We start from the raw sequence: 55407 nt of genomic DNA, 5'->3' as shown, positions 1-55407 counted from the left end.
GCGCCTCTCTAACTTAGCCTCACGCCGCGCCACCTTCAACTTATTGGTGGCGGCGGCGCCATGCTCAGCGCCCGGTCCAGGCCGGGGAGCGCTTGCCGAGAAAGGCCTCCATGCCCTCGCGGAAATCCTGGCTCATGTAGCACATCAGGATCAGGTCATCGCCCGGATGCGGCGCCCCGTCGGCGGCGGGTTCCTCCTCGGCGAGCCGGCGCAGCCCCTCCTTGGTGGCCTGCATGGTCAGCGGCGCGTGCCCGGCCAGCAGCTGCGCCAGGGTATCGACCCGCTCGGTGAGCGCCGTGCGGTCGTCGACCACCTCGCCCACGAGGCCGATAGCCAGGGCCTCCTCGGCCCCGACGAGGCGGGCGGTGAAGATGATGTCCTTGACCCGGGCCGGTCCGATCAGCCCGGAGAGCCGCTTGAGGTTGCCCAGGCTGAGGCAATTGCCCAGCGTCCGGGCGATCGGGAAGCCGAAGCGGGCGTCCCGGGTGGCGATCCGCAGGTCGCAGGCCGCCGCGATGGCGGCCCCTCCCCCGGTGCAGGCCCCGGCGATCGCCGCGATGGTCGGCACGCGCAGGCGCTCCAGGGTGCCGAGCACCCGGTCCATGAACCGCTCGTAGCCCAGCGCGTCCTCGGCGATGGTGAAGCTGCGGAACTGGGCGATGTCGGTGCCGGCCGCGAAGGCCTTGTCGCCGGCGCCGGTGATGATCAGCGCCTTGACGGCCGGGTCCGCGGAGATCGCTTCGCAGCAGGTGATCAGGCCCTGGTACATCGCGAAGGTCATCGCGTTGCGGGCCTGGGGCCGGTTCAGCACGATCCGGGCGATGCCGGCCTCGTCCGTGGTGAACAGAAGCTCGTCGGTGGCGGGCGTGGCATTCATCGCTGATCCTCCGGGTCGCCGGCTCAAGCCACGGTCTCGCGAACCACGCCCCGGTCGATCAGGCCGTCGATCTCGGAGGCGGTATAACCGGCCTCCGCCAGGATCGCCCGGGAATGCTCGCCGAGCAACGGCGCCGGGCCGTGGACTCGGCCAGGGGTCTCCGAAAACTTCACCGGCAGGCCCAGCGTCTTCATACGCCCGACCCGCGGGTGATCGACCTCGACCACCATGGCGCGGGCCAGCGTCTGCGGATCCCGGTGCATGGCGTTGACGTCGAGCACCGGACCGGCCGGGACGCCGCCGGCCTCCAGGCGTGCCAGCCAGACCTCCGAGGTTTCCGCGGAAAATATCGGCGCGAGCGTGGCGGCGAGGTCGTGGCGGTTCGCCATCCGGTCCCGGTTGAGGGCGAAGCGCGGATCCTCGGCCAGGGACTCGGCGCCGATCGCCTTGAGGAGGCGCAGCCAGTTGGTCTGGTTGGCCGCCCCGATGGTGATCCAGCCATCCGCGGTCTCGAAGGCCTCGTAGGGCGCGTTCAGGGGATGGGCCGAGCCCATCGGCCCGGGGGCGATCCCGGTGGCCATGGCGATGGCCGACTGCCAGTAGGTATGGGTGATCCCGGCCTCGAACAGCGAGGTATCGACCGCCTGCCCCTGCCCGGTCCGGAGCCGGTTGACGTAGGCCGCGAGCACGCCCATCGCGGCCAGGATCCCGGCGGTGATGTCGGTCACCGGCGGCCCGCACTTCATCGGCGGCCGGCCCGGGCCCTCCCCGGTCACCGACATCAGCCCGCTCATGCCCTGGGCGACGAGATCGAACCCGGCGCGGTCGGCGTAGGGTCCCGTGCGGCCGAAGCCCGAGAGCGAGCAGTAGACGAGCGCCGGAAAGTCCTGCCGCAGGGTCTCGTAGCCGAGGCCGAGGCGCTCCATGGTGCCGCCGCGATAGTTCTCGATCAGCGCGTCCGCACCCCCGAGCAGGCGGCGCAGGACAGCCACCCCGTCCGGGTCCTTCAGGTCCAGGCTGATCCCGCGCTTGCCGCGGTTCATCATCATGTAGGCGGCGCTCTCGCCCTCCAGGGCGGGCGGGACGGTGCGGCGGGTATCGTCGCCGTCCATCTTCTCGACCTTGATCACCTCCGCGCCCATGTCGGCGAGCATCAGCCCGCAGACCGGGCCGGCCATGATATGCGCGAGTTCGATGACCCGCATGCCGGCGAGCGGGCCGGACCGTCCATCAGGCGCCATCATCGGATCCTACTCCGCGGCCGTCACGGTCGCTACGGGCGCGACCGGCCCGGTGGCGGGCTCGGCGAATTCCCGCTCGGGATGCATCGTGAAGGCGAGACCGGCGCCGAGCAGGCACAGGCCGATCGAACCGATGAACGGCAGGGTCCAACTCCCCGTCAGATCGACGATGAGGCCGAAGACGATCGGCGAGACGATCGCCGCCACGGCCGAGCCGGTGTTCATGAGGCCGCTCGCCGTGCCGGCATATTTCGGCGCGATGTCCATGGGTACCGACCAGATCGGCCCGATCACGAGTTCGGCGAAGAAGAAGCCCGAGGACAGGAGCAGGGCGACCAGGGTAAGGTCCCGGGTGAGGAACACGCCCGCGAGGCTCGCGGCGGCGCCGAGGAAGCCGACCACGATCACCGACAGCCGGGCGAGCTTCACCTTGCCGGTACGGTGCAGGATCCAGTCGCTCATCACGCCGCCGACCGTATCGCCGATGACGCCGGCGAAGAACACGCCCGAGGCGAACAGGGCCGAGTTCTTCAGGTCGAGGCTGTAATTCTCCTTGAAGAAGCTCGGCAGCCAGCCGAGGAATAGCCACAGGGTCCAGCCGTAGCAGAAATACGTGACCGTCACCGGCAGCATGCGCCGGGTCAGGGCGCCCCAGGGCACGGATTGCTTGGCGCCGACCTTGCGGGGCGGGGGCAGCGTGTCGAGTTCCGCGCGGGTGATCGCGGGATGGTCCGAGGGATCGTCGCGGAAATAGAGGTACCAGATCGCCACCCAGATGAAGCTGGCGGCGCCGAGGATCACGAAGCTCGTCCGCCAACCGAAGTGATAGATCAGGAAGGCGACGATCGGGGGCGCCACCGCGTTGCCGAGGCGGCTGAAGGCGTGAGTGATCCCCTGCGCGAAGCCGCGCCGGCCGGGCGCCGTCCAATTCTGCATGGCGCGTGTGGCGGTCGGGAAGGTCGCGCCCTCACCGAAGCCCAGAAGCACCCGCGCCAGGAACAGGCTGAGGACACCGCCGACGAGGCCGGTCAGGATGGTGGCCACCGCCCAGATGACACCGCAGGCCAGCAACGTGCGCCGGGCGCCGAACTTGTCGCCGACCGAACCGCCGATCACCTGGAAGATCGCGTAGGGATACGCGAAGGCCGAGAGGATAAAGCCGAAATCGGTCTTCGACATGCCGAAATCGCGCATGATCTCGGCGCCGGCGGTCGCGATGTTCACCCGGTCCAGGTAGGTGATGAAATACATCACGCACAGCAAGCCGAGCACGCCGTTCGTGGCGCTGATGCGCTTCGACATCGACCGTCCCTCCACAGATGGCGCCGCGTCTCGCGGTCGCCCGGCGCCTTGGCCGCAGGGCCGGACGCTCTCTCGTAATGCATTATTCAAACGCGTTACGCCGGGGAAGGCAACGCCGAAACATCCTCTGAGCGAGCCAATCTCCACAGTTGCGCAGAAACGGCGGTGTTGCCGCCCAAGGAGGGCCACGCGGCATCGGCCTGAGGGAGAGGCGCCGGCTCTCGGAAAATCTCGATCGGGCGCTGACGGCGAAAGCGCATCATCCCGGGTCCCATGTCCGGGATGATGCGCCAGCGATGTTGCTCCGGCAGCGTCAGGCGGTGGCGGGCCTCAGCGCACCCGTCTGCGCATCGGCGTCGCCGCCCAGCGCCTTGCCCCGCGGCCCGACCCAGCGGCCGACCCATTTGCGCTGCCAGAGCGCGAGGCAGCCGAGCACGATCGCGGTGAAGGCGGCGTAGCCGATGAAGCCAATGGAGAACGAGCCGGTATATTGCTTCGACAGCCCCATGACGTTCGGCAGGATCGCGCCGCCGAGGGCCCCGACCTCGCCGATCATCGAGCCCGCGACAGCGGTGTTGCTGGGCCAGCGCAGCGGCACAAGCTGGAACAGCGCGCCGTTGCCGGCGCCGAGCGCCGCGAAGCACAGCATGAACAGGAGCGTGGTGAGCGCGAGCGACGGCGTCGCAGTGAGCGACAGGAAGGTGGCGATCGCCGCGAGCAGGACCACCGAGAGAACCGCGATCCCGCCCATCCGGTCGGCGAAATAGCCGCCGACGATCCGGATGCCCGAGCCCATGAAGGCGGCCAGCATGGTCAGCCGCCCGGCCTCGACCTTCGTGACGGCGAACTGCTCGTAGAAGAAGGTCGGCAGGAAGTTCGACAGGCCGACGAAGCCGCCGAAGGTGATCACGTAGATCAGCGAGAACGCCCAGCCGTCCTTGGTGAATAGGCAGGAGATGTGCTCCTTGAACGATTGATGCGCGTTGTCCGGCGGCTCCTTGGCCAGAACGATCATGACCGCCAGGGGGATCAGCATCACCACGCCCGCGAAGGCGTAGGTCGTCTGCCAGCCATAGGCCTGCGCCAGCGGCGGGGCGAACAGCACGGCCAGCACGGTCCCGGAATTGCCGGCGCCGGCGATGCCCATGGCGAGCCCCTTATGCTCGGGCGGGAACCAGCCCGAACCCAGCGACAGCGCCACGCCGAAGGACGCGCCGGCGATGCCGAGCAGCACGCCCATGGCGAGCACGTCGCTGTAGGACGAGACCGCGAAGTAGCCGTAGGCCATCGCCAGGATGATCACGCTCATCTCGGTGATCGCGGCGTTCTTCCGGCCGATATACTGGGCGAGCACCCCCAGCGGGAACCGCATCAGCGCCCCGGCGAGGATCGGGAGCGAGATCATGAAGCCGGTCTGGGCCGGCGAGAGCTTGAAGGTCTCGGTGATGAACGGGCCCATGGCGCCGTTCAGGACCCAGATGGCGAAGCAGAAATCGAAGTAGAGAAACGCGGCGAACAGCGTCGGGGGGTGCCCCGACTTCATCACCGTCTTGAAGCTGGCCATATCTGGTGCTCGTCTCAAGTGGGCGAACCGTCACGCGGCCGCTCATGCCGGGGGATCCGGACTCACACCGTCCGCTGTTTGGAGCGCCGTTGCTCCGCTGCCGCGGCACGCGCGGCCTTCTCGGCAAAGCAGCAAGCGTGCCAGACCGGCCGCCGCCCGCGTTGCCGCCGCTGATCGCTCGGCCGACTATCCCGGTCGGGCTCCGGTCCCGGATCACCGATGCCGCCGTTCAAGGCAGGCGTGCCGAGCAAACGGGCGGCGGAGCGGCAGAGACGAGCGCGCGTCTTGTGCCGTCCGGAACTGCGCCGAACCAGTCTCTTCATCGGGGACCGCGGGAACCGTTGAGGCACAACGGCAACACCGCGGCGCAGAAAGGGTCCCGATGTCCTCCAGGACGTTCGTGCCCGCCGGTTCAACTTGGCGGCCGCGCGGGATATTTGCTAAGTCACGGACTGGGCGGGACCCCATATTCGTACGGGTCTGCTCGATCGCGCGCCGCCTCGACAGCCGGCGTCGCCTTCCAGGGAAATCATCGCATGTCCGCCCCGATCCGCCGCCTGCTCCTGGCCGGCCTCGCCGTCATCGCGTTCGCCACGACCGCTCATGCCCAGGGCCGCGGCCCTGTCGGCGAGTCCGGCATCGATGGATTCGGTGACGACGGGCAGCTCTATCAGGATCAGAACGGTGCGCTCTACGTGCGGCGCAACGGGCGCTACCTGCCCTATACCGGGCGGGCCGACATCGTTCGTCCTGCGCCCGCGACTCCGGCCGCACCGCCCGCCGCGAGCCTCGACGTGAATCCCACCGTCCCGGCCCGTCCCGGCGCCGTGCCGCCGGCCGAAGGGCTCTCGCCGCTCGAGGCCGCCAAGGCCAGGGCCGTGCTTCGGGCGCCCGACAACGAACCGATCGATTACGCGAAGGCCTACGGGCCGGTCACGGACGACGTGTATCCGGTTCAGCCGTTCAACTACAAGAAAATGAACCCGGCCTTCCTGCGCCAGGAGATCGCCTATCACGGCCCCTACGAGCCCGGGACGATCATCGTCGACCCGCGCGCCCACCAGCTGACGCTGGTCCAGGAGAACGGCCGGGCGCGCCGCTACGGGGTCGGGGTGGGCAAGCAGGGTTTCGCGTGGTCCGGCAACGCGACCGTCAATTCCAAGCAGGCCTGGCCGGATTGGTACCCACCGAAGGAGATGATCGCCCGCAGCCCGAAACTGGCGAGCGAGGTCGACAAGCTCCAGAGCGGCCTCGGCGTCGCCGGCGGCCTGCGCAATCCGCTGGGCGCGCGGGCCATGTACCTCTGGCAGGGCAACAAGGACACGCTGTTCCGGATCCACGGCACCCTGGAGCCGTTCTCGATCGGCAAGAGCGTCTCGTCGGGCTGCATCCGGATGATCAATCAGGACGCGATCGACCTGTTCAGCCGCGTGAATGTCGGCAGCAAGGTGGTCGTGCTGAACTGACGGCGCGGGCTTCACGCCGGGGCCGGGCTTCTGGACCGCGCGTGAATCCGTTTTCACGATCTGGCGTCTCCGTCCCGCGGGCCAAGTCCGATCGGGGCGCGGCGGCGCGGCGCCTCAACTCAGCCCGCGTCGATGTTCGCCGAGGATCCGGCGGACCGTGCCGGCCTCCGAGCGGTAGACCACCGTCTCGGTCTGGATCCGGTCGGGCTGGAACCGGACGCCCCGCAGGAGCGCACCGTCGGTGACCCCCGTGGCGGCCACGATCACGTCGCCGCTCGCAAGGTCGGTGAGGTCGTATTTCCGATCGCCATCTTCGATGCCCATCTCGGCCGCCCGGCGACGGCGATCCGCCGTGTCGAGGATCAGCCGACCCTGCATCTGGCCGCCGATGCACCGCATCGCCGCGGCGGCGAGGACCCCCTCCGGCGCCGCGCCGATCCCGAGATAGAGGTCGATGCCGGTCTCCTTGGGGCTCGCCGTGAAGATGATGCCGGCGATGTCGCCGTCCGAGATCAACCGTACCGCGGCGCCCGCCGCCCGCACCTCGGCCACGAGCGCCGCGTGACGGGGCCGGTCCAGGATGAGCGCGGTGATCTGCTGCGGCTCGACGCCCTTGGCCCGGGCCAGCGCCATGACGTTGTCGGTGGCGCTCGCATCCAGATCGACGAGGCCCGGGGGGTAGCCGGGCCCGATGGCGATCTTCTGCATGTAGACGTCGGGGGCCGCGAGCAGGGAGCCGCGCTCGGCCATCGCCATCACCGCGATGGCGCCCGGCATGTCCTTCGCGCAGAGCGTCGTGCCCTCGAGGGGATCAACGGCGATGTCTACCTCGGGCCCCTCACCCCGCCCGAGCTGCTCGCCGATGAACAGCATCGGCGCCTGATCGCGCTCGCCCTCCCCGATCACCACGGTTCCGCGGATCGGCAGACCGTTGAGTTCGTCGCGCATGGCATCGACCGCCGCTTGGTCGGCGGCCTTCTCGTCACCCTTGCCGCGCAGGCGTGCGGCCGCGATGGCGGCGCGTTCCGTGACGCGGGCGAGTTCGAGGGCGAGCATGCGCGGAACCCCGCGCGAGACGGACCTTGGTGCATCAGCCATCGTTTCCTGCCTCTGTCCGGCCCGATCTTGAAGTCGGATACCGGTTTAATGCCGTCGCGCGGCAGACGTTCAGCCTAAGTTCCGCGCTCCGATGCCTGATGGACCGTCGTAAGGCCGGACCGCCGGCAGCCCAAGACCGCGTCCGGATCACAGCCGTGGCATCGACCTGCGCAGCGGGATCGCGGATTGCGGATCGGGGCGGTGCCGTTACTCACGCTCGATTCGGATCACCTGCGGCGGCTCCGCGAGCAGCCCGTCCGCATCGATGGCATCGAGCGCGGCCCGGATGGTGCCCTCCGTCGCCGCATAGGTGATCAGGACCAGCGGCACCGGCCGGCCCGAGCGCCCGCGCGGATCCGTGCCGGCCCCCTCGGTCCGGCGCTGCAGGATGCTCTCCAGCGAGATCTCCCGCTCGGCCATCCGCTGGGCGACACCGGCGGCGACGCCCGGACGGTCGTGAACCGTGAGGCGGATGTAGTACCCGCCCTCGTGGCGCTGCATCTCGACGCGCTCGCTGGGCTGCATCGTGACGGCCGGGACGCCGAAGGTCGGGCGCACGATGCCGCGCGCCACGTCGGCGATGTCGGCCACCACGGCGGAGGCCGTCGCCGCGCCGCCGGCACCGGGACCGATCAGGGTCAATTCGCCGACCGCGTCCGCGTCGATGGTGACTGCGTTGGTGACGCCCATGACCTGCGCGATCGCCGAGGATTTCGGCACCATCGTCGGATGCACCCGCTGCTCGATCCCCGACTCGATGGCCTGCGCCACACCGAGCAGCTTGATCCGGTACCCGAGTTCGTCCGCCATCCGCAGGTCGAGGGGCTGGACGCGCGAAATCCCCTCCACCGAGACGCCCTCGGCGTCGAGAGCGGTGCCGAAGGCGAGGCTCGTCAGGATCGCGAGCTTGTGGGCGGTGTCGAAGCCCTCGACGTCGAAGGTCGGATCTGCCTCGGCATAGCCGAGCGCCTGCGCATCCTTGAGGCAGGCCTCGAAGGTCAGACCCTCGCGCTCCATCCGGCTGAGGATGTAGTTGCAGGTGCCGTTGAGGATCCCGTAGACGCGGGCGATCGTGTTGCCGGGGAGCCCCTCACGCAGGGTCTTGATCACCGGGATGCCCCCGGCCACCGCCGCCTCGAAGGCGAGGGCGACGCCCCTTTCCTCAGCGAGGGCCGCCAGGGCCGCACCGTGGTGGGCGAGGAGCGCCTTGTTGGCGGTCACCACCGGCTTGCCGGCCTGGAGGGCCGCCTCGACCACCGCCTTGGCGGGGCCGCCGGATCCGCCGATCAGCTCGACCACGCAGTCCACGGTTTCCGAACGCGCGAGCGCGACCGGATCGTCGAACCAGTCGATACCCGTCAGGTCGAGGCCGCGGTCGCGGCTGCGGTCGCGCGACGAGACCGCCGTGACGCGGAGGTCGAGGCCCGAAGCGGTCAGCGCCGCCCGGCGGCGTTCGACCATCTGGACCACGGACGCACCGACGGTGCCGAGCCCGGCGATCCCGAGGCGAAAGCTCACTGTCATGACCCCTTCCGTGCCCGGGCGGCCCTGACGGTCGGGGCGCCCGATGCGGCGCAGTTCTGCAAGAATTCCGTCCCGGCTGCAAGGAAACGGCCGAGGTGCCGAGGCCGCCTCATCCGGCCAGGTCGCGATGCCGGATCGCGGTCGCCACCAGGGCGTAGAGCACCGCCGCGTTCAGGAGATGCCAGAGCGCGTGCGTCCCGATCGGCAGTACCGTGCAGGTGGCCTGATCGGCGGTGCGCGCGGCGAGCGACAACAGGAACAGCACGCCGATCCCGGCGAGGCGCCGTCCGGTGCCGACGAAGCGCTCCTCGGGCCGCCCGACGGTCACGGCGGCCACACCGAACAGCGCAAGCATGGCCGGTACATAATCGATCGAACCGTTGGTCAGTCGCGAAACGTCCTGCCCGGCCAGGCCGTCGAGCATGGGCGAGAGGGCGAAGCCGAATAGGGCGAACCCGAGGGTCGCTGCGACGACGCGGACCGGCGCCAGCCGCAGATACCGGCGCAGCGCCACGGCGAGATAGGCGTCGATGAACAGCGCGATCGGGATCACGTCGGCGAGCATCGACCAGTAGACTGCCAGCGTGTGGAACAGGAAGGACCCGATTCCGACCGATGCGATCAACCCGGCTAGGGCGAGCGCGGCGCGGTCCGGCGGCCGGGGTCGCCCCGCGCGCCATCCCGCCGCGGCGGCGGCCAGGACGAAGCCGGCATTGGACAGGGCATTGACGGGCTCGGACCAGAACCCGGCGTCGGTCCGCTCGCAATAGGCCCGCACCGGCTCGAACCAATCCATCTGGAGACCCTCGCGCATCGTCCCGAAAGGTGGCCGCCGGCTTTCGGAAGAAGACGATGCGGATACAAAAGCGTAGCGCATCGTGCCGTTTCCGCCGTCCGGCCCGATGCGCTAGATCCCCGGCCTTGCGCCGGGATGGCCTTGCCAGGGCGCGGCGAAGCGCGGATGACGGCGCGGCGGCGACCGGATGCGAGGCGATGCGGATCACGACCTGGAACGTCAATTCGGTCAAGCAACGCTTGCCCCACCTGCTGGCGTTCCTGGACGAGGCCCGGCCCGACGCACTCTGCCTGCAGGAGCTGAAATGCCAGGACGCGGCGTTCCCCCGCGCCGAGGTCGAGGCCGCCGGCTACGCGGTCGAGACGCTCGGGCAGAAGGCCTATAACGGTGTCGCGCTGCTGGTCCGCGCGCCTCTCACTATGAGCGAGATCCGGCGCGGGCTGCCGGGCGACGCGGCCGACGAGCAGGCCCGCTACATCGAGGCGCTGGTCTCTGGCCCCGACACCGCGCCGGTACGGGTGGCGTCGATCTACCTGCCGAACGGCAACCCGGTGGACAGCCCGAAATACCCGTACAAGCTCGCCTTCCTGGAACGGCTGCAGCGCCACGCACGCGCGCTCATGGCCGATGAGAAGGCAATTGTGCTGGCGGGCGACTACAACGTCATCCCGGAACTCGCCGACGCCGCCGACCCGGAGGCGTGGCGGTCCGACGCGCTGTTCCGTCCCGACAGCCGCATGGCGTTCCGGGCGCTGCTGGCCGAGGGCTACACCGACGGCCTGCGCGCCTGCGATCCCCGCGACGGGCTCTACACCTTTTGGGACTATCAGGCGGGGTGCTGGCCGCGGAACGTCGGCATCCGCATCGACCATCTGCTGCTCTCGCCGCAGGCCGCCGACCGGCTGATCTCGGCCTCGGTGCAGAAGCATCTCCGGGGGCTCGACAAACCCTCCGACCATGTGCCGGTGACGGTGGAATTGTCGGCAGGCTGAGGATCCGCCCTACCTCCATCCCACGGCCGGGTGGATCGCGATCCGCCGGCCCTGTCACCAAGGGAGTCACGATGATCGTCTACGGTACCGGCTATTCGCCTTACGTCCGCAAGGTCCTGGTCTCGCTCGCCGAGAAGAACGTGCCCCACGAGCACAGGCCGGTGATGTTCCACGCCCCAGACCCGGATTTCCAGGCGGCAAGCCCGCTGGGCAAGATTCCGGCGATCGACGATGGCGGCTTCAGGCTGGCGGATTCTTCGGCGATCCTCTGGTACCTGGAGCGCAAGCACCCGAGCCCGGCCCTGGTCCCGGCCGATCCGCAGGCGCTCGGGCGCGCGGTCTGGTTCGACAAGTTCGGCGACACCGAATTGTTCGGCCCGCTGATCGTGCCGTTCGTCGAGCGGGTCATGAAGCCCAACATGATGGGCAAGCCCACCGACGAGGCCGCCGTAACCAAGGCCCTCGACACCGACCTGCCGCCGCTGTTCGATTGCCTGGAGCGGCAGATCGCGGGGTCTTACCTCGTGGGCGACGCGTTCAGCATCGCCGATATCTCGATCGCCACGGGCTTCTACAATTTCCACTTGGCCGAGGCCCGGATCGATGCCGGCCGCTGGCCCAAGCTCTCGGCCTACATCGCCGAGATCCTGGCGCGGCCGTCGTTCAAGGCCGCGCAGGACGCCAGGAAAGGCTGAACCCTGCCGCTAGCGGGGCCTGCCGCTGTCTCCCGGAGGCAGCGGCAGGGCCTCGATCAACCCGGGTTCAGCGCCGCTTGCGGATCGAACCCACGGTCTGGAGCTGGGTCTGCGCCTCGGCGCGGTCGTCCTCGTTGGCGGAGGCCCAGTTCTTGTCGTAGAGCGCGACGATCCAGTCGTCCTTGCGGCCCTCCGCGCCCTCGCGGGCGAGGGACAGCCACATCAGGCCCTTCACCCGCTGGATCGGCACGCCGCCGAGACCGTTCATCAGCATGTCGCCGAGCAGCGCCTGGGCGGGGTGGTGGCCCTTCTCGGCGGCGAGGTTGAACCAGCGCGCCGCCTGCCGGGGATCGGATTCGACGCCGGTGCCATCGAGGTAGAGCCGGGCGAGATTGTACTGCGCGTTGGGGTCGCCGTAATAGGATGCCGCGTAGTTGAACATGTCGTAGGCGCGCTCGGGATTCGGGCGCACGTAGGTGCCCTTGATCCCCTCCAGGAAATAGGTGCCGAGCGCCGTGAAGGCGCTGCCCAGCACCGCGGAATTCTGCGGATCGGGCCCGTCATCGGTGCTGGCATCGGCGATCCGGGAGAAGAACTCGAACGCCTTCAGGTCGTCGTGGGGCACGCCGTCGCCCTCGGCATACATCCGGCCGAGCTTCCACAGGGCGAGGGCATGGCCCTGGCCGGCGGCGTATTCGAGGGCGCGGGCCGCGCCCTGCTTATCGCCGGCATTGTACTCGCGGACACCGGCCCGGAGCGCGTCCTTGGCCGAGCGATAGCCCCTGTCCGCGACCGGCACCGGGACCGGCACGCGGACATTGGCGTCGAGCGCGCGGGGCGCGTCGGTCGGCAGGGCGAACAGGGCCAGGGCCCAGGCCGCGAGGGCGGCCCTGCCGAGGGACCGGAACCGACCGGGATCGGCCCCGGCCGGCGCCCTGCGCCGGCTGAGGTCAGTCCTAGACGTCCGCATAGCTCTGCGTCTCCTCGGCACCGCCGGGGTGCGTGACGGCGCCGTACAGCGCCGGGCCGACGCCCTGCGCGTATTTCCACAGGTAGCCGGAGGTCGCGGTGTTGGCGCGCGGTGCCCAGGCCTTGCGGCGCTCGGCGAGCTCCGCGTCCGACAGGGCGACGCTGAGCGTGCCCTGGATCGCGTCGAGGGTGATCATGTCGCCGTCGCGGATTAGGCCGATCGGGCCGCCCACCGCCGCCTCGGGGCCGACATGGCCGACGCAGAAGCCCCGCGTCGCGCCGGAGAAGCGCCCGTCGGTGATCAGCGCGACCTTGTCGCCCATGCCCTGGCCGTAGAGGGCCGCGGTGGTCGATAGCATCTCGCGCATGCCGGGGCCGCCGCGGGGACCCTCGTAGCGGATGACGAGGACGTCGCCCTCCTTGTAGGTGCGCGACTGCACCGCCTCGAAACAGGCCTCCTCGCCGTCGAACACCCGGGCCGGGCCGGTGAAGACCTGGCTCGAGGCCGGCATGCCGGCGACCTTCACGATCGCGCCCTCGGGGGCGAGGTTGCCCTTTAGGCCGACGACGCCGCCGGTCGGGGTGATCGGCCGGTTGGCCGGATAGACCACGTCCTGGTCCGGGTTCCAGGTCACCCGGTCCATGTTCTCCGCGATGGTGCGGCCGGTGACCGTCAGGCAGTCGCCGTGCATGAAGCCATGGTCGAGCAGGGTCTTCATCAGCAGCGGGATGCCGCCGACCTCGAACATGTCCTTGGCGACGTAGCGCCCGCCGGGCTTCAGGTCGGCGATGTAGGGCGTGCGCCGGAAGATCTCGGCCACGTCGAAGAGCGTGAATGCGATGCCGCACTCGTGCGCGATGGCAGGCAGGTGGAGCGCTGCGTTGGTCGAGCCGCCGGAGGCGGCCACCACGGTGGCGGCGTTCTCCAGGGCCTTGCGGGTGACGATGTCGCGCGGGCGGATCTGCTTGGCCAGCAGCTCCATGACCTTCTCGCCGGCGGTGGCGCAGAACTTGTCGCGGATCTCGTAGGGCGCCGGAGCGCCGGCCGAATAGGGCAGCGCCAGGCCGATCGCCTCGGACACGGTGGCCATGGTGTTGGCGGTGAACTGGGCGCCGCAGGCGCCGGCGGACGGGCAGGCGACCTGCTCCAGCTCGTCGAGGTCCTCCAGGCTCATGTCGCCCACCGCGACCTTGCCGACCGCCTCGAACAGGTCCTGGACGGTCACGGGCTTGCCGCGGAACGAGCCGGGCAGGATCGAGCCGCCGTAGATGAAGATCGACGGCACGTTGAGGCGGACCATCGCCATCATCATCCCGGGCAGCGACTTGTCGCAGCCGGCCAGCCCCACCAGGGCGTCGTAGGCATGGCCGCGCATGGTCAGCTCGACCGAATCGGCGATGACCTCCCGGGACGGCAGCGAGGCACGCATGCCGCCATGGCCCATGGCGATGCCGTCCGTGACCGTGATGGTGCAGAACTCGCGCGGCGTGCCGTGGGCGGCGGCGACGCCCTTCTTCACCGCCTGCGCTTGCCGCATCAGCGAGATGTTGCAGGGGGCGGCCTCGTTCCAGCAGGAGGCGACGCCGACCAGCGGCTGATGGATCTGCTCACGCGTCAGACCCATGGCGTAGAGATAGGAGCGGTGCGGCGCGCGGTCGGGCCCCTCGGTGACGTGGCGGCTCGGCAGCTTCGACTTGTCGTTCAAACGCGTCACCATGCCCTCAGACCAAGCCTTCGCGCAGCCAGTCCCGAGGGTGCGAAGGACCTTTGCGCACCGCCGTTCGCGATGCGCCCGGCTGGCCTTCCGCGTGCTCGGGAAAATTATCGTTTCTGATCGGTAAAGCGTTGTCGAGATTGCCCTTTACCGCGGAGGTTGAGGTGGGCCCGGACTATGGCGGGATCGCGGCGTTTACGGGCAGGTCTCGGGGCGGACCCGGGATCGTTTTACGGTGTTGCGACCTCGCCACAGCCACGCTTGAGGGCAATTCGGAAGACAACGAAAGATTAAGGCTCGCCGCAGGCGAGCGGCGTCGGACGGCGTCAATCCAGGATCACGCGGCGTCAGATACGACACCGTCCCGCATCGACCGGACGTCGGAGCGGGACGCGGCTCTCGTCACCGAGTTCCGGGTCGCCAAACGCTCAAGCCGGAGTGCCGGGCCGTTCCGGCAACGGTGGCGCCTCGCACCCGGCGATCGCGACGCGGTCGCTCTCGTCCTTCAGCGTCACCCCGGTCAGACCGAGGTGGAGGGCGCATCCGAGCAGCCAATTGAGCTTGAACGCGGCCCGGTCGGGCGTCAGGCCCGCCGCCCGCACGTTCGAGATGCAGTTTCGCTCGGCATCCGACCGGCCGACCCGGGGGCCGAAGGTCAGGTAGATCCCCAGGCTGTCGGGGGATGACAGCCCCGGTCGCTCGCCGATCAGCACGGCGACCGCGCGGGCGTCGAGGGCGCCGCCGATCGCGTCGCCCAGCGCCACCCGGGCCTGCCGGGCGACCACGACGGGCGAGAGCGCCCATCCGGCCGTCTCAGCGTAGGGTTTGAACGCGGCCAGAACCGGCACGGCGTTCTCGTGGACGGCGCGGGCCGACAGCCCGTCGGCGATGACGATCGCGAGGTCGAACGGCCCGGCCCGGTCCTTGAGCACGGCGTAATCCTCCGCCGCGAGTCTCCGGCCGAGATCCGGCCGGCGCAGGTAGGTCGCGCGATCCGGCGCCTGGGAGGCGACCGGCAGGGCGGTGAAACCGAGATCCGTGATCTTGCCGAGAAGCTCGTCCGCATCGAGGGGCGTGTGCACCGCGTCGCGGGCCTGCGCATGGTCGAGGCCGAAGCGCAGCACCTCCCGGGTCGGCATCCCGCTGCCCGCCCGGCCGAGGCCGATCCGGGCCGGCGTCAGGCCGGCGAGGCGGGCCCAGATCGGGCCGTTGTCACTCATGCCGCGAGATCCGGTGCTGCCGTCAGGAGCGGCGTCTCGGCGCCCTGGATCAACGCGCCGGCGCCGTCGGTGAGGCCGATCTCCTGCAACCACATTTCGAATTCCGGGGCGCGCTTCAGCCCGAGCACTTCGCGCAGGTACAGGGAATCGTGGAACGACGTGGATTGGTAGTTCAGCATCACGTCGTCGGCCCCCGGCACGCCCATGATGTAGGTGCAGCCCGCCGCCCCAAGCAGCGTCAGCAGGGTGTCCATGTCGTCCTGATCGGCCTCGGCATGGTTGGTGTAGCAGACGTCGACGCCGAGGGGCACGCCCATCAGCTTGCCGCAGAAATGGTCTTCGAGGCCCGCCCGGATGATCTCCTTGCCGTCGTAGAGGTATTCGGGACCGATGAAGCCGACCACGGTGTTGACCAGCAGCGGCCGGAACACGCGGGCGACCGCATAGGCCCGGGCCTCCAGGGTCTGCTGGTCGATGCCGTGATGCGCGTCCGCCGAGAGCGCCGAGCCCTGGCCGGTCTCGAAATACATGCAATTGTCGCCGCGCGGACCGCGCTTGAGCGCCAGCGCGGCCTCGTGCGCCTCCTTCAACAGGGACAGCGTCACGCCGAAGCTCGCATTGGCCTTCTCGGTGCCGGCAATCGACTGGAACACGAGATCCACCGGCAGGCCCTGCTCCATGGCGGCGAGGGTCGTGGTGACATGGGTGAGGACGCAGGCCTGGGTCGGGATCGCGTGGCGGCGGATCACCGCGTCGAGGAGCTGGAGCAGATCGCCGATCGCCTGGACCGAATCGGAGGCCGGGTTGATGCCGATCACCGCATCGCCGCAGCCCAGGGCGAGCCCGTCGAGGATCGCCGCCGTGATGCCCTTCGGATCGTCGGTCGGATGGTTCGGCTGGAGGCGGACCGCGAGGGTCCCAGGCAGGCCGATCGTGTTGCGGAAGCGCGTGACGACCCGGCACTTCCGGGCAACCGAGATCAGGTCCTGGTTGCGCATGATCTTGGAGACCGCGGCGGCGATCTCGGGGGTGATGCCGGGGGCGATCCGGGCCAGCGTCTCGGACGACGCGGTGAGCAGGACCTCGCGGAAATCGCCGACCGTCAGATGGCGGATCTCGGCGAAGGCGCCGGCATCGTGGGTATCCAGGATCAGGCGGGTGACGTCGTCGCGCTCGTAGGGGATCAGCGGGCGGGCCAGGATCTCGGCGAGGGGCACCTCCGCGAGGCACCAGCGGGCGGCGGCATTCTCTTCGGCGGACTCCGCCGCGACGCCGGCGAGCCGGTCGCCGGAGCGGATCGGCGTCGCCTTGGCCATCAGGGCGGCGAGGTCGGCGAAGGCGTGGGTGCGCGGGCCGACGACGTGACGGTAGGCCATGCGGATGTTTTCCCTCGCCGCGTGAACACCGGATCACAGGATAGCGTGATCCGGGGATCGGGTCTGCTCAGGCCGCGCCGGCATGGGGGGCGGGGATCTCTGTCGAGATCGCGTCCACGGTGCGCGGCATCGGGCTCCCCTGCCCGTCAGAGCGCTGGATCCGCACCTGCTGGTTGACCGGCTGCATGTTGCCGAAGGGCGTCGAGAAGGCGATCTCGGCGGCGTCGCGCCCGACGCCGATGCGCACCAGCCCGTCGAGATCCGCCTGCCGCGTCGCGTCGAACAGCCACCAGCGGCCGTCGAGATAGGCCTCGAAGACGGCGTGGAAGTCGCTCGGCACGAGGCCGTGGGCGTAGCAGCTCACGAACCGGGCCGGGATGCCCAGCGCGCGGCAGAAGGCGGTGCCGATATGGGCGAAATCCCGGCAGACGCCCGCGCGCTTCAAGAGGGACTCGTCCGCCGTGGTCTCGCCGTCGCTGGTGCCCGGCTGGTAGGTGATGTGATCGTGGATCCAGTTGCAGATCTCGTTCACCCGGGCATGCCCCTTCGGCAGGGCGCCGAATTCGGCCTGGGCGAAGGGCGTCAGCCGGTCCGAGGAGACGAACCGGCTCGGCAGCAAGAACGGCAGGATGTCGAGGGGCAGCTGCCCGATCGGCGTCTCGTTGATGGTAGCCGGGTCGGCCCGGTGCACCGTCAGGTCCACCTCGGCATTGTACTCCAGCGCGAACTGGCCGGTGGGCACGTTCACGGCGAGATAGCGGTTCAGCAGATCGGGCGTCGTGTAGAGGTCGCGCTTCAGGTTCGGCGTCAAGACCAGGCTCTCGCTCAGGATCTCGACGCTCTTCAGCTTGGCCACCTCCAGGTTGAAGATGAAGGTGGTGTCGGACAGGATGTTGTAGGACAGACTGCAACCGAGTGTGTAGCGCATCGGATCTCCTTGCCGGGCGACGACCTGTCCGTCGTCCAAGCAAAGTGCGCGCCCGAATGGCGGTTCCAGGCCCGTCGCGCTGCGCTATCCGGCTCGCCTCGGCAGCAGCAGGACGGTGAGCGAGCGCACCCCTTGCGCCCCATGGATCAGCACGCCCTCGATATCGGCGGTCGCCGAGGGTCCGGTATGGAGCACAGCGTAGGCCGAGCGGCCGAATTCGGGCCGGAGATAGGCCGCCTGCACGTTCGGCAGGATGTCGGCGGGGTCGAGCAGCACGATCAGATGCTGGGCGAGATAGGCGACCGCGTTCACGATCAGCTCGCCTTCCGTGAACAGCACCGAGCCCGTCTCGGCGATGCCGAACACCGCACGGACCACCGCCACGTCCACGTCCTCGACCTCCTGCGGGTCGCGCACCGCGCGCAGGTCGCGGTTGCCGGTGAGTTCGGGCACCGCGGAGGCGATGACCTTGGCGGAACCGAGCCGCTCGCGCAGGTCCGCGAAGGCATCGTCGGTGCCGGGCTCCGCCACCCGGCCGCCCATGCGCTTCAGCCGGTCGCCGAACTCGGCCACGGGGTCGTCGCCGATGAGCGGGGGGAAGAGCGGCACCTGCGGCAGCGGGAATTCGCCCGCCGGCCGGTTGGCCCGGATGTCGCCCAGGATCGCCTCGCGGGCGGTCATCGACCGGCGTCCTTCATGCGATTCTGCTTGTACCAGGCGTGGAAGGTCTGGCGCGGGGCCTCCGGCATCTCGCGCTTCTTCCCCCAGGTGTTGAGCGGGTTGTAGACCGCGAAGCGCGGCAAGACCTTCAGGGCGGAATCCGCTGCGCCGATCGCCGCCCGGTAGGCGGCCGGCCGGGACAGGACCGCGCCCGCGGCCTTCATCATCCCCTGCTTGAGCGCGGGGATGTGGTGCTCCTCAACCAAGACCTTGCGCCACGCGAAGATCTGCTCGTGGATGTTGATCTTGACCGGGCAGACGTTGGTGCAGGAGCCGTTCATCGTCGAGGAGAACGGCAGGGTCGAGTATTTCCGCTTGTTGAAGGTCGGGTCGATGATCAGGCCGATCGGGCCGGAATAGGTCGCCCCATAGGAGAGGCCGCCGGAGCGCCGGTAGACCGGGCAGGTGTTCATGCAGGCGCCGCAGCGGATGCATTTCAGCGAGGTCCAGAATTCCTCCATGCCGAGGCGGGCCGAGCGGCCGTTATCGACCAGCACCATGTGCATCTCGGTGCCCGCGCGGGGCGCGCGGAAATGCGAGGTGTATTGGGTGATCGGCGAGCCCAGCGCCGAGCGCGACAGCAGCCGGATGAACACCCCGAGATGCTCGACCTTGGGGATGATCTTCTCGATGCCGATCGAGTGGATCTGGAGCGGCGGGACGTTGCCGGAGAGGTCGGCATTGCCCTCGTTGGTGCAGGTGACGACCGTGCCGGTCTCCGCGATGGCGAAGTTGCAGCCGGTCATGCCGGCATCGGCCTTCAGGATGTAGGGCCGGGTCGTCTCGCGCTGGCTCTCGGCGAGGTAATGGGCGTCGTCGTTGTCGGGATCGGTGCCGAGGGTCTTGGCGAAGACTTCGGCCACGTCCATCCGGGTCTTGTGGACCGCCGGCGCCACGATGTGGCTCGGCTCCTCGTTGTCGAGCTGCTGGATGCGCTCGCCGAGGTCGGTCTCGATGATCTCGATGCCGTTGGCCGCCATGTGGTGGCGGAAGCCGCACTCCTCGGTCAGCATCGACTTCGACTTGACCAGCGTCTTCGCGCCGCGGTTGCGCAGGATCTCCAGGACGATCCGGTTGTGGTCGGCCCCGTCCCGCGCCCAATGGACCTGGACGCCGTTGGCCGTCGCGGCCGCCTCGAACTGTTCGAGGTACCGGTCGAGGTGGCTGAGCGTGTGCGTCTTGATCTGCGAGGCGAGCTCCCGCAGTTCCTCCCATTCCGGGATGCCGTGCGCCGAGACGTCGCGCTTCTTGCGCAGGTCCCACAGGCGCTCGTCATGGGCCGCCTGGTGGAGCGGTGCCGCCAGGAACCGTTCGGCGGCCTCCGCCTGATCGATCGGCCGGTCGCCGCGGATCTTGGCACCCCGGGGCTGAGCCTCGCGGATTTGCGGCGCCCGGATCGGCTTCGAGGCGGCCTCGGCGTGCTGGAGCCGCCCGCCGTCCTGAGAGCGCGCGCTCTCGTCGTCGCGGGCGCGGACCTCGGGGTGGATCACGCCTTCGCGCTCGCGCGGGTTCAGGTCCTCGACGCTCATGCGGCGACTCCGTTCAGCACCTGAGCGATGTGGATGTACTTCAGCGGCACCCCGAGGCGCTCGGCGCAGCCCTTCTGGTGCATCAGGCAGGAGGAATCGGCCGAAACGACGTATTCGGCGCCGGCCCGGTTCTGATCCGCGACCTTGTCGTAGCCCATCTTGGCCGAGACCGCCGGCTCGAAGACCGAGAAGGTCCCGCCGAAGCCGCAGCACTCGTCCGGCCGGGCGAGGTCCACCAGCTCGACGCCCTCGACCATCCGCAGCAGGTCGAGGGGCTTGGAATAGAAGGGCTTCACCAGCTCCGAGGGCCGGGCGTGGTGGATGCCGCGGAGGGCGTTGCAGTTCGTGTGGTAGGCGACCTTGTGGGGGAAACGCGCCCAGGGCAGCGCCTCGACCTTCAGCACGTCGTGCAGGAACTCGACCAGCTCGTAGGTGCTGGCCCGGACTTTCTTGACCTCCTCGGTCTGCGGGATCGCGGTCAGGTGCTCCCGGACCTGGTGCACGCAGGAGCCCGAGGGCGCCACCACGTAGTCGAAGCCCGAAAAGTTCTTGACGAACAAGGCCTCGGTGGCGGCGGCCTCGGCGTGGCAGCCGGTGTTGGTCATCGGCTGGCCGCAGCAGGTCTGGTCGTAGGGATACTCCACCGTGCAGCCGAGCCGCTCCAGCAGCTCGAGGGTGGCGATCCCGACCTCGGGCTCGAAGGCGTCGACGTAGCACGGCACGAACAGGCCGATCCGCATGGTCCGGCACCTCCCTGGATCGCCCGCTCCGTTGGCCTGGAACGGTTCGAGACTGATCGGGAGGGTCTATCGGATGAGGTTGGTCTTGGCGAGGTCGAGGACCGCGTCACCGCGTCCATCCATCACGGCCCGCAGCACGTAGAGGCTGAAGCCCTTGACCTGCTGCCCGTCGATCTTGGGCGGCATCGCCAGCTCGTTGCGGGCGGTGCGCACGTCGAGGAGGGCGGGACCGTCGAAGGCCAGGAACTCGCCCACCGCGTCGGGCAGCTCGGCCGGATCCTCGACCCGCAGGCCGAAGATGCCGGCCGCCCGGGACATCGCGGCGAAATCCGGGTTGTCGAGGGCGACGCCGGTCTCGATGTAGCCGGCGGCCTTCATCTCGAGTTCAACGAAGCCGAGGGTGCCGTTGTTGAACACCACGACCTTGAGCGGCAGGCGGTGCTGCCGCAGGGTCAGGAAATCGCCCATCAGCATCGCGAAGCCGCCGTCGCCGCAGAAGGCGATGACCTGCCGGTCCGGCTGCGCCGCCTGGACGCCGATCCCCTGCGACAGGGCGTTGGCCATGGAGCCGTGGACCCAGGAGCCGAGCAGCCGCCGCCGCCCATTCATGGTGAGGTAGCGCGCCGCCCAGATCGTCGGCGTGCCGACATCGGCGGTGAAGACGGCATCGTCCGAAGCCGCCTCGCTGATCGTCCGGGCGAGGTATTGCGGATGTAGCGGACCGCCGGGCTTGCCCGTGGCGAGTTCGTCGAGGCCGGCGCGCGCCTTCGCGTAATGCTGCAGACTGGCATCCAGGAAGGCGCGGTCGGCCTTGGGCTTCAGACGCGGCAGCAGCGCCCGCAGGGTCGCCCCGACATCGCCCACGAGGCCGAGTTCGATCCGGCAGCGCCGGCCGAGCTCGGACGGGCGCAGGTCAACCTGCGCGACCGTCGCGTCATGCGGGTAGAACTGCTTGTAGGGGAAGCCGGTGCCGAGCATCAGCAGGGTATCGCAGGACATCATGGCCGCGTAGCCCGACGAGAAGCCGATCAGGCCGGTCATGCCGACATCGTAGGGGTTGTCGAATTCGACGCATTCCTTGCCGCCCAGCGCGTGGACGATCGGGCTCTTGAGCGCCTCCGCGAGCTGGAGTAGCTCGGCATGGGCGCCGGCGCAACCGCGTCCGCACAGGAGGGTGACGCGCTTGCCGGCATTGAGCATCGCCGCCAGGGCGTCGAGTTCCGGGTCCGCGGGCCGCACCACCGGCTTGGCGGGGATCAGCCCGGCCCGCGGCGTCAGGGCACGCTTGGGCGCCTCGCGCAGGGCGACGTCCCCCGGCAGGACGATCACCGCGACGCCCTGCTCGCCGACGGCGGCGCGAATCGCGTTTTCCAGCACGAAGGGCATCTGGGCCGGGTCGGAGACCAGCTCGCAATAATGGCTGCAGTCGCGGAACAGCTCGGTCGGCTTCGTCTCCTGGAAGTAGCCCGAACCGACCTCGGCCGACGGAATGTGGGCGGCGATCGCCAGGACCGGGGTGCGGCTGCGATGGGCGTCGTAGAGGCCGTTGATCAGGTGCAGGTTGCCCGGGCCGCAGGAGCCCGCGCAGACCGCGAGCGCCCCGGTGATCTGAGCCTCGGCGGCCGCCGCGAAGGCCGCGGCCTCCTCGTGGCGCGTGTGGATCCAGCCGATGCGTCCCCGGGCGCGCAGCGCCTCGGTGATGCCGTTCAGACTGTCGCCGACAACGCCGTAAATGCGGGCGACACCCGCCTCCTGGAGCGTCTCGGCGACGACGTCGGCGACGTTGTTGATACGCATGATTCGGCTCCGCCATCGCGCCGGGTGCGGCAACTTGGTCCGGGGCGCTGGTAAGTCATCCGTCGCCGCCGGGATAGGGGGCGCGCCGCGGGTCCGACCCGCCGAGGCGGCGGCGGGGGGCGGCCCGCGGCACCACCGAGACTTCCCCGGGAAAGCCCGCCGCGCGCTTGATTTCCGCAGCCCCAGAGTCGAAGGACGTCTGGAAACGTTCCGAAGAGATCATCGTCATGGAAGAACTGCTGGCCCGCGTCACCGCCCGGACTGGGCTCGACGCCGCGACCGCACAGACCGCCGTCGGGCACATCCTCGCCTTCCTGCAGAAGGAAGGGCCCGAGAGCGAGGTCAACCAGCTGCTGGCGGCGCTGCCGGGATCCGATTCGCTGATCGCCGAGTCCAATGCCGGCGAGAGCGGCGGCGGCCTGATGGGCATGCTCGGCGGCATGATGGGCGGCGGCGGCGTCATGGCGCTCGGCCAGAAGCTGATGGCGGCCGGCGTGCCGATGGGTCAGATGCAGCCGCTCGGTCAGGAGCTGTTCGCGTTCGGCCGCGAGAAGGTCGGCGAGGACGCCATGGGACCGATCATCGGTTCGATCCCGGGGCTCAACCAGTTCGTCTGATCCCGCGCCGCGTGTGCGGCGCCGCACTGTCATCGGGCACGGCCTGGACGATCGTGAAAAAACAGTTTCCGGGCGAAAGCTTGACGGAACCTGTCAACGCGATCCCCGTTATTTGGGGTGCGGTCGGCAAGGGTGCCTTAAACGACCTGCGCGACTGCGATCCAGCAGGCCGGCCATGCCCGTGTTCGAAGCGAAGAACCTGGACAGCGCGTTCGAGGGCCAAGCGCTCCTCGCCGCAATCCTGCATCCGACGCGCGCTGCCCAGACCCGCGCGTTGCGCCACGGCCGCCGTCGCGCCGAGCGTGCATCCTCGATGGCCGATCCGATGACGCTCGAGCCGCGATTCCCGATCGCCGCCGACAGCCTGACGCCGAGCCCCTGCCCGTCGCGCTGATGGGCGCGACCACTACCAGGGCTGCGGCGTGACCAGGCCCTGACGGGTCACCACCACCCAATCCCGTCCGCGGCGTTCGACGCCTTCGACGCGGCCGAAACCCGGCAGCACCTCTCCGGGCCCGATCTCCAAGAGCCGGTGCCGGCGATTCTCGAGGATCGCCATGCCGTCATAGACGTCACGGACAGCCCAGCCGTCGATCACCGGGGTCTTCTCGACGGCCGGCGCCTTCGGTTTCGCATCGGCCGGCTTGATATCAGCGAGGCGCGCTTCGGTGATCTTCGCATCGCCAGCCTTCGGCTCCACGCTCCGCGTCTCGGCGAGGCTTCCGGTCTGGGTCGGCTCGGCCTTCGCGACCGGGGTCACCGGGGGCGACCGCCGCTCGATCTGGGCCGCCAGCCCGGCGATGCGGACGTTCTGCTCCCGCTCGACCTGTTCGAGACGCTCGCCGAGGGCCGCGGTCTTGGCCGCGAGGGTCTTGTCGAGCTGCGCGAGGCGCTCGCTCAGGGCGCCGCTGCGGGCGGTCGCCTCTTTGCGGGCGGTGTCGGTGGATGCGCGCAGGTCGGCGAGGACCTGATGGAGTTGTGCGATGTCGCTGCCGAGCCGCGCGGTCTCGGTCCGACCGGCGTCCAGCGTGGTGCTGAGCGCCAGGACAGCGTCGTTGGGCAGGGCGGCCGACCGGGTCGCGGCGATGACGCCGCCGCCCAGCAGCGCGCCCACCGCCAGGCAGGCCCCCGGGATCGCGAGCCTGCGCAGGTCGATCTGCGCCAGCGCCTCCCGAGCCGCGCGCTTTCTGGTGCGCGGCTCGGACGTCGCGGTCTCGCCGCCCGCATCCGCCTGGCCGGTCACCACGGCCTTGAGCAGATCGGCCGGCGAGACGGCCGGCGTGGTTTCGCTCTTGGTCATCGCCCCGAACTCCGCGCGCAGAACCTCACTGCAAGCGTTCGTTAAGGACGTTTGTTTACGAAACCCTTACCGCGGCGCGATCGCTCACGCCGCCAGGCCACGCTTCTTCAGCAGGGGCTCAATGCTCGGCATCCGTCCGCGGAAGGCCGTGTAGGCGTCGCGCGGATCGCGCAGGTTGCCGGCCCCGTAGACGAATTGGCGCAGGCGTTTGGCCGTCTCCGGATCGAAGATGTCGCCGGCCTCGCGGAAGGCATCGAAGGCGTCGGCGTCCAGCACCTCCGACCAGAGATAGCTGTAATAGCCGGCCGCGTAGCCGTCCCCCGAGAAGATATGGGCGAAATGCGGCGTCCGGTGCCGCATGCTGATCTCGGCCGGCATGCCGATCCGGCGCAGCGCCTCGGCCTCGAAGGCGGGCACGTCGAGCCCCGCTTCCCCTTCGGCCGAGAGGTGCAGCGTCATGTCGACGATTGCCGACGACGTGTATTCCACGGTGGCAAAGCCCTGGTTGAAGGTGCGCGCGGCCAGGAGCTTCTGCAGCAGCGTGTCCGGCATCGGCTCCCCGGTCCGGTGATGGCGGGCGTGTGTCCGCAGGACCTCGGGCTGCTCCAGCCAGTGCTCGTAGAGCTGAGACGGCAGTTCCACGAAGTCGCGGGCGACCGCGGTGCCGGACAGAAGCGGGTAGGTCACGTCCGAGAGGAGGCCGTGCAGGGCATGGCCGAACTCGTGGAACAGGGTGCGCGCGTCGTCGAAGGACAGAAGCGTGCTCTCCCCCTCGGGCGCCTTGGCGAAGTTCATCACGTTGACGATGATCGGCGTGATCGGTCCGTTCAGCCGCTCCTGCGAGCGGAAGGCGCTCATCCAGGCGCCGGACCGCTTCGAGGCCCGGGCGAAGTAGTCGCCCAGGAACAGCCCGACCTCGGACCCGTCCGGGTTGCCGACCCGCCAGACCCGCACGTCGGGATGGTAGCGCGGCACGTCGGACAGTTCCTCGAAGGTCAGGCCGAACAGCCGCGCAGCCGTGTCGAACGACGCCGCGATCATCCGGTCGAGGGGCAGGTAGGCCTTGATCTCGCTCTCATCGAGATCGTGCTCGGCGCGCCGCACCTTCTCGGCGTAGTGGCGCCAATCATGCGCCTGGAGGGTGAAGTTGTGGCCCTCGGCCTGGATCGCGGCCTGGAGCCGGTCGCGCTCGTCGCCCGCACGGGCCCGGGCCGGTGTCCAGACGTCGCGCAGGAGCCCCGTGGCGGCGTCGGGGCTCGCCGCCATCGTGTCGTCGAGGGCGAAATGCGCGAAGCTCTCGAAGCCCAGCAGGCGCGCCCGTTCGGCGCGCAACCGGATGATCTCGGCGGCGACCGCGCGGTTGTCGGTCTCACCGCCGTTCTCCCCGCGGCGGGTCCAGGCCGCGTAGGCGCGCTCGCGCAGGTCGCGACGGGTGGAGCAGACGAGGAACGGCTCGATCAGCGAGCGGGAGAGGGTGACGACATGGCCTTCCAGACCCCGTTCCTCCGCGGCGCTCCGGGTAGCGGCGCGAAGGAACGGCGGCAGTCCGGCCAGATCCGCCTCGGCCTGGAGCGGCAGCGTGAAGCTGCTTTCGTCGGCCAGGAGGTTCTGGCTGAATTGGGTGCCGAGTTCGGACATCCGCGCCGCGATCTCGGCGATGCGCGCCTTGGCCTCGGGCTCGAGATCCGCGCCCGCCCGCCGGAAGCGGATCCGGTAGCGGTCGAGCACGCGGCGCTCCTCCGGACCCAGGCCCTCGGCCTCCACCGCCGAGATGCGCGCCCAGAGCTTCGGATCGAGGTAGATCGCGCTGCCGTGGCGGGCGAGTTTCGGCCCGATCTCACGCTCGATTGCCTGGAGTTCCGGGTTCGTGTGGCTGCCGGTCAGGTTGTAGAACACCCCGGCGACCCGATCGAGGGCCTGGCCCGCCCGCTCCATGGCCACCACCGTGTTGGCGAAGGTCGCAGGCGCCGTCTCGCCGGTGATCGCCTCGATCTCGCGGGCATGGGCGGCGAGCGCCGCCTCGAAGGCCGGGAGGTAGTGATCCGACCGGATCCGCTCGAAGGGCGGGATCCCATAGGGCGTCGTCCACTGCGCCTCGCGGAAGGGATTGTCCTGCGGCAGGCTCGGGAGCCCGGCTTCAGCTGCGTCCGGCATTCGGTCCTCGGATCCATCCATGCAATGGCGCGTCCCGCCGTCACGGTCGTGCAGACAGTGGTCCGTTCGGCGCATCCGTCAACCGCGCCGGCGATCCGAATGCCCGCTCGCTCGTTTGCTAGAACCAATGCCCACGCTTCGAGGCCCCATGCCGGGACGTCTTCCGCCGATCCGCCGACCGTCGATCCCGCTGGCGCGGGGGATCCTCACCGCGGCGCTCGCGCTGCTCCTCCCCGCCCCGGGTCGGGCGGCCGAGACCCCGGCGGCCACCGTTCCGGTGCCGCCGCCCCTGCCGCCGGAACGGCCGGACGCGCTGAAGCCGCCCGCCGCCGTGGAGACGGCCGCGCCGACGCCACCGGCGCGGCCTCCGGACCTGACGCCCGCCGACGCCACCACGGTTCCGGCATCGGAGAAGGCCCCGGAGACGGGCAAGCCCGAGATTCCGACCCCGCCGCCCACGCCGCCGGGGCGGCCGCCGGAACTTTCCGGCGAGGCCGTCCTGGCGCTCAAGGTCGCCCCCCCGGACGACACGGCCTGCCGGACGCGCCTCAAACGGCTCGGGGTCGACTTCGAGCCGCTGGCACCGATCGCCGAGGGTCAGTGCACCGCACCTTTGCCGCTGAAGATCACCCGGCTCGCCGACGGCGTCGCGCTGCCGCAGGGGGCGACGCTGACGTGCCGCACCGCCGAAGCCCTCGCGCGCTGGGTCACGGAGGTTCAGGTCGAGGCCGACCGGACGCTCAAGCACGGGCTGACCGGGCTCGAACTCGGCGGCTCCTACATGTGCCGGGGCCAGAACCATGACCTCGACGCCAAGCTGAGCGAGCACGCCTTCGCCAACGCCGTCGACGTGATGGGCTTCACCCTCTCGGGCCGCGCCAGCATCCCGGTGAAGGCGATGCCGGACGGTTCCGACGAGGCCGCGTTCCTGACCGCCGTCCGCGGCAAGGCCTGCGCCTTCTTCCGGACGGTCCTAGGACCGGGGACGAACGCGGCCCACGCCAATCACTTTCACCTGGACCAGCGCGAGCGCGCGGCCGGTCACCGCCTCTGCGAGTAAGGTCGTGGAACGTTCGTGCAGGCGCAGCATTTCAGCGGGGAGCGCCTACGCTTGCGGAGATCACGACGTCGATGAACCCGAGACCTTGGCGTCCCGTTTGCGCGGTTGTGCTGCTCACTTGCATGGCTGCACAGGCCGCAGCTGCCCCGAAAGCCGCCCAGGGCGACGCGAAATCGTCCGCCCTCACCGCTGAGGCCGTCAACGCGGCTGCCCTGGCGCCGCAGGCGGGGGACAAATCGAGCGACAAGACGTCCGCCGCGAAGACGAAGAAGGCAGAGGGCGGCGACGAGAAGCCGGATCCGCTGATCGTCAAGGCGCAGGTGCTGCTCGATCGGGCGCATTTCTATCCCGGCGCCATCGATGGCCTGACGGGCGACAATTACCGGCGCGCCCTGGCGGCGTTCGCGGTGGCACAGGGTCTGTCCGCCACGGAGAAACTGACGCCGGAGGTCTGGGACAAGCTTCAAGCCACCAGCGACAAGCCGGCGGTGACGGACTACACAATCACGGACGCCGATGCCGCGGGTCCGTATATCGACAAGATCCCGCCCAAGATGGAGCAGCAGGCTGACCTGAAGGCGCTCAGCTACACGAACCCGCGGGAGATGCTGGCCGAGCGGTTCCATATGGGGCGCGCCCTGGTCACGGCCCTCAACCCGGACAAGCCCCTCGACAAGGCCGGCACGACGATCACGGTCGCGGCGGTGGACCCGATGGGCACCGACAAGCTGAAGGGGAAGGATCTCCCCCAGGATCCCAAGGTCGAGCGTGTCGAGGTCGATAAGCAGAGCCGGGATGTGCGCGCCTTCGGCGCGGACGGGAAGTTGCTCGCCTACTATCCCGCTTCGATCGGCAGTACCGAGAAGCCGGCGCCGAGCGGCGACACCAAGGTCAAGGGCGTCGCCTTCGATCCGGACTACACGTACAATCCGAAATACGCGTTCAAGGGCGTGAAGACGCAGCACAAATTCACGATCCAGTCCGGGCCGAACAACCCGGTGGGCCTCGTCTGGATCGATCTCGCCATCCCGAGCTACGGGATCCACGGGACCCCCGAGCCCGAGAAGGTCGGGAAGACCGAGTCGCATGGCTGCATCCGTCTGACCAACTGGAACGCCCGGGACCTCGCCGCCCACGTCGCGCGCGGTGCGAAGGTCAGCTTCAAGGACGATTGACCTCCGCAACGGTCGGGCGCCCACCCCCGGCCGCCAAAATGTATCATCGGTTAACATTCCGGTCGCCAATGGCTACGGAACGGCTCGGGAACGCTTGACACGTTGCTCGTAACGGGCGACGCCAAAGGCCACCTCGGGAACCGTTTGTCATGGCTGTGTTGCGTTTTTAAAGACGCCGAGCATGCGGTTTCCGAGAGGCAGACAAACGAACGGTTTGGTCCCCGATCCGGGGGCGCTCGAAGGGAAGACGGCGCGGCGTGATTGCTGACCCCAACGACGATATTCTCAACGGCGTCCGCGTGCTCGTCGTGGAGGATGAGGCCGCGATCTCGATGCTGCTCGAGGACATGCTGCTCGATTTCGGCTGTGCCGTGGTCGGTCCGGCCGCACGCTTGTCCTCCGCGCTGGAAATGGCGTCCCAGGAGGTGTTCGAGGTCGCGATCCTCGACGTGAACGTGGCCGGCGAGCCGATCTATCCGGTGGCCGAGGCGATCGCCAAGCGCGATCTGCCGCTGGTCTTCTCCACGGGCTACGGCGGCGCCGGCATCCGCGAGCCGTTCCGTGACCGGCCTGTGGTGCAGAAGCCGTTCAGCCAGGCCGAACTGAAGCGCACGCTGATCGGTGCCATCCGGGCCGCCCGCGACTGAGACCCGCTCCGCTCCGCCCGGGTCGCCTCACAACCCCTCGATCGGGAACGCGTCGGCCACGTGGGCCGGCCATCCCCGGGCGCCGACGAACACGGCATCGGCCCGGAACGTCATCCCGGCTGACCAGGAATTGCGACCGATCCAGGATCTGACCGCCCGGGAGAAGCGGCGCCTCTTGACCGCGTCGATCGCCTCGCGAGCGTCATCGCGCCGGGGACGGGCCTTCACCTCCACGAAGGCGATGGTGGTCCAGCGCTGGACGACGAGGTCGATCTCGCCCCCCGCGAGGCTGATGCGCCGTCCGATCGGCCAGTAGCCCTTGAGCATCAGCGCCGCCAGAGCCAGCCACTCGGCGCGATGGCCGCGCCGGTAGGCCGCGCGGCGTCGGACGGCCTGGTCCGGCCGGGTCGCGCTCACCCCTCGCTCCGCGCCAGGACGAGCGCCCGCGCGTAGACGAGCCGCCGGGGCTGCCCGGTCTGATCGGCCACGAGGCTCGCGGCGTCCTTGATCGAGTGGCGTTCGAGCGCCGACCGGAGCAGCGCGTCGAGGGCGGTATCGTCCTCCGCGGTCCGCTCCGGCGTCGTGGCCGCGCCGATGATGACTACGATCTCCCCCTTCGGCGCCCCGTCCTGCGCGAAGCGCTCGCTTAGGGCCCCCAGCGTGTCGCGCCGGATGGTCTCGTAGAACTTGGTCAGCTCCCGGGTCACCGCGGCCGGCCGGTCCGGCCCGAGCACCGCAGCGGCGTCGGCGAGCATCTCCGGGAGCCGGTGCGGCGACTCGAACAGGACGAGCGTGCCCGGGACCCGGATCAGCGCCTCCAGGCGGTTGCGCCGGGCGCCGGCCTTCTGCGGCAGGAACCCCTCGAAGAAGAAACGGTCGGTCGGCAGGCCCGCCGCTACGAGGGCGGTCATGACGGCGGACGGACCGGGCACCGGCGTGATCGCGATGCCCGCCGCGATGGCGGCCTGAACCAGCTTGTAGCCGGGATCCGAGACGAGGGGGGTGCCCGCATCCGAGACCAGGGCCAGCGCCTCGCCGGCGCGCAGCCTTGCGACCATCCGCTCGCGCACCGCCTCGTTGGAATGCTCGTGATAGGCCAGCAGCGGCGTCGTGATGCCGTAATGGGCCAGCAGCGTCCGCGTGACGCGCGTGTCCTCGGCGAGCACCGCATCCGCGGCCGCCAGGGTGGCGAGCGCGCGGATGGTTATGTCGCGCAGGTTGCCGATGGGCGTCGCCACGATGTGCAGGCCGGGCGCCACCGGTTCGGCCTCGCTGGCCAGCCCGAAGGCCGTGAACGTGAGCGCCCGCGGGCGGTCGCCGCCCGGCTTCTGAGCAGGGGGTCTCATCGGAGCGGCTTGCCCCTGGGCATCGAATCGACGGGTCATGATCGGCGATCTTGCCACACTGGACGGCTCTCGTCGCGTCGAAGCCGCGCCGCCGGGGGGCAAGTCCCGGTCCGCGCGTTTACATTTCCCGGGCCTGCCATCACGGTGGCGTGGCCTGCCCGAAGGAGACCGCGCCATGGCGTGCCCGATCGGCGCGCCGGACCGTCTCGTGCGCGTCACCGCCTTGAGCGTCGTGCTGCTCGGCGCGCTTCTGCCCCTCGGCGGCTGCCTCGGCGACGGCGTCGCCCGGCGCGGGCCGGCGCCGCAGGCCGCCGCCTTGGCTCCACCCGTCGAAGTGCCGCAGGGGTTGCCGGATGCGGCACCGACGATCCCGACACCGATCGCGGCAGCCGGACAGCGGATCGGGACCGGATCCGTGAAGGTCGCCCTCGTCCTGCCGCTCGACGGACAGGGGGCGGCGGTGGGCACCGCCATGCGCAACGCCGCTCAGCTGGCCTATGACGAGGCGCAGCAGCCCGACCTGACGATCCTGGTGGAGGACGACCGCGGCAGCCCGGACGGCGCCCGGGACGGGACCCAGGACGCCCTGCGACAGGGCGCGGAGATCGTCCTGGGTCCCGTCTTCGCCGGCAGCGTCCAGGCCGCCGCCGCGGCGGCGAAGGCGATGGGCAAGCCGGTGATCGGTTTCTCCACCGACGTGACCGTGGCGGCCCGCGGCGTCTACCTCCTGAGTTTCCTGCCGCAGCCGGAGGTGGACAGGGTGGTCGAGGAATCGGTGGCGGGGGGCAAGCGCTCCTTCGCGGCGCTGATCCCGGAGACCGCCTACGGAAACGCTGTGGAGGCGGCGTTCCGCGAGACCGTGGCGCGCCGGGGCGCCCGGGTCGCGGCGGTGGAGCGCTACCCGGCGGGCAGTCCGGGCCAAGCGGTGGAGCGGCTGGCGCGGGTGATCACCGGTCCCGCAGCCACCGCCGACGCGCTGTTCATCCCGGAGACGGCCGACGCCCTGCCGGCGGTCGCGGCGGCACTGACCAAGGCCGGCTTCTCCCCGGCCCGGGTGCGGCCCATCGGGACGGCATTGTGGAACGATCCGGCGCTCTTCGCCCTGCCGGCGCTCCAGGGTGGCCGCTTCGCCGGGCCGGACCGCGCGGGGTTCTCCGCCTTCAGCGGGCGCTACCAGACCCGCTTCGGCGCGGTACCGCCGCGCGTCGCGTCCCTGGCCTACGATGCCGTGATGCTCGCCGCGGCCCTCGCGCGACAATACGGCTCGCAGCGCTTCGCCGAGGCGACGCTGACCAATGCGGCGGGCTTCGCCGGGATCGACGGCACCTTCCGCTTCCGGCCCGACGGGCAGAGCGAGCGGACGCTGGCGGTCTACGAGATCCGCAACAACGCCGCGACCCTGGTCAGCCCGGCCCCGCGGGTGCTGGCCAAGCCCGGGATCTGATCAGCCGGCGAGCTCGGCCACGATCGCGTTGAGGACCGGCGCGCCCCGCGCCGTGGCGGCGATGCGTCCGCCGGGTCGCCGCTCCAGCATACCGTCGCCCACCAGCATGCCGATGCGGTTGCCGTTGAGCGGCCGGCCCTTGAGGGCGGCGTAGCGGTCCGGATCGATCCCCTCGCGCAGGCGCAGGCCCATCACCAGGAACTCGTCGGACTGATCGACGGCCGAGAGCGTCTCGGTCTCGGCGATGCCGTGGCCGTCGCGTTCGACCCGGGTGAGCCACGCCTCCGGCGCGCGCTCGGTCACTGTGCCGATCCGTCCGGCCGCGGTGACGAGGCGGCCGTGCGCCCCGGGGCCGATGCCGGCATACTCGCCGTAGCGCCAGTAGAGCAGGTTGTGGCGCGACTCGGCGCCGGGCCGCGCGTGGTTCGAGATCTCGTAGGCCGACAGGCCGGCCCGGGAACAGAGATCCTGCGTGACGTCGTAGAGGGCCCGGCCGATCTCGTCGTCCGGAACCACGAGCTTCCCGGCCGCCGCGAGACCGTGGAACGGCGTGCCCGGCTCGATGGTGAGCTGGTAGAGCGACAGGTGCTCGCCGGCCAGCGCCAGGGCCTGACCGAGTTCGTCCCGCCAGAGCGCGGGGTTCTGGCCGGGCCGGGCATAGATCAGGTCGAAGGAGGTGCGCGCGAAGACGGCCTGCGCGACCCGGATCGCGTCGAGGGCCTGCGCCACGTCGTGCAGCCGGCCGAGGGTCCTCAGGGATGCGTCGTCGAGCGCCTGCACGCCGAGGGAGACCCGGTTGACCCCGGCCGCGCGGTAGCCGTGGAAGCGGGCGGCCTCGACGCTCGACGGATTGGCTTCGAGGGTGATCTCCGCGTCCGGCGCCACCGTCCATCGTGCCGCCACCGCGTCGAGCAGCCCCGCGACGGTCGCCGGCCGCATCAGCGAGGGGGTGCCACCCCCGAGGAAGATGCTGGTGACGGTCCGGCCGGGCGTCCGGCCGGCCATATGGGCGATCTCGGCCCGGAAGGCGTCGAGGAAGCGCGGTTCGTCCACGCCTCCGTGCCGGACGTGGCTGTTGAAGTCGCAATAGGGGCACTTCGCGGCGCAGAAGGGCCAGTGCAGGTAGATCCCGAAACCCGCATCGCGGGTCGGGTGGTCCGGGCCGGTCGTTCGCATGATCGCCGGGATGTGCGCGCGCCCGTCCGGTTTGGCAATCAGGCGCCGGGCGCGAGGCAAGCCCGGCGCAGCGCCACGAACGCCCGGGCGCGGTGGGACAGACCCGCGCCCGTCTGCCAGTCGACCCCGTGCTTCTCCGCGGCGCTCATCTCGCCGAAGGTGCGGTCATGCCCGTCCGGCCGGAAGATCGGGTCGTAGCCGAAGCCGGCCGAACCGCGCGGCGCCACGAGGTCGCCGAAGACCCGGCCCTCGAACAGCTCGGTGTGCCCGTCGGGCCAGGCGAGCACCAGGGCCGAGACGAAGTGCGCGCGGCGGTCGATCGCCCCGCGGGCGTCGAGTTCGGCGAAGATTCGCGCCATCGCCCCGGCAAAATCCTTGTCCGGGCCGGCCCAGCGGGCCGAGAACAGGCCCGGCGCCCCGTCGAGGGCGTCGACGCACAGGCCGGAATCGTCCGCGAAGGCGGGAAGGCCGGTGGCGTCGGCGGCGGCCTTCGCCTTGATCGCCGCATTCTCGGCGAACATCGTCCCGGTCTCATCCGGTTCGGGCAGGCCGAGTTCGCCGGCCGAGACCGCCTCCACGCCGAACGGCACCAGGAGGTCACGCATCTCGACGAGCTTGCCGGCATTGTGGGTGGCGATCACGACCTTGCCGGTCAGCCTGCGGCTCACGCGAGGGCGTCCTTCTGAAGGGCGACCAGCCGGTCGGTGCCGGCGCGCGCCAGGCCGAGGAGTTCGAGGAGCTGCTCCTGCGTGAACGGCTCCATCTCGGCGGTGCCCTGGACCTCGACGATGCCGCCCCGGCCGGTGAGCACGAAATTGGCGTCGGTCTCGGCTGCCGAATCCTCGGCGTAATCGAGGTCGAGCACCGCCTTCCCCTTGTACAGGCCGCAGGAGACGGCCGCGACATGGTCCTTCAGCGGGTCGACCGAGATGATCGAGCGCGTCCGCATCCAGGCGAAGCAATCGTGCAGCGCCACCCAGGCGCCGGTGATCGCGGCGGTCCGGGTGCCGCCATCGGCCTGGATCACGTCGCAATCGACCGTGACCTGGCGCTCGCCCATGGCCGGGAGGTTGGTCACGGCCCGCAGCGAGCGGCCGATCAGGCGCTGGATCTCCTGCGTCCGCCCCGACGGCTTGCCGGAACCGACCTCGCGCCGGGTGCGTTCGTGCGTCGCACGGGGGAGCATGGCGTACTCGGCCGTGACCCATCCCTTGCCCGAACCCCGCAGCCACGGGGGCCCGCGCTCCTCCAGCGAGGCGGTGCAGAGCACCCGGGTGTTGCCGAAGCTGACGAGGCAGGAGCCTTCTGCGTAGCGCGACATGGCGCGCTCCAGGCTCACGGGCCGCAACTCGTCGGCGGCACGCTTGGAAGGCCGCATTGCGGGCCCCTTCTGTGGTGAATGTCGAGGGCCGGGCTCTTAGGCCGGTGCGGCACCGCGAGCAAGCATCGCCGTATGGATTGATCCGGGCGGGTCGGCCGGACATGATCGGACCACAGGATGACCGCGTGACAGACCCGAACTCTCGTTTCCCGAACGATCCATCGATGCAGGCCCTCGCCGCCCTCAACGAACGCGCCCGGGAGATCTTCCGGCAGATCGTCGAGAGCTACCTCACCACGGGCGAGCCGGTGGGATCGCGCAATCTCGCCCGGATCCTGCCGATGGCGCTGTCGCCGGCCTCGATCCGCAACGTGATGGCGGATCTGGAGCATTCCGGCCTGATCTTCGCGCCGCACACCTCGGCCGGCCGCCTGCCGACCGAGCTCGGCCTGCGATTCTTCGTCGACGCCATGCTCGAACTCGGCGACGTCAGCCAGGACGAGCAGGCCCGGATCGAGGCGCAGATGCGCGCCGCCGCCTCCGGCCACACCTTCGAATCGGCTCTGGCCGAGGCCTCGACCATGCTGTCGGGCGTCTCGCGGGGGGCCGGAGTGGTGTTGACCACCAAGGCGAATGTGAGCCTGAAGCACATCGAGTTCGTCCGCCTCGATCCCGCCCGCGCCCTTGTGATCCTGGTCTCGGACGACGGTTCGGTGGAGAACCGGCTGGTGGACCTGCCCGCCGGCCTGCCGGCCGGGGCCCTCCAGGAGGCGACGAACTTCCTGAACGCCCGGCTTCAGGGCCGCACCCTGGGATCGCTGCGGGCCGAGATCGAGGCCGGCCGTAAGGCCATGAAGCGGGAGCTCGACGCCATCACCGAGCGCCTCGTCGATGCCGGGCTCGCCACTCCGGTGGGCCCCACGGAGGCGCGCCAGCTGATCGTGCGCGGCCAGGCCAACCTGCTGGACGACCTGCGCGCCGTCGAGGATCTCGAGCGCATCCGCCTGCTGTTCAACGATCTGGAGACGCAGAAGGACGTCATCGACCTCCTCTCCCGCGCCGAGGGCGGCGAGGGCGTGCGGATCTTCATCGGCTCCGAGAACAAGCTGTTCTCGCTCTCCGGCTCGTCGCTGATCGCGGCGCCGTTCCGTGACGGCTCGCAGAAGATCGTCGGCGTCGTCGGGGTGATCGGTCCGACCCGGCTGAATTATGCGCGAATCGTGCCCATGGTCGACTACACCGCCCGGGTCGTCTCGAAGCTCCTCGACGGGGGTCGCTGAACCGCACGATCGCGCCGCGCGATGGCTTCACAAGAGGCGCCCGCCAAGCTTAGGTTTCCCGTCAGCCTGGATCTCGATGATCGATGCCGATTCGTCGTTGCAGAGGGCAGGCGCGCGCGTCAGCCCGACGTCGCGCGACACGGGGGATCCGCATGCCCAGTCTGGCGAGTTACCTGGCCTTCGCTGCGGTCTCGCTGGGCATGGCCCTGACACCGGGACCGAACATGGTCTACCTGGTCTCCCGCTCGATCGCGCAGGGGCGGACGGCCGGCCTGATCTCGCTCGGTGGCATCCTCGCGGGCCACATCGTCTACATGGTGTGCGCGGCCGTGGGGCTCACGGCCCTGCTGATCGCGATCCCCTACGCCTACGATACCGTCCGCCTCGCCGGCGCACTCTACCTCCTCTACCTCGCGTGGCAGGCGGTTCGGCCCAACGGTCGGTCCCCGTTTCAGGTCCACGATCTGCCCAAGGACAGCCCACGCAAGCTTTTCGCGATGGGGCTGCTGACGAACCTGCTCAATCCGAAGATCGCGGTTCTGTATCTGTCGCTCCTGCCCCAGTTCATCGATCCGGAAAGCGGAAGCGTCCTCGCGCAGGCGCTGATCTTCTGCGGCACACAGCTCGCCGTCAGCGTAGGCATGAACGCCGTCTTCGTCGTCTCGGCCGGGACCATCGCCGCGTTCTTCACCCGGCGCCCGCTTTGGAGCGTCATCCAGCGCTGGCTGATGGGAACGGTGCTGGCCTCGCTCGCGGTCCGCATGGCGACCGAAGCCCACCGATGATCGCAGCGACGACACGGCCAGTGCCGCACGCCGGAGCGACCTCCGTTCGGCGTGCGGTCGTCTTTGCGGACCGATCAGCCCGGAATGACGTCGACGATCTCGTAAGTGTCGGGATCGATGATCACGATGTCGTCGCGCACCAGGATGAAGTCGTAACCCTCGTATTCCGGCACGAACTCGACGATCGATGGCGGCAGCCGGTGAAGGCTCACGGACCGGGGGATCGCGGTGCCGACCGCGAGGCCGAAGGCCACATCCCGCAGCGGCGAGACCCCGAGCCGGGTGATCGAGCCGCGGAACTCCGAGCGCTGCCGCGTATCGAGGCGGCCCACCGCGCCGCGGGCCGGACCACCGCCCCGGGCACCGTCCCGGCCGCCCCGTTCGCCAGCGCCGCCGCGCTCACCCCTGTCGGGACCGGCCCCATCCCGGTTGCCGCGCTCGCCCGCCGGTCCCGTCTCGCGACCGCCCCGCTCCGCGCCTCCGGGATTGCCGCCCGGCCCGCCGCGCTCCCCGGCGCCGTTGCGCTCGGCCGCGCCACCGGGCCGCCCCGGGCCGTCCGCGCCGCGGCCTGCCGGACCACCCGGCTCCGCGCCGCGGGGGCCACCTTCGGCGCCGCCGGGGCCACGCATCCCGCCGCCGTCCGGTCCGCCGGCACCGCCGCGCATGCCGCCGCCCGGTCCCGCGCCGCCGCCGGCCGGGCCGGCACCAGCTCCCCCGCCGCCGGGCCCGCCACCCGGACCGCCGCCGCCGGGACCACCCTGTGCGAAGGCGGTCGCCGCTCCGACGACGACGATCGCGGCCGCCACCGTATCCCTCAGTATCCACTTCATGGCCTCTCCTCCCGCTTCCGTCGGAGCGCTCGCGGCGCCCGCAACGCCCGCAACGGGGCCCCGGCGGAATCCGTTCCGTCGCATCGCTGACGCGGCGCAGGTGTCGAGGGATTGAGCGTCTATCGCGTCATCCCGGGGTCGCGCCGCCCGCATTGGGCCTGACGGTCGAACGCGATGCCCCCGCCGCGGACGAACCGGATTCACTGACACTGGCCACAGCTGTCCGCGGCTCGGGACCGATCACGGACTTGCGATCACGGTCATCACCTGTAACGTCGCGCAGCACGAAGAAGAGCCCGGCCCGTGCCGGCGCCGAGAATGGTCGACGGAGACGCCATGTCCGACTCGAGAAACGATACGATCGGTATCGCGCCGAGCGCCCACGACGACGCTGCCGATCGGCGCCGGCGCATCTGGGCGATCGTCGGCTCGTCCTCGGGCAATCTCGTCGAGTGGTACGACTTCTACTGCTACGCGTTCTTCGCGCTCTACTTCGCGCCGGCCTTCTTCCCGAAGGGGGATTCCACCAGCCAGCTTCTCCAGACCGCCGGCATCTTCGCGGTGGGCTTCTTCATGCGGCCGGTCGGCGGCTGGCTGTTCGGGCGGATCGCCGACCGGGTCGGGCGGCGGACCTCGATGGTTATTTCGGTGCTCATGATGTGCTTCGGCTCGCTGCTGATCGGCATCCTGCCGACCTACGAGCATGTCGGCACCCTGGCGCCCGTACTGCTGCTCCTCGCCCGCATGCTGCAGGGCCTCTCGGTGGGCGGCGAGTACGGCACCTCGGCGACCTACATGAGCGAGGTCGCGATCAAGGGGCAGCGCGGGTTCTTCGCCTCGTTCCAGTACGTCACGCTGATCGGCGGCCAGCTCCTGGCCTCGCTGGTCCTGGTCCTGCTCCAGACGGTCATGACCGCGCCCGAACTCACGGCGTGGGGCTGGCGCATCCCGTTCTTCATCGGCGCCGGCCTCGCCATCGTGGCCCTCTACCTCCGGCGCTCGCTGGCCGAGACCAGGGACAGCAGCGACAAGGAGACCGCCGGCACCTTCGCCGAGCTGTTCAAGCACTGGCGGGCGTTCCTGGTCGTGGTCGCCTACACGGCCGGCGGCTCCCTGAGCTTCTACACCTTCACGACCTACATGCAGAAATACCTGGTCAACACCGCCGGGATGCCGAAGACCTCGGCCTCGCAGGTGATGACCGTGGTGCTGTTCGTCTACATGGCGATCCAGCCGATCTTCGGCGCCCTGTCCGACCGGATCGGCCGCAAGGTCAATATGCTGCTCTACAGCGGCCTCGGCACGCTCATGGTCGTGCCGCTGATGACGGCGCTCGGCACCAATAAGGACCCCTATCTCGCCTTCGCGCTGATCACGCTCGGGCTCGCGGTGGTGTCGTTCTACACGGGCATCAGCGGCATCGTGAAGGCGGAGCTGTTCCCCACCAACGTGCGCGCGCTGGGCGTCGGGCTGTCCTACGCGGTGGCCAACGCCACCTTCGGCGGCACCGCCGAGTTCGTCGCCCTGTGGTTCAAGGACAACGGCATGGAGAGCACGTTCTTCTGGTACGTGACCGTGCTGATGGCGATCGCCTTCGTGGCGTCCCTGATCATGCCGAACCCCAAGGTCCACGGCTATCTCGACGGCGATGGCACGGTCGAGGAGGCGCTCGGCAAGAAGGCGCGCTTCGCCCACGCCTGAGCGTGGTCGGACGATCGGGGCGGATCGCGCCCGGATCGTCCCCCACGCCGAGACGGCGCCGCCTTAACCCGCCGCTTACCCTGCGCCGGCCAGTGTGCCCCGTCATCCGACGAGGAATTGCATGACCGACATGACCGACACCGTGGGCGTCGCGGGCGACCGGATCCGCTCGATCATCGAGCGCGTGGAACGGCTTGAGGAAGAGATCAAGGACCTGATGGAGGCCAAGAAGGAGGTCTTCGCCGAGGCCAAGGGCGAGGGCCTGGACGTCAAGATCCTCAAGGAGATCCTGAAGATCCGCAAGCAGGACAAGGACGAGCGCGACGAGCAGGAGACGCTGCTCGACGTCTACCTGCGGGCGATGGACGCCCCTTCCCCGGCCCCGCTGGCGGCCGCCGCGTGAGCCTTTTCTCTTGAACGCTGGGTGGACGGTGCGGGCAGCGCCGTCCGCTCAGCGAATGGGATTGGCGGCCAGATAGGCGTCGATGTTGCGCCGTATGCGGTCGAGCGGCACCTCGGCCGGATCCGGCAGCGCGAACGGCGCGCCGGTGATCGTCTCGTAGGCGCGGATGTAGACCGCGGCCGTCTCGAGAACGACATCCGCCGGGATCTCCGGGATCGGATCCGTGTAGGGATCGCAGCGGGCCACGACCCAGTTGCGCACGAAGTCCTTGTCGAAGCTCTCCGGCGCCGAGCCGGCCGCGAAGCGCGCGGGGTAGCTCTCCGCGAACCAGTAGCGGCTGCTGTCCGGGGTGTGGATCTCGTCCGCCAGGACGATGCGGCCGTCCCGGTCCGTGCCAAATTCGTATTTGGTGTCCGCCAGGATCAGCCCGCGCTGGGCCGCCAGGGCCTGGCCGCGGGCGAACAGGGCCAAGGCCGCCTCGGAAACCGTGCGCCACTGCTCCGCGCTCAGCAGGCCGCGGCCGAGAATCTCGGCCTCGGTCAGCGGCGCGTCGTGGCCGCCGTCGAAGGCCTTGGTGGTCGGCGTGATGATGGCGTCCGGCAGGCGCTCGTTCGGGCGCATGCCCTCGGGGAAGCGATGGCCGTACATCGCCCGTTCGCCGGCCCGGTACCGGGTCAGCACGGAGGTCGAGGTCGTGCCCGCGAGGTATCCGCGCACGACCACCTCCACCGGCAGGATGTCCAGGCGCTGCCCGACGACGACGTTCGGATCCGGATAGGCCAGCACGTGGTTCGGGCAGAGGTCGGCCGTGCGCTCGAACCAGTAGCGCGCGGTCTGGGTAAGGACCTGGCCCTTGAACGGGATCGCGGCGAGCGCCCGATCGAAGGCGCTGATCCGATCGGTGGTGATCAGGATGCGCCGGCCGTCGGGCAAGTCGTAATTGTCCCTGACCTTGCCACGGTAGTGGTTCGGCAGCCCGGGCAGCGTCGCTTCGGGCAGGACCTGATGCGCGTGCGGGGCGAGATCTGCCGTATCCATCCGAGCATTCCATCCGGCTGAGCGGCAACGCCGCGGCGCTGCCTGTGTGCGCGGACGGGGCGGAGATTTCCAGCCCCGCTGCGCAGCGGTCGGCAGACCGGCACCTGCGGGTTCAGAGCACGGCCTGAGTCGCGCCCCGCCGGACTCAGTTCAGGTTCGCGCGCGATTCGGCGGCTTGCTGCGCGGCGAGCTTCCGCCCGATCTCGTGCAGGAGTGCCTCCGCCCACGCCCTGAGGCCGGGATCGTTCAGGGCGTCGACCGCCCGGAACGCCGAGATCGCGGCGTCGGCGGCGCGTTCGAGGGGTGTCTCGCCCGGATCCGCCACCGGATTCGCGTCACCGTCCCGGGCGTTCAGGTCCGTGACGTCTACGATAATTCCATGGCCGCGCACCGGGCGGCCGAGGTGATCGCTGGAGAACCGGCCGCGCAACAGCACCCAGCGCAGGGCTCCGCCGGCCGAGGAGACGCGATACTCGACCACCGCGGGTCCGCCGTCCCGGACATACTTGCGGAAGGCCGCGCGAATCCGTGCACGGTCCAGCGTCGGGACAGCGGCCGCGTAGGCGGAGAGCGGCAAACCGGCTTCGGCCTCCTCCGGACCGAGGTTGAACAGGCGCGCCGCCGAACCGTCGGCCCAGACGCGATCCGAAGCCGCATCCCAGGTCCAGGTGCCGACGCCGTCTCGGGCATCGAGGGGGACCTGAAATTCCTTCCGCCGGCTCGGGCCGTCGAGCGACTTCAGTTTCGGCATTGCGGAGTCTGTATCTCGGTGAAAACCTGATTCATGCTAATTTGATTTTCGGCAACATCAAGGATCTCGATAGTGCAATCCAATAGGGTTGCCGGTGCCCATTCGCCGACCTGCGTGCGGGGCACTCTGCCGTCGGATGACCGTGGCCCGGATCGTTCGGACGCGTCGGGGCGGCGATCCATGGGAGACCGGGTCTCGTCCCGGTGCGGGTCCGTCCCCGCGATCCGCCCTGCGGTGCCGATCGAACAGGCGCCGGATCCGCCGAGCTATGACGGCTGTGGCGGGCGATTAAAGCGCGCGGAGACTGTTCGCGAAAAGTCGTGCCCGCGCGATCAGCGAGCGGATGGTGCCCAGGGACGGAGTCGAACCGCCGACACTGCGATTTTCAGTCGCATGCTCTACCAACTGAGCTACCTGGGCGTCGCCCGTGGCCGTGCCGGCCTCGGACGCCGCGGGGTATAGTCAGTGCCGTGCGGCCTGTCCAGCCTTGCCGGACCCTCGGCGGGATGGAAAAGCCGCGAGACCCTCAGCGTTCGGAATCGGGCTCGGGCGGGGGCTCGTCGCTGTCGATCTCTTCGGGGAGCGCGTAGCGCTCGTTCAGCCAGCGCCCGAGATCGACATCCGCGCAGCGCTGCGAGCAGAAGGGCTGAAAGTCCGGCTCTGCGGGCCGTCGACAGATCGGGCAGGCCGGGCGGCGCTCGCGGCTCATGCCAGCGCGCCCCAGCCGGCCCGGACCGGATAGCCCTCGCCGTCCAGCAGGCTCATGGTCTCGTAGAGCGGCAGCCCGACCACGGCACTGTAGGATCCGACGAGCTTCACCACGAAGGCGCCCGCCAGCCCCTGGATCGCGTAGCCGCCGGCCTTCCCGCGCCACTCGCCCGACGCGACGTAGCCCTGGATGTCCCGGCCCGACAGGCGCTTGAACCGCACCCGGGTCTCGACAATCCGCTCGCGCCGGCCGCGGGGCGAGAGCACGCAGATCGCCGTGTAGACCCGGTGCTGGCGCCCGGACAGGATCCGCAGGCAATCCGCCGCCTCGTCCGGCACCTCGGCCTTGGGAAGGACCCGCCGCCCGACCGCCACGACCGTATCGGCCGACAGCAACCATGTCGGCGCCGTCTTGTCGCCCAGGTGAAGCGCGGCTTCCGCGGTGGCGAGCTTGGTGCGCGCCAGGCGGCGGGCAAGGTCGCGGGGCGGCTCGGCCTTGCGCGGGGTCTCGTCGATCTCGGCCGGCAGCAGCGCATCCGGCTCGATGCCGATCTGCTGCAGGAGCGCGAGCCGGCGCGGCGAGGCGGAGGCGAGCACGAGACGGGCCGTCGGTCCCTGCGTCGCGCCCGTCGCGTCTGGTTTGGCGTCCATGGTGTTCCGTTCGCACGATCGGCCGAGGGCGGCGCGCGGGGGCCGAGCGGCGCCCGCTCCGGCCGGGCCGGCCTCGATCCGCCTGCCTGATACGGGATGGGCTCGGGCTTGTGAACCGGATCCGGGGTCTCGGCGCCCCCCACGGGCGCCTCCGGTAAGCCCGTCCGACGCGAGTGCCCCATCGGCGTGTTTCGGCGCTATGCTGATCAACCGGGGATAAAATCTCCCCGCGGGCCGCGATCCAAGCTCCGTCAAGACAATCGCAAGTTCTCAGGCGTGGCGGTAACCGGGTGTTAACCACAAACGCAGCAGATTGTCGGCCTCGGGCAGGAGTTGCCGTCGATGCTGAACGCCGATCCACTGCTGCAGCGTCCGAAGCTGCTGAATACGGCACTCGTCGCCCGCGCCCTCGAAGGGCTGAGGCCGAACGCGCGCACGCCCGTCGAGATGTGGCAGATGCTGACGGAACGCTACGTGGTCGATCTCGATGCCGCGGCGACCCTGCTCCCCGCCGACGAGCCCGAGACGCACTGGCTACCGTCCCGCGACTGATTTCGGCTCCGGCTCCAGCCACCGCCGCTCAACTGGCACATGACGTGCTAGGTAATTCGTCAACTGTGAGGAAGCACCCAGGCAATCACAACGCGGCGGCTCGCACGCCAGAGCACCCCGCGGACCTTTCGATCGCTCGAAGCCGAGGTCCGTCATGTCTGAACTGCTCTCTGTCGCCCTGGTCTGTGCCGGCACTCTTCTCGCCCAGGATTGCTCCCGCGATACCGCCCTGGACGTCATCATCGCCCCGGCGCACACGCCGATGGAATGCCTGATGCACGCGCAGACCATGGCCGCGCAGGCCGGGCTGCCCGGGGGCGGCGACCGCTACCTCAAGATCGCCTGCGAGCACCGCCGCACCGAGGCCGAGCCCGTTGCCGTCATCCGCCGGGCCTCCTGAGGGCGAAGGCTCCCAGCGGGGCCGCATGATGCATCAAAGCCACGTCGGTAGTCTTCTTCGGGACATTCGCCCTTCGGACAGTTGCGGGACCACCGAACCGCACCCATCCTGCCCGGCCATGCTGATGCAAGTCTGAACCCCGGCATCCGCCACCATTGCTGCCCCGTTAGCCCGCGTGCCGGGCAGGGCTCCGCGAGTGCCCGCCCGATGCTGTACGATGCGTTCGACCTGCAGACCGACATTGCCGCCCAGACGCGCGCCTGGGGGCGGGTGCTGAACGACGTCTGGTCGCCCTGGATCGGGTTCGGCGAGCCGATCACCTGGATGTCCGCGGGCGCCCGGATGATGATGCGAACGGGTCTCACCTTCGCGCGTCCGCCCTACGGCATCGACACCGTCGAGGTCGGCAACCGGACCGTCCCCGTCTCCGAAGAGCCCGTCGCGGTCACGCCTTTCGCGACCCTGCTGCACTTCAAGAAGGACATCCACACCGAACAGCCCAAGGTGCTGATGGTCGCGCCGATGTCCGGCCATTTCGCCACGCTGCTGCGCGCGACCGTGCGCGCCATGCTGCCGGACCACGACGTCTACATCACCGACTGGCACAACGCCCGCGACGTGCCGCTCTCGGCGGGCCGGTTCGGCTTCGACGATTACGTCGCGCACCTCGTCCAATTCCTGCAGACGATGGGCGAAGGCGCGCATCTCGTCGCGGTCTGCCAGCCCGCCGTGCAGGCGCTCGTGGCCGCGGCCGCGATGGCGCAGGCCAAGGACCCGGCCGCCCCGCGCAGCATGACCCTGATGGCCGGGCCGGTCGATTGCCGGATCAACCCGACCGGCGTGAACGAACTCGCCACCTCGAAGCCGATCGCGTGGTTCGAGAAGAACCTGATCGCCACCGTCCCGAACCGCCACAAGGGCGCCGGCCGCCGGGTCTATCCGGGCTTCATGCAGGTCTCGGCCTTCATGGCGATGAACGCCAAGCGCCACATCCAGGGCCATGCCGACCTGTTCTGGCACATGGCCAACGGCGAGACCGAGAAGGCCGAGGCGATCGAGGCCTTCTACGACGAGTATTTCGCCGTCCTGGACCTCTCCGCCGACTTCTATATCGAGACGGTCAAGACCGTGTTCCAGGACTACGCCCTGGCCAAGAACGAGGCGACCTATCGCGGGGAACCGATCGACCTGCGGGCGATCCGCCGGACCGCCCTGATGACGGTCGAGGGCGAGCGGGACGACATCTGCGCCGTGGGCCAGACCATGGCGGCCCACGATCTCTGCACGGGCCTGCCGCCCTACATGCGGTCCCACCATCTCCAGGCCGGCGTCGGCCATTACGGCGTCTTCGCGGGGCGCCGGTGGGAATCGCAGATCTACCCGCAGGTGCGCAACTTCATCCAGGCCCACAACTGAGCACCGCCGTCGCGCCGATTTGACCCGCCGACCGCGGCGGCCCACCATGCTAGCCTCCGAGGATTGGAGCCGGGATCACCCCGGATTCCAGGGGCGCGGGGCGGAACGATCGGCGTGATCGGCAACGACGGCTTCGAAAGCGACGGCGGACAGAACGGCGCCCGACCGGATCGCACCGCCGGATCCGCGCGGCTCGACCGGCTGGTCGCCCGGGCGCGGGTCTCGGCCCTGTGGGAGCAGGCCTGGCCGGTGCTGTGGCGCGGCCTCGGGGTTGTGCTCCTGTTCCTGATCCTGTCCTGGTCGGGCCTCTGGCTCGACCTGACCCCGCTCTGGCGCCAGATCGGCCTGGGCGTGCTGGCCATCCTGCTGGTGGCCGCCCTCCTGCCGCTCGTCCGTCTCAGGCGCCTCGAACGGCGCTCGGTTCTCACGCGGCTCGACCGGGAGGCCGCGGCGCGCGATCCGGCCCTGCGCCACGGACCCGCTTCGACGGCGCAGGACACCCTCGCGGTGGGTGCCGCGGATGCCGGCAGCCGGGCCCTATGGGACCTGCATCAGCGCCGTGCCGCGCGGGCGGTGGCGAGCCTCCGGGTCGGGCCGCCGCGGCCGGGCATGACGCGGCACGATCCCCTCGCCCTCCGGGCCGGATTGATCGTCGCGGCGGTGGCCAGCCTGTTCGCGGCGGGGCCTGAATGGCGCGAGCGGATCGGCGCGGTGTTCGACTGGCAGGAGCCGGCGGCGCCCGGGCCGAATTTCCGCGTCGACGGCTGGATCGACCCGCCGCTCTACACGCGGCTGCCGCCGCTGCTGATCGCGATGGACGGCACTGACCAGCATCTGCGGGCGCCGGTCAACGCGCAACTCATCGTGCGCATCGCCGGTCAGGGCAAGGCCGCGGCGAACACGACCCTGTCGGCCAATGCCGGGCTCGTCCCCGTGCCGGGCCAGGAGCCGCGCCCGGATCTGCGCGAGGAACGCTACCGCGTCGTCGGCGCCGCGGAACTGGTGATCGTCACGCCCGCCGGCCGCCAGCGCCTGACGGTGGATGCGATACCCGACCGGCCGCCGGAGGTCACGGCGGTGGGCGGCCCCGAGGTGAACGGGCGCGGCACCTTCACCCTCACCTATCGGGCCAAGGACGATTATGGGATCAGCTCCGCCGAGGCGGTGATCGAGCCGCTGAAAGCCGGCCGCTCCCTCGTTCCCGTACCGCATATCGGCCTCGCCCAGCCGGCGGATGCCAGCGGCGAGACCGACACCAAGACCCTGGTCGATCTCACGGACAGTCCCTGGTCCGGAGCGCGTGTCCGATACCACATCGCGGTGAAGGACGAGGCGGGCCAGGAGGGCCGGACCCCGGATACCGAGATCACCCTGCCGGCGCGGCCGTTCCGCGATCCGCTGGCCCGGGCGCTCGCCGAGGAGCGCCGCCGCCTCGTCACCGCACCGGATACCGATCGCCGCTGGGTCCAGGGCGCGCTGGACGCCCTCCTGGTGGCGCCCGACATGTTCACGCCGCGGCCGGCAATCTTCCTCGGACTGAAGACGGCGAGCGAGCGCCTGCGCCGCGCCTTGTCCGATCCCGAACTCGTCGATGTCGCCGACCTGCTCTGGGAGATGGCGCTGAAGATCGAGGACGGCGATCTCTCGGACGCCGAGAAGCAGCTGCGTCAGGCCCAGGATCGGCTGAAGGACGCCATCGAGCGCAACGCGCCCGACGACGAGATCAAGCGCCTCACCCAGGACTTGAAACAGGCCCTCGACAAGTTCCTGTCCGAGATGGCGCAGAAGCAGGGCCGCGATCCCGGTAAGTCCGGCGAGCGGCAGCAGAACGACCAGCAATCCAAGACCGTCACGCCCGAGGATCTCGACAAGATGATCCAGGACATGGCCGAGGCGATGAAGCGCGGCGACACCGCCGAGGCGCAGCGCCTGATGGAGCAGCTGCGCAATATCCTGGAGAACCTCCAGACCGCCGAGCGTGGCAGCCGGTCGGACCAGGCCTCCCGCGAGATGCAGAAGCAGATGCGCGACCTCGACGCCATGGCGCGCGAGCAGCAGGGCTTGCGCGATCAGACGTTCAAGGATGGGCAGGAGCAGCCCGGCGGCCAGCGGCCGCAGAACCGCGGTCAGCAGCAGGGTCAACGCGGCCAGCAGGGCGGCCAGCAGGGCGGCCAGGGGCAGAAGCAGCAGGGCCAGCAAGGCCAGGGGCAACAGGGCCAGGGACAGCGGGGCCAAGGGCAGCAAGGGCAAGGGCAGCAAGGCCAGGGACAGCAAGGCCAAGGGCAGCAGGGCGATGTCGGTGAGCGTCAGCAGGCGCTCCGGAAGCGGCTCGAGGAGCTGGAACAGCGCATGAAGGAGAACGGCATGCGCGGCGAGCAGGGCCTGTCCGATGCCGAGGACGCCATGCGGGAGGCCGAGAATGCCCTCAAGGACGGCGATTCCGGCGCCGCGGTGGATGCGCAGGGTCGCGCCCTCGACGGGCTGAAGCAGGGCGCCGAGGGCATGGCGCAGCAGATGGCCGAGGGTCAGGGCGAGGGCCCGGGCCAGCAGGACGGCGGCCAGCAGCCGGGCCAGCAGGGTCAGGCCGGCGCCCGCGACGACGATCCGCTCGGTCGACCCACCCGCGGTCGCGACATGAGCGACGGACGGGTCCGCGTGCCCACCGCCGATGAATCCGCCGTCCAGCGTGCCCGGCGCATCATGGAGGAGCTGCGGCGCAAGCTCGGCGATCCGACGCGGCCCCGTGAGGAACTCGACTATTTCGAGCGCCTGCTCCGCCGGAACTGAGCGCGCCCCTCTTCACCCAGCGATGGGAGCCGCCTCACGGTTCCCATCCGGCCCGGATCGTCGTCCGCATGTCCTCCAACGCCCTGGTGCTCGTGGCCTGTGTGGCCGTCGCCCTCGTCCTGCTCTACGGCCTCGCCAACATGATGCGGGGCGGCAGCGCCAACCTCTCGCAGAAATTGATGCGCCTGCGGGTGCTGCTTCAGTTCGTGGCGATCGTGATCATCATGGGCGTCGTGTGGTGGCGTTCGCCTTGACCACCGACCGGCGGGTGTGACTGCGCCGCCGCACCCGGCGCCTTTCGCCGAACCGGCGGATGAATTCGGCGGTCGGCCGCGGAAGCCTCGTGCTACGCTCGGTGGACTGGAACTGCGAAGTCCCCCCGGCCGAGCCCGCATGATCGCCCCCCTCCGCACCTGCCTTGTCGGCCTGCTCACGGCCGCCGCGATCCTGCCGGTCTCGGCCGCGGATGCGCCGCCCCTGCCGGCGGCCTACGCCGCGCCGGCCCAGCCGCTCAGCATCGTCTCGGAGGTCCGGATCGGCGGCGCGGTGCAGGACCCCGGCAGTGCCGAAGGCAAGCTCCCGGGTTTCAGCAAGGCGAACGTCAACGGCGAGATCCTGTTCGCCAAGCCTGTCCTCAGCGCCGACCCGTTCTGGCAGGCCTTCGTCCCGCGACCGACCGTGGGCGGCAGCTACAACACCGGCGGCCGGACCAGCTACGCCTATCTCGGCGCCACCTGGACCCTCGAGGTCTTCCCCGGGACCTTCAACCGGCGCATCTTCCTCGACGGCTTCTTCGGCGGCGTCGCCCATAACGGCTATACCGGCCCGAAGGCGGAGACGCCCTACGGCTTCAACACCCTGGGCTGCTCGCCCATGTTCCGCGAGGCCGCCGCGCTGGGCTATCGCCTGACGGAACATTGGAGCATCATGGCCACCGTCGAGCACATGTCGAACGCCGGCCTCTGCGCCAACAACCGCGGCCTGACCAATTTCGGCGGCAAGATCGGCTACACCTTCTGAGGCGCCAGACCCCTTGGTCAAGCTCAACCGCATCTACACGCGCACCGGCGACAAGGGCACGACCGCGCTCGCCGACGGGCAGCGCCGGTCCAAGTCCGACCTGCGCGTCGAGACCTATGGCACCGTCGACGAGACCAACGCCTGCATCGGAATGGTCCGCCTCCACACGCAGGGTCATCTCGACGGGATGCTCGGGGCGATCCAGAACGACCTGTTCGACCTCGGCGCGGACCTCGCCACGCCGCCGAGCCCGGAGCTTCTCCCCTACGAGCCGCTGCGGATCGTGGCGAGCCAGGTCGAGCGCCTGGAGCGCGACATCGACGCCCTCAACGAAGCGATCCCGCCGCTGAAGTCCTTCGTGCTGCCCGGGGGATCGGCCGCCTCCGCCGCCCTGCACGTCGCACGCACGGTCTGCCGGCGCGCCGAGCGTCTGGCGGTGAGCCTCGCGGCCCGCGAGGGTGAGGACGTCTCGCCCGAGGCGCTCCGCTACCTGAACCGCCTGTCGGACTTCCTGTTCGTGGCCAGCCGCACGGCGAATGCCGACGGGGCCGACGACGTCCTCTGGGTCCCCGGCGCCAACCGCTGAACCGGCGGCCGGTCTTTTCGAGCCCGCTCCACCGCACCGCGTTGACAAGGCGGAAATGTGGCCGCTACGGTCCGGCCGCCTTGCGTGCCCACGCCGCGCTACGCCTCCGGCGCCCGCGGACGTGGCCTGCACGACGAAAAGAATCCTCCGGGGAAGGATCGTGACCGCCATGAAGGTGCTGGTGCCCGTCAAGCGGGTTGTGGACTACAACGTCAAGATCCGCGTCAAAGCCGACGGCTCCGGGGTCGAACTCGCCAACGTCAAGATGTCCATGAATCCCTTCGACGAGATCGCCGTCGAGGAGGCAATCCGCCTGAAGGAAAAGGGCAAGGTCACCGAGATCGTCGCCGTCTCCATCGGCCCGCAGCAGGCCCAGGAGACGCTGCGCACGGCGCTGGCCATGGGCGCCGACCGGGCGATCCTGGTGAAGACCGACGTGACCTGCGAACCCCTTGCCGTGGCCAAGCTGCTGAAGGCGGTGGTCGAGAAGGAGGCGCCCGAGCTCGTCATCCTCGGCAAGCAGGCGATCGACGACGATTCGAACCAGACCGGCCAGATGCTGGGCGCCCTTCTCGGATGGCCGCAGGGCACCTTCGCCTACAAGATCGAGGTCGGCGAGGGCAGCCTCGACGTCACCCGCGAGGTCGATGGCGGTCTCCAGACTGTGAGTCTGAAGCTCCCGGCCATCGTCACGACGGACCTGCGCCTCAACGAGCCGCGCTACGCGTCGCTGCCGAACATCATGAAGGCCAAGAAGAAGCCGCTCGAGGAACTGGCCCCGGAGGCGCTCGGCGTCGACGTGACCCCGAAGCTGAAGGTCCTCAAGACCGCCGAGCCGCCGGGGCGCTCCGCCGGCATCAAGGTCGGGTCCGCAGCCGAACTCGTCCAGAAGCTCAAGGTCGAAGCCGGCGTCATCTGATCCGCAGGCGAGGCTCCCCGCCCCGGGTCGAGCCCCGCGCCCCCCACTCCGAGGACTCGAGACGACCATGACGACACTCCTCTTCGTCGAGCACGGCAACGGCCAGATCAAGGACGGGACGCTGAAGGCGCTGACGGCCGCCAGGGCTATCGGCGCGCCGGTCCACGCCCTGGTCCTGGGCTCCGGAGCGAAGGCGGTGGCCGAGGCTGCGGCCAAGCTCGACGGCGTCGAGAAGGTGCTGGTCGCGGAGGACGCGGTCTACGACCACGACCTCGCCGAGCCGGTCTCGGCCCTGATCGTCGCAGTCGCCGAGCCCTACGAGACCATCATCGCCTCGGCCTCGACCACCGGGAAGAACGTGCTGCCGCGGGTCGCAGCCCTGCTCGACGTCGCGCAGATCTCAGACATCATCAAGGTGGTCGCGCCCGATACGTTCGAGCGGCCGATCTACGCGGGCAACGCGATCCAGACCGTGCAGGCGCCCGCGGGCAAGCGGGTGATCACCGTGCGCACCGCGGCGTTCAAGGCCGCGGCCGAGGGCGGCGCGGCGGCGCCGGTCGAGCCCGTCTCGGCCTCCGCCGCGGAGGCGGGCGGTTCGAGCTTCAAGGGCGAGGAGATCGCCAAGTCCGATCGTCCGGAACTGGCGGCCGCGCGGATCATCGTGTCGGGCGGCCGGTCGCTCGGCTCCTCGGAGAAATTCCACGCCCTGATCGAGCCGCTCGCCGACAGCCTCGGTGCGGCGGTGGGCGCCTCCCGCGCCGCCGTGGACGCAGGCTATGCCCCCAACGACTGGCAGGTCGGCCAGACCGGCAAGGTGGTGGCGCCGGACCTCTACGTGGCGGTGGGGATCTCGGGCGCGATCCAACACCTCGCCGGCATGAAGGACTCGAAGGTCATCGTGGCCATCAACAAGGATGAGGACGCCCCGATCTTCCAGGTCGCCGATTACGGGCTGGTCGGCGACCTGTTCCAGGTGGTGCCGGAACTGCAATCGGAGATCGGAAAAGCGAAGGGTCAGTAACGGCCGGGTCTACCCCGGCGGTCGCACTGAACCGGTATGCCTGTATCATGCGACCTCGCGGGTTCCTTCCGCGTCGGTGATTGGTCTACAAGACAGCGACGGCAGGACAACGTGCCGTCGTCTTGGCGCATCCGTCGAGTCGCACGGCCGGGCATCGGCATCAGGGGCACAGGTCGGTCAATGAGTATGGAGATCAAGCGGGTCGGCATCATCGGCGCGGGCCAGATGGGCAGCGGCATCGCGCAGGTCTGCGCTTCGGCCGGTCTCGACGTCCTGCTGAACGATCGCGACTCGACTCGGCTCGATAACGGACTGGGTATGATCGAGGGCAACCTCGCCCGTCTGGTCTCGAAGGGCAGCCTCTCCGAGGAAGACAGCCGCGCGGCCAAGGCCCGCATCCTGCCGGCCCGGGACTTCGACGCGCTCGGCCCCTGCGACCTGGTCATCGAGGCCGCGACCGAGAACGAGGCCACGAAGCGCGAGATCTTCTCGTCGCTGTGCGCGTCGCTGCGCCCGGAAGCCCTGGTGGCGACCAACACCTCGTCGATCTCGATCACGCGGCTCGCCGCCGCCACGGACCGGCCCGAGAAGTTCATCGGCATCCATTTCATGAACCCGGTGCCGTTGATGCAGCTCGTTGAGCTGATCCGCGGCATCGCCACCGAAGACACGACTTATGAGGCGGCCAAGGCGTTCATCGCCAAGCTCGGCAAGACCTCGACGATGTCGGAAGACTTTCCGGCCTTCATCGTCAACCGCATCCTGCTGCCGATGATCAACGAGGCAATCTATACCCTCTACGAGGGCGTCGGATCGGTGGAGTCGATCGATACCGCGATGAAGCTCGGCGCGAACCATCCGATGGGTCCGCTGCAGCTCGCCGACTTCATCGGCCTCGATACCTGCCTGTCGGTGATGCAGGTCCTGTACGAGGGGCTGGCGGATTCGAAGTACCGTCCCTGTCCGCTGCTGGTGAAATATGTCGAGGCCGGCTGGCTCGGCCGGAAGGCCAAGCGCGGGTTCTACGACTACCGTGGGCCGACCCCCGTCCCGACGCGCTGAGCGAGTGGTGTTCGGGGCGGCGCCGATGGCCGCCCCGCGCGGCGGCTTACTTCGCCGCTCCGCCATTCGCACCCGGCTGAGCCGGCTGCGGGTAGGACGGGTTGCCGCCCGGCACGCCGGTGCTGTTCGCGGATGAGGAACCGCCGGCCTGGCCGCTGACCGAGCCCGTCACCTCACGGCGCGACGCATCCTGGCTCTGGCTGGCGTAATCCTTGGGCGCATTCGCGCCGTTCCAGGTCAACAGACCCACCGTGGCGATCGCCAGAAGGACGAGGCTCGCGACCAGCACCCACAGCACGGTCTTGCCGCGCTCGCCCTGCCGGCTGTCCTGCGGGTTCAATCTCTCGGCCATCTGCACCAACCTTCATCGGCGGGACGCAACCCGCGGAAGCGCGGTCTGCAACACGTTCCCGTTACCGGCCGCCAACGCGAAGCCGAGGAAGCCGGTTCCTGTGTTCCGGACGGTCAACGCCCGGTGCTCAGCAGGATCTTGCCGAGATGGGCGCTCGATTCCATGAGCGCATGCGCCTCCTGGGCCCGCTCCAGCGGGAAGGTGGCGTGCGTCACCGTGCGGATGCGCCCGGCTTCGAGCGCGGGCCAGATATCCCGCCGCAGGCCCTCGGCGATCGCGGCCTTGTCGGCCTTCGAGCGCGGCCGGAGCGTCGAGCCGGTGAAGGTCAGGCGGTTGCGCATGATCGGGGTGATGTTCAGGCCGTCGACCTTGTAGCCGCCCATCAGCGCGATCATCACGAGGCGCCCATCCTGCGCCAGGGACTTGAGGTTGCGGGCCAGATAGCTGGCGCCGATCATGTCGAGGATGACGTCGACGCCGCGTCCATCGGTCAGCCGCTTGATCTCCTCGGCGAAATCCGCCTGCTTGTAGTCGATTGCCGCGTCGGCCCCGAGATCCTCGCAGAAGCGACACTTCTCGGCCGAGCCGGCGGTGGCGAAGACCCGGGCACCGACATGCTTAGCGATCTGAATCGCCGTGGCGCCGATGCCGCTCGACCCGCCATGGACGAGGAAGCTCTCCCCGGAGGCGAGCCGGCCGCGCTGGACCACGTTCGAGTAGACGGTGAAGAACGTCTCGGGCAGCCCGCCCGCGTCGGCCAGGGGGACGGCCCTCGGGCGCGGCAGGCAATGGGCGGCTTCGGCCACGGCGAACTCGGCGTAGCCGCCGCTGATCACCAGGGCGCAGACTTCGTCGCCGATCGACAACCCCGCGACATCGGGGCCGAGCCGGACGATGCGGCCCGCGACTTCGAGGCCAGGGACCTCGGTGGCGCCGGGCGGCGGCGGGTAGACCCCGGCCCGCTGCGCGACATCGGGCCGGTTCACCCCCGCGGCCACAACCTCGATCAGCACCTGACCGGGCCCCGGGCTCGGGACCGGAGCCGTCTCGAGGGTGATCACCTCCGGACCGCCGGAGCCCGCGTAGCGGATCTGGCGCATGGTCCCGGGCAGATCGGTGCTCACCATCGACGAAATCCTCTCCGCGCGTGTCATCTCGCCCGCGTCGATGCCGCCGCGGTGCGGCTCTACTTGCGGCAAGGGGCGCGCTTGGCAAGCCGTGGGGCCGCCGAGCGCGCGGATGCTTGTGGAGCGGCGGCTCGCGCATCGTACCGGATATCGGAACCGGCACGATGCGCTCGCGGTCTGATCAGCATCGCCGTTTTTTCAAAAGCCGGCGGCCACCTTTCCGGACGTGGCTCTACCGCGCCGCGGCCTTGACCGCGGCCGGCAGCACGATCTGGCCCTGCGCCAGGCCCTTCGGCCAGATCGCGACCTGCTTGCCGTCCTGCCACTGCGCCATCAGGCCGGTCACGAAGCCGGTCCCGTACTTGATCGAGTGGGTGAAGGGATCGTCCGTGCCGTAGAATTGCGTGCGCCCGACGGTGCCTTCCCAGTCGGTCTTCTCGAGAGCGTCGACCAGCTTGTCGGCCTCCGTGGAGCCGGCGCGCTTCACCGCCTCGGCGGTGTAGTAGACCTGATCGTAGGCCATGTAGCCGGCATAGGACGGGTCGCTGCCGAAGCGCTTCTTGAACGCCTCGCTGAAGCCGAGCGACTTCCCGGTGATCGCGGCCCCCGGCACCGCGATACTCTGGAAGATCACCCCCTGCGTGGCGCCGTTGGTGTTGGACCAGAAGGTCGAGGAGGTTGCCTGGGAGTTCATGCCGGTCATGGCGAGCGGCACCTGCTGGTTCTGCCATTGCACCGTCGGCTGGACCCCGACATGCGAGATACCGGTGACGATCAGGTCCGGCTTGGCCGCCTCGATCTTGTTGTAGATCGGCGTGAAGTCGCCCGTATCCGGCGAGAAGCGGATGTGATCGACGACCTTGACGCCGATCTCGGGCAGGCACTTCTCGTATCCGACGTCGAGGGGCCGGGTCCAGGCCGCGTCCTCGCTCATGATCGCCGCGGTCTTCACCTTCATGAGGTCGAGGAGCATGTCCTTCGTCGAGTCGCAGATCGACTGTGCGAGGGCCGCCGAGGTCAGGTAGCCGTGAAAGGTGTACTTGTTGCGCGCGTAGTCCTTGTGAACGGCGAGGCTGATCTCGTTCGATGCGGCCCCGGGGGTGATCATCGGGGTCTTGAGCCGGGCGGCCCAGGGCATCAGCGCCAGCACCACCTCGGAGACGTAGCTGGCGATGACGAGACTGACCTTGTCCTCGGAGACCGCCCGCTGGAAGGCGCGCACCGCGTCG

General features: G+C 69.8%; 54 protein-coding genes and 1 tRNA gene. 23 read left to right on the top strand and 32 right to left on the bottom strand.

The features are described from left to right. Nucleotides 1-64: 64 nt before the first annotated feature. The 4 genes from MKK69_RS30525 to MKK69_RS30510 form a co-directional block, all read right to left on the bottom strand. Entirely contained in the window at nt 65-877 is an 813-nt protein-coding gene (locus tag MKK69_RS30525; RefSeq protein ID WP_243973919.1) for an enoyl-CoA hydratase/isomerase family protein, read from the bottom strand. A 23-nt stretch (nt 878-900) separates the two neighbouring features. Continuing rightward, complete coding sequence (locus MKK69_RS30520) at nt 901-2121, bottom strand: CaiB/BaiF CoA transferase family protein (protein WP_409564919.1); 1221 nt, start codon at nt 2119-2121, stop codon at nt 901-903. 6 nt (nt 2122-2127) lie between these two features. After that, a complete protein-coding gene (locus tag MKK69_RS30515) occupies nt 2128-3420 on the bottom strand; it encodes an MFS transporter (protein WP_243973918.1) in 1293 nt (430 codons plus the stop codon). A gap of 313 nt (nt 3421-3733) precedes the next feature. Further along, nucleotides 3734-4984, bottom strand: coding sequence for a nitrate/nitrite transporter (locus tag MKK69_RS30510; protein ID WP_243973917.1), 1251 nt, complete (start codon nt 4982-4984; stop codon nt 3734-3736). A 536-nt stretch (nt 4985-5520) separates the two neighbouring features. Here MKK69_RS30510 and MKK69_RS30505 point away from each other — a divergent pair. Further along, entirely contained in the window at nt 5521-6450 is a 930-nt protein-coding gene (locus MKK69_RS30505) for a L,D-transpeptidase (protein ID WP_243973916.1), read from the top strand. Between the two features lie 114 nt (nt 6451-6564). On the opposite strand, the gene glpX is transcribed toward MKK69_RS30505, so the two are convergent. From glpX to MKK69_RS30490, 3 genes are all read right to left on the bottom strand, one after another. Continuing rightward, complete coding sequence (gene glpX, locus MKK69_RS30500) at nt 6565-7548, bottom strand: class II fructose-bisphosphatase (protein WP_243973915.1); 984 nt, start codon at nt 7546-7548, stop codon at nt 6565-6567. Nucleotides 7549-7755: 207 nt separating this feature from the next. Next, a complete protein-coding gene (locus tag MKK69_RS30495; RefSeq protein ID WP_243973914.1) occupies nt 7756-9072 on the bottom strand; it encodes a homoserine dehydrogenase in 1317 nt (438 codons plus the stop codon). Nucleotides 9073-9181: 109 nt separating this feature from the next. Continuing rightward, on the bottom strand, nt 9182-9868 hold the full coding sequence (locus tag MKK69_RS30490) for a ceramidase domain-containing protein (protein WP_243973913.1): 687 nt from the start codon (nt 9866-9868) through the stop codon (nt 9182-9184). Between the two features lie 197 nt (nt 9869-10065). On the opposite strand from MKK69_RS30490, the gene xth reads away from it, so the two are divergent. After that, a complete protein-coding gene (xth, locus tag MKK69_RS30485; protein WP_243973912.1) occupies nt 10066-10860 on the top strand; it encodes an exodeoxyribonuclease III in 795 nt (264 codons plus the stop codon). A 71-nt stretch (nt 10861-10931) separates the two neighbouring features. Continuing rightward, nucleotides 10932-11555, top strand: coding sequence for a glutathione S-transferase family protein (locus MKK69_RS30480; RefSeq protein WP_243973911.1), 624 nt, complete (start codon nt 10932-10934; stop codon nt 11553-11555). Nucleotides 11556-11622: 67 nt separating this feature from the next. On the opposite strand, the gene MKK69_RS30475 is transcribed toward MKK69_RS30480, so the two are convergent. From MKK69_RS30475 to poxB, 9 genes are all read right to left on the bottom strand, one after another. Next, complete coding sequence (locus MKK69_RS30475; protein WP_243973910.1) at nt 11623-12525, bottom strand: tetratricopeptide repeat protein; 903 nt, start codon at nt 12523-12525, stop codon at nt 11623-11625. Further along, complete coding sequence (gene ilvD / locus MKK69_RS30470; protein ID WP_243973909.1) at nt 12512-14242, bottom strand: dihydroxy-acid dehydratase; 1731 nt, start codon at nt 14240-14242, stop codon at nt 12512-12514. The genes MKK69_RS30475 and ilvD overlap by 14 nt, the downstream gene beginning before the upstream one ends. A 425-nt stretch (nt 14243-14667) precedes the next feature. Continuing rightward, nucleotides 14668-15459: an ethanolamine ammonia-lyase subunit EutC gene (eutC, locus tag MKK69_RS30465; protein WP_243973908.1), complete on the bottom strand. Its 792-nt coding sequence runs from the start codon at nt 15457-15459 to the stop codon at nt 14668-14670. Then, a complete protein-coding gene (locus MKK69_RS30460) occupies nt 15456-16835 on the bottom strand; it encodes an ethanolamine ammonia-lyase subunit EutB (protein ID WP_243973907.1) in 1380 nt (459 codons plus the stop codon). The genes eutC and MKK69_RS30460 overlap by 4 nt, the downstream gene beginning before the upstream one ends. A gap of 67 nt (nt 16836-16902) precedes the next feature. Beyond that, nucleotides 16903-17763 (bottom strand): transglutaminase-like domain-containing protein, encoded by an 861-nt coding sequence (locus tag MKK69_RS30455; protein ID WP_243973906.1) that lies wholly within the window; start codon nt 17761-17763, stop codon nt 16903-16905. An 84-nt stretch (nt 17764-17847) separates the two neighbouring features. Then, nucleotides 17848-18444 (bottom strand): lactate utilization protein C, encoded by a 597-nt coding sequence (locus MKK69_RS30450; protein ID WP_243973905.1) that lies wholly within the window; start codon nt 18442-18444, stop codon nt 17848-17850. After that, nucleotides 18441-20012, bottom strand: a complete 1572-nt coding sequence (locus MKK69_RS30445; RefSeq protein WP_243973904.1) for a lactate utilization protein B — start codon at nt 20010-20012, stop codon at nt 18441-18443. Before MKK69_RS30445 ends, MKK69_RS30450 begins: the two co-directional genes overlap by 4 nt. Further along, nucleotides 20009-20752: a (Fe-S)-binding protein gene (locus tag MKK69_RS30440; protein ID WP_243973903.1), complete on the bottom strand. Its 744-nt coding sequence runs from the start codon at nt 20750-20752 to the stop codon at nt 20009-20011. Before MKK69_RS30440 ends, MKK69_RS30445 begins: the two co-directional genes overlap by 4 nt. A gap of 66 nt (nt 20753-20818) precedes the next feature. After that, the gene (gene poxB, locus MKK69_RS30435) at nt 20819-22549 is read right to left on the bottom strand and encodes a ubiquinone-dependent pyruvate dehydrogenase (RefSeq protein ID WP_243973902.1); all 1731 of its coding nucleotides are present in this window, start codon (nt 22547-22549) and stop codon (nt 20819-20821) included. 227 nt (nt 22550-22776) lie between these two features. Between poxB and MKK69_RS30430 the strand changes: the two genes are divergently transcribed. Continuing rightward, nucleotides 22777-23166 (top strand): DUF2267 domain-containing protein, encoded by a 390-nt coding sequence (locus MKK69_RS30430; protein ID WP_243973901.1) that lies wholly within the window; start codon nt 22777-22779, stop codon nt 23164-23166. 175 nt (nt 23167-23341) lie between these two features. Further along, nucleotides 23342-23560: a hypothetical protein gene (locus MKK69_RS30425; RefSeq protein ID WP_243973900.1), complete on the top strand. Its 219-nt coding sequence runs from the start codon at nt 23342-23344 to the stop codon at nt 23558-23560. A 12-nt stretch (nt 23561-23572) separates the two neighbouring features. On the opposite strand, the gene MKK69_RS30420 is transcribed toward MKK69_RS30425, so the two are convergent. After that, a complete protein-coding gene (locus MKK69_RS30420; RefSeq protein ID WP_243973899.1) occupies nt 23573-24466 on the bottom strand; it encodes a hypothetical protein in 894 nt (297 codons plus the stop codon). Nucleotides 24467-24550: 84 nt separating this feature from the next. Continuing rightward, on the bottom strand, nt 24551-26620 hold the full coding sequence (locus MKK69_RS30415; RefSeq protein WP_243973898.1) for a M3 family metallopeptidase: 2070 nt from the start codon (nt 26618-26620) through the stop codon (nt 24551-24553). A 148-nt stretch (nt 26621-26768) separates the two neighbouring features. Between MKK69_RS30415 and MKK69_RS30410 the strand changes: the two genes are divergently transcribed. From MKK69_RS30410 to MKK69_RS30400, 3 genes are all read left to right on the top strand, one after another. Next, the gene (locus tag MKK69_RS30410) at nt 26769-27680 is read left to right on the top strand and encodes an extensin family protein (RefSeq protein WP_243973897.1); all 912 of its coding nucleotides are present in this window, start codon (nt 26769-26771) and stop codon (nt 27678-27680) included. Nucleotides 27681-27802: 122 nt separating this feature from the next. Continuing rightward, the gene (locus tag MKK69_RS30405) at nt 27803-28855 is read left to right on the top strand and encodes a L,D-transpeptidase (RefSeq protein WP_243973896.1); all 1053 of its coding nucleotides are present in this window, start codon (nt 27803-27805) and stop codon (nt 28853-28855) included. A gap of 257 nt (nt 28856-29112) precedes the next feature. Next, on the top strand, nt 29113-29502 hold the full coding sequence (locus tag MKK69_RS30400) for a response regulator (protein ID WP_243973895.1): 390 nt from the start codon (nt 29113-29115) through the stop codon (nt 29500-29502). A gap of 27 nt (nt 29503-29529) precedes the next feature. On the opposite strand, the gene MKK69_RS30395 is transcribed toward MKK69_RS30400, so the two are convergent. Together MKK69_RS30395 and rsmI are read right to left on the bottom strand one after the other, a co-directional pair. Next, nucleotides 29530-29919, bottom strand: coding sequence for a YraN family protein (locus MKK69_RS30395; protein ID WP_243973894.1), 390 nt, complete (start codon nt 29917-29919; stop codon nt 29530-29532). After that, entirely contained in the window at nt 29916-30887 is a 972-nt protein-coding gene (gene rsmI / locus MKK69_RS30390; protein WP_243973893.1) for a 16S rRNA (cytidine(1402)-2'-O)-methyltransferase, read from the bottom strand. Before rsmI ends, MKK69_RS30395 begins: the two co-directional genes overlap by 4 nt. 136 nt (nt 30888-31023) lie before the next feature. Between rsmI and MKK69_RS30385 the strand changes: the two genes are divergently transcribed. Continuing rightward, nucleotides 31024-32292: a penicillin-binding protein activator gene (locus MKK69_RS30385; protein ID WP_243973892.1), complete on the top strand. Its 1269-nt coding sequence runs from the start codon at nt 31024-31026 to the stop codon at nt 32290-32292. Here the strand turns inward: MKK69_RS30385 and hemW are convergent, their stop codons facing one another. The 3 genes from hemW to rph are packed head-to-tail and all read right to left on the bottom strand — an operon-like array spanning nt 32293 to nt 34846. Further along, nucleotides 32293-33468: a radical SAM family heme chaperone HemW gene (gene hemW / locus MKK69_RS30380; RefSeq protein ID WP_243973891.1), complete on the bottom strand. Its 1176-nt coding sequence runs from the start codon at nt 33466-33468 to the stop codon at nt 32293-32295. A gap of 38 nt (nt 33469-33506) precedes the next feature. Beyond that, the gene (gene rdgB, locus MKK69_RS30375; RefSeq protein ID WP_243973890.1) at nt 33507-34136 is read right to left on the bottom strand and encodes an RdgB/HAM1 family non-canonical purine NTP pyrophosphatase; all 630 of its coding nucleotides are present in this window, start codon (nt 34134-34136) and stop codon (nt 33507-33509) included. After that, nucleotides 34133-34846 (bottom strand): ribonuclease PH, encoded by a 714-nt coding sequence (gene rph, locus MKK69_RS30370; protein ID WP_243973889.1) that lies wholly within the window; start codon nt 34844-34846, stop codon nt 34133-34135. The genes rdgB and rph overlap by 4 nt, the downstream gene beginning before the upstream one ends. A gap of 167 nt (nt 34847-35013) precedes the next feature. Between rph and hrcA the strand changes: the two genes are divergently transcribed. Beyond that, a complete protein-coding gene (gene hrcA / locus MKK69_RS30365; RefSeq protein WP_243973888.1) occupies nt 35014-36069 on the top strand; it encodes a heat-inducible transcriptional repressor HrcA in 1056 nt (351 codons plus the stop codon). A 152-nt stretch (nt 36070-36221) separates the two neighbouring features. Next, nucleotides 36222-36854: a LysE family translocator gene (locus tag MKK69_RS30360; protein WP_243973887.1), complete on the top strand. Its 633-nt coding sequence runs from the start codon at nt 36222-36224 to the stop codon at nt 36852-36854. Between the two features lie 74 nt (nt 36855-36928). Here MKK69_RS30360 and MKK69_RS30355 read toward each other — a convergent pair whose 3' ends face one another. After that, a complete protein-coding gene (locus MKK69_RS30355) occupies nt 36929-37684 on the bottom strand; it encodes a DUF1236 domain-containing protein (RefSeq protein WP_243973886.1) in 756 nt (251 codons plus the stop codon). Nucleotides 37685-38020: 336 nt separating this feature from the next. Between MKK69_RS30355 and MKK69_RS30350 the strand changes: the two genes are divergently transcribed. Both MKK69_RS30350 and MKK69_RS30345 read left to right on the top strand, forming a co-directional pair. Next, a complete protein-coding gene (locus MKK69_RS30350; RefSeq protein ID WP_243973885.1) occupies nt 38021-39385 on the top strand; it encodes an MFS family transporter in 1365 nt (454 codons plus the stop codon). Between the two features lie 121 nt (nt 39386-39506). After that, nucleotides 39507-39788 carry a DUF2312 domain-containing protein gene (locus MKK69_RS30345; RefSeq protein WP_243973884.1) on the top strand — a complete coding sequence of 94 codons (282 nt, stop codon included), beginning with the start codon at nt 39507-39509 and terminating at the stop codon, nt 39786-39788. A 48-nt stretch (nt 39789-39836) separates the two neighbouring features. Here the strand turns inward: MKK69_RS30345 and MKK69_RS30340 are convergent, their stop codons facing one another. From MKK69_RS30340 to MKK69_RS30320, 5 genes are all read right to left on the bottom strand, one after another. Next, nucleotides 39837-40826, bottom strand: a complete 990-nt coding sequence (locus MKK69_RS30340) for a phosphoribosylaminoimidazolesuccinocarboxamide synthase (protein WP_243973883.1) — start codon at nt 40824-40826, stop codon at nt 39837-39839. Between the two features lie 145 nt (nt 40827-40971). After that, nucleotides 40972-41577, bottom strand: coding sequence for a PAS domain-containing protein (locus MKK69_RS30335; RefSeq protein ID WP_243973882.1), 606 nt, complete (start codon nt 41575-41577; stop codon nt 40972-40974). A gap of 344 nt (nt 41578-41921) precedes the next feature. Then, nucleotides 41922-41997, bottom strand: a tRNA-Phe gene (locus MKK69_RS30330). A 106-nt stretch (nt 41998-42103) separates the two neighbouring features. Beyond that, on the bottom strand, nt 42104-42286 hold the full coding sequence (locus tag MKK69_RS30325; protein WP_243973881.1) for a DNA gyrase inhibitor YacG: 183 nt from the start codon (nt 42284-42286) through the stop codon (nt 42104-42106). After that, complete coding sequence (locus MKK69_RS30320; RefSeq protein ID WP_243973880.1) at nt 42283-42936, bottom strand: Maf-like protein; 654 nt, start codon at nt 42934-42936, stop codon at nt 42283-42285. Before MKK69_RS30320 ends, MKK69_RS30325 begins: the two co-directional genes overlap by 4 nt. A gap of 342 nt (nt 42937-43278) precedes the next feature. On the opposite strand from MKK69_RS30320, the gene MKK69_RS30315 reads away from it, so the two are divergent. The 10 genes from MKK69_RS30315 to MKK69_RS30270 all read left to right on the top strand — a co-directional run bounded on the left by MKK69_RS30315 (nt 43279) and on the right by MKK69_RS30270 (nt 52699). Next, nucleotides 43279-43488 (top strand): hypothetical protein, encoded by a 210-nt coding sequence (locus MKK69_RS30315; RefSeq protein ID WP_243973879.1) that lies wholly within the window; start codon nt 43279-43281, stop codon nt 43486-43488. Between the two features lie 154 nt (nt 43489-43642). Continuing rightward, nucleotides 43643-43888, top strand: coding sequence for a hypothetical protein (locus tag MKK69_RS30310; RefSeq protein WP_243973878.1), 246 nt, complete (start codon nt 43643-43645; stop codon nt 43886-43888). Nucleotides 43889-44095: 207 nt separating this feature from the next. Continuing rightward, a complete protein-coding gene (locus MKK69_RS30305) occupies nt 44096-45304 on the top strand; it encodes a polyhydroxyalkanoate depolymerase (protein ID WP_243973877.1) in 1209 nt (402 codons plus the stop codon). Between the two features lie 114 nt (nt 45305-45418). Further along, on the top strand, nt 45419-48091 hold the full coding sequence (locus MKK69_RS30300) for a TIGR02302 family protein (protein ID WP_243973876.1): 2673 nt from the start codon (nt 45419-45421) through the stop codon (nt 48089-48091). 68 nt (nt 48092-48159) lie between these two features. Continuing rightward, complete coding sequence (locus tag MKK69_RS30295) at nt 48160-48345, top strand: twin transmembrane helix small protein (RefSeq protein WP_243973875.1); 186 nt, start codon at nt 48160-48162, stop codon at nt 48343-48345. Between the two features lie 139 nt (nt 48346-48484). Continuing rightward, nucleotides 48485-49111 (top strand): acyloxyacyl hydrolase, encoded by a 627-nt coding sequence (locus tag MKK69_RS30290; RefSeq protein WP_243973874.1) that lies wholly within the window; start codon nt 48485-48487, stop codon nt 49109-49111. A gap of 13 nt (nt 49112-49124) precedes the next feature. Next, on the top strand, nt 49125-49697 hold the full coding sequence (locus MKK69_RS30285) for a cob(I)yrinic acid a,c-diamide adenosyltransferase (protein WP_243973873.1): 573 nt from the start codon (nt 49125-49127) through the stop codon (nt 49695-49697). A gap of 169 nt (nt 49698-49866) precedes the next feature. Then, the gene (locus MKK69_RS30280; RefSeq protein WP_243973953.1) at nt 49867-50616 is read left to right on the top strand and encodes an electron transfer flavoprotein subunit beta/FixA family protein; all 750 of its coding nucleotides are present in this window, start codon (nt 49867-49869) and stop codon (nt 50614-50616) included. Between the two features lie 67 nt (nt 50617-50683). Next, complete coding sequence (locus MKK69_RS30275) at nt 50684-51637, top strand: electron transfer flavoprotein subunit alpha/FixB family protein (RefSeq protein WP_243973872.1); 954 nt, start codon at nt 50684-50686, stop codon at nt 51635-51637. 180 nt (nt 51638-51817) lie between these two features. Then, entirely contained in the window at nt 51818-52699 is an 882-nt protein-coding gene (locus MKK69_RS30270) for a 3-hydroxybutyryl-CoA dehydrogenase (RefSeq protein WP_243973871.1), read from the top strand. A gap of 46 nt (nt 52700-52745) precedes the next feature. Here MKK69_RS30270 and MKK69_RS30265 read toward each other — a convergent pair whose 3' ends face one another. The 3 genes from MKK69_RS30265 to MKK69_RS30255 form a co-directional block, all read right to left on the bottom strand. After that, nucleotides 52746-53051, bottom strand: a complete 306-nt coding sequence (locus tag MKK69_RS30265) for a hypothetical protein (RefSeq protein WP_243973952.1) — start codon at nt 53049-53051, stop codon at nt 52746-52748. A 113-nt stretch (nt 53052-53164) separates the two neighbouring features. Continuing rightward, nucleotides 53165-54178, bottom strand: a complete 1014-nt coding sequence (locus MKK69_RS30260) for an NAD(P)H-quinone oxidoreductase (protein ID WP_243973870.1) — start codon at nt 54176-54178, stop codon at nt 53165-53167. A gap of 232 nt (nt 54179-54410) precedes the next feature. Beyond that, on the bottom strand, nt 54411-55407 hold a 997-nt coding region (locus MKK69_RS30255), incomplete at its 5' end, for an ABC transporter substrate-binding protein (RefSeq protein WP_243973869.1).

The sequence above is a fragment of the Methylobacterium sp. J-026 genome (assembly GCF_022829585.1).
Lineage (GTDB): Bacteria > Pseudomonadota > Alphaproteobacteria > Rhizobiales > Beijerinckiaceae > Methylobacterium.
The sequence above is the reverse complement of the archived record's forward strand: the minus strand, read 5'-3'. Positions and strand labels throughout refer to the sequence as shown.

Coding starts and splice junctions, on each gene's coding strand:
- glpX (WP_243973915.1), bottom strand. CDS start 7,548: ATGGCTGATGCACCAAGGTCCGTCTCGCGCGGGGTTCCGCGCATGCTC.
- MKK69_RS30460 (WP_243973907.1), bottom strand. CDS start 16,835: ATGGCCTACCGTCACGTCGTCGGCCCGCGCACCCACGCCTTCGCCGAC.
- MKK69_RS30275 (WP_243973872.1), top strand. CDS start 50,684: ATGACGACACTCCTCTTCGTCGAGCACGGCAACGGCCAGATCAAGGAC.
- rsmI (WP_243973893.1), bottom strand. CDS start 30,887: ATGACCCGTCGATTCGATGCCCAGGGGCAAGCCGCTCCGATGAGACCC.
- rph (WP_243973889.1), bottom strand. CDS start 34,846: ATGCGGCCTTCCAAGCGTGCCGCCGACGAGTTGCGGCCCGTGAGCCTG.
- xth (WP_243973912.1), top strand. CDS start 10,066: ATGCGGATCACGACCTGGAACGTCAATTCGGTCAAGCAACGCTTGCCC.
- MKK69_RS30260 (WP_243973870.1), bottom strand. CDS start 54,178: ATGGTGAGCACCGATCTGCCCGGGACCATGCGCCAGATCCGCTACGCG.
- MKK69_RS30345 (WP_243973884.1), top strand. CDS start 39,507: ATGACCGACATGACCGACACCGTGGGCGTCGCGGGCGACCGGATCCGC.
- MKK69_RS30410 (WP_243973897.1), top strand. CDS start 26,769: ATGCCGGGACGTCTTCCGCCGATCCGCCGACCGTCGATCCCGCTGGCG.
- MKK69_RS30335 (WP_243973882.1), bottom strand. CDS start 41,577: ATGCCGAAACTGAAGTCGCTCGACGGCCCGAGCCGGCGGAAGGAATTT.
- MKK69_RS30415 (WP_243973898.1), bottom strand. CDS start 26,620: ATGCCGGACGCAGCTGAAGCCGGGCTCCCGAGCCTGCCGCAGGACAAT.
- MKK69_RS30425 (WP_243973900.1), top strand. CDS start 23,342: ATGCCCGTGTTCGAAGCGAAGAACCTGGACAGCGCGTTCGAGGGCCAA.
- MKK69_RS30450 (WP_243973905.1), bottom strand. CDS start 18,444: ATGACCGCCCGCGAGGCGATCCTGGGCGACATCCGGGCCAACCGGCCG.
- MKK69_RS30445 (WP_243973904.1), bottom strand. CDS start 20,012: ATGAGCGTCGAGGACCTGAACCCGCGCGAGCGCGAAGGCGTGATCCAC.
- MKK69_RS30310 (WP_243973878.1), top strand. CDS start 43,643: ATGTCTGAACTGCTCTCTGTCGCCCTGGTCTGTGCCGGCACTCTTCTC.
- ilvD (WP_243973909.1), bottom strand. CDS start 14,242: ATGGTGACGCGTTTGAACGACAAGTCGAAGCTGCCGAGCCGCCACGTC.
- MKK69_RS30280 (WP_243973953.1), top strand. CDS start 49,867: ATGAAGGTGCTGGTGCCCGTCAAGCGGGTTGTGGACTACAACGTCAAG.
- MKK69_RS30325 (WP_243973881.1), bottom strand. CDS start 42,286: ATGAGCCGCGAGCGCCGCCCGGCCTGCCCGATCTGTCGACGGCCCGCA.
- hrcA (WP_243973888.1), top strand. CDS start 35,014: ATGCAGGCCCTCGCCGCCCTCAACGAACGCGCCCGGGAGATCTTCCGG.
- MKK69_RS30455 (WP_243973906.1), bottom strand. CDS start 17,763: ATGCGCTACACACTCGGTTGCAGTCTGTCCTACAACATCCTGTCCGAC.
- MKK69_RS30385 (WP_243973892.1), top strand. CDS start 31,024: ATGGCGTGCCCGATCGGCGCGCCGGACCGTCTCGTGCGCGTCACCGCC.
- MKK69_RS30480 (WP_243973911.1), top strand. CDS start 10,932: ATGATCGTCTACGGTACCGGCTATTCGCCTTACGTCCGCAAGGTCCTG.
- MKK69_RS30295 (WP_243973875.1), top strand. CDS start 48,160: ATGTCCTCCAACGCCCTGGTGCTCGTGGCCTGTGTGGCCGTCGCCCTC.
- MKK69_RS30265 (WP_243973952.1), bottom strand. CDS start 53,051: ATGGCCGAGAGATTGAACCCGCAGGACAGCCGGCAGGGCGAGCGCGGC.
- MKK69_RS30270 (WP_243973871.1), top strand. CDS start 51,818: ATGAGTATGGAGATCAAGCGGGTCGGCATCATCGGCGCGGGCCAGATG.
- MKK69_RS30440 (WP_243973903.1), bottom strand. CDS start 20,752: ATGCGGATCGGCCTGTTCGTGCCGTGCTACGTCGACGCCTTCGAGCCC.
- MKK69_RS30475 (WP_243973910.1), bottom strand. CDS start 12,525: ATGCGGACGTCTAGGACTGACCTCAGCCGGCGCAGGGCGCCGGCCGGG.
- MKK69_RS30430 (WP_243973901.1), top strand. CDS start 22,777: ATGGAAGAACTGCTGGCCCGCGTCACCGCCCGGACTGGGCTCGACGCC.
- MKK69_RS30350 (WP_243973885.1), top strand. CDS start 38,021: ATGTCCGACTCGAGAAACGATACGATCGGTATCGCGCCGAGCGCCCAC.
- MKK69_RS30360 (WP_243973887.1), top strand. CDS start 36,222: ATGCCCAGTCTGGCGAGTTACCTGGCCTTCGCTGCGGTCTCGCTGGGC.
- MKK69_RS30320 (WP_243973880.1), bottom strand. CDS start 42,936: ATGGACGCCAAACCAGACGCGACGGGCGCGACGCAGGGACCGACGGCC.
- MKK69_RS30290 (WP_243973874.1), top strand. CDS start 48,485: ATGATCGCCCCCCTCCGCACCTGCCTTGTCGGCCTGCTCACGGCCGCC.
- MKK69_RS30355 (WP_243973886.1), bottom strand. CDS start 37,684: ATGAAGTGGATACTGAGGGATACGGTGGCGGCCGCGATCGTCGTCGTC.
- poxB (WP_243973902.1), bottom strand. CDS start 22,549: ATGCGTATCAACAACGTCGCCGACGTCGTCGCCGAGACGCTCCAGGAG.
- MKK69_RS30405 (WP_243973896.1), top strand. CDS start 27,803: ATGGCTGCACAGGCCGCAGCTGCCCCGAAAGCCGCCCAGGGCGACGCG.
- MKK69_RS30515 (WP_243973918.1), bottom strand. CDS start 3,420: ATGTCGAAGCGCATCAGCGCCACGAACGGCGTGCTCGGCTTGCTGTGC.
- MKK69_RS30490 (WP_243973913.1), bottom strand. CDS start 9,868: ATGGATTGGTTCGAGCCGGTGCGGGCCTATTGCGAGCGGACCGACGCC.
- eutC (WP_243973908.1), bottom strand. CDS start 15,459: ATGAGTGACAACGGCCCGATCTGGGCCCGCCTCGCCGGCCTGACGCCG.
- MKK69_RS30510 (WP_243973917.1), bottom strand. CDS start 4,984: ATGGCCAGCTTCAAGACGGTGATGAAGTCGGGGCACCCCCCGACGCTG.
- MKK69_RS30505 (WP_243973916.1), top strand. CDS start 5,521: ATGTCCGCCCCGATCCGCCGCCTGCTCCTGGCCGGCCTCGCCGTCATC.
- MKK69_RS30315 (WP_243973879.1), top strand. CDS start 43,279: ATGCTGAACGCCGATCCACTGCTGCAGCGTCCGAAGCTGCTGAATACG.
- MKK69_RS30340 (WP_243973883.1), bottom strand. CDS start 40,826: ATGGATACGGCAGATCTCGCCCCGCACGCGCATCAGGTCCTGCCCGAA.
- MKK69_RS30525 (WP_243973919.1), bottom strand. CDS start 877: ATGAATGCCACGCCCGCCACCGACGAGCTTCTGTTCACCACGGACGAG.
- MKK69_RS30420 (WP_243973899.1), bottom strand. CDS start 24,466: ATGACCAAGAGCGAAACCACGCCGGCCGTCTCGCCGGCCGATCTGCTC.
- MKK69_RS30495 (WP_243973914.1), bottom strand. CDS start 9,072: ATGACAGTGAGCTTTCGCCTCGGGATCGCCGGGCTCGGCACCGTCGGT.
- hemW (WP_243973891.1), bottom strand. CDS start 33,468: ATGCGAACGACCGGCCCGGACCACCCGACCCGCGATGCGGGTTTCGGG.
- MKK69_RS30305 (WP_243973877.1), top strand. CDS start 44,096: ATGCTGTACGATGCGTTCGACCTGCAGACCGACATTGCCGCCCAGACG.
- MKK69_RS30520 (WP_409564919.1), bottom strand. CDS start 2,121: ATGATGGCGCCTGATGGACGGTCCGGCCCGCTCGCCGGCATGCGGGTC.